Annotated in this window: 57 protein-coding genes (2 of these 57 cut by a window edge); 48 read left to right on the plus strand and 9 right to left on the minus strand. The window is 64.6% G+C overall.

Going from position 1 to position 56,790, the window contains the following annotated elements; all coding sequences use genetic code 11:
• The 7 genes from IV498_RS01700 to IV498_RS01730 all read left to right on the plus strand — a co-directional run.
• On the plus strand, positions 1-185 hold the 3' portion of the coding sequence (locus IV498_RS01700; RefSeq protein WP_269044825.1) for a glutamine amidotransferase. It extends 550 nt beyond the left edge of the window; only the last 185 of its 735 coding nucleotides appear in the window; its start codon lies off the left edge, out of view; it ends in the stop codon at positions 183-185.
• Between the two features lie 44 nt (positions 186-229).
• Positions 230-1,048: an alpha/beta hydrolase gene (locus tag IV498_RS01705; RefSeq protein ID WP_269044826.1), complete on the plus strand. Its 819-nt coding sequence runs from the start codon at positions 230-232 to the stop codon at positions 1,046-1,048.
• A 101-nt stretch (positions 1,049-1,149) separates the two neighbouring features.
• Positions 1,150-2,172 (plus strand): carbohydrate kinase family protein, encoded by a 1,023-nt coding sequence (locus IV498_RS01710; RefSeq protein ID WP_269044827.1) that lies wholly within the window; start codon positions 1,150-1,152, stop codon positions 2,170-2,172.
• Between the two features lie 35 nt (positions 2,173-2,207).
• Positions 2,208-2,732, plus strand: a complete 525-nt coding sequence (locus tag IV498_RS01715) for a YbhB/YbcL family Raf kinase inhibitor-like protein (protein WP_269044828.1) — start codon at positions 2,208-2,210, stop codon at positions 2,730-2,732.
• Positions 2,733-2,893: 161 nt separating this feature from the next.
• On the plus strand, positions 2,894-3,697 hold the full coding sequence (locus tag IV498_RS01720) for an HAD family hydrolase (RefSeq protein ID WP_269044829.1): 804 nt from the start codon (positions 2,894-2,896) through the stop codon (positions 3,695-3,697).
• Positions 3,698-3,703: 6 nt separating this feature from the next.
• Positions 3,704-4,465 carry a glycerophosphodiester phosphodiesterase family protein gene (locus IV498_RS01725; protein ID WP_269044830.1) on the plus strand — a complete coding sequence of 254 codons (762 nt, stop codon included), beginning with the start codon at positions 3,704-3,706 and terminating at the stop codon, positions 4,463-4,465.
• Positions 4,466-4,703: 238 nt separating this feature from the next.
• Entirely contained in the window at positions 4,704-5,819 is a 1,116-nt protein-coding gene (locus IV498_RS01730; RefSeq protein ID WP_269044831.1) for a glycerate kinase, read from the plus strand.
• A gap of 52 nt (positions 5,820-5,871) precedes the next feature.
• Here the strand turns inward: IV498_RS01730 and IV498_RS01735 are convergent, their stop codons facing one another.
• Positions 5,872-7,206 (minus strand): uracil-xanthine permease family protein, encoded by a 1,335-nt coding sequence (locus IV498_RS01735; protein ID WP_269044832.1) that lies wholly within the window; start codon positions 7,204-7,206, stop codon positions 5,872-5,874.
• A gap of 166 nt (positions 7,207-7,372) precedes the next feature.
• Positions 7,373-8,074, minus strand: a complete 702-nt coding sequence (locus IV498_RS01740; protein ID WP_269044833.1) for a GntR family transcriptional regulator — start codon at positions 8,072-8,074, stop codon at positions 7,373-7,375.
• A gap of 118 nt (positions 8,075-8,192) precedes the next feature.
• On the opposite strand from IV498_RS01740, the gene IV498_RS01745 reads away from it, so the two are divergent.
• From IV498_RS01745 to IV498_RS01760, 4 genes are all read left to right on the plus strand, one after another.
• A complete protein-coding gene (locus IV498_RS01745) occupies positions 8,193-8,909 on the plus strand; it encodes a DUF969 domain-containing protein (protein WP_269044834.1) in 717 nt (238 codons plus the stop codon).
• Positions 8,906-9,883 (plus strand): DUF979 domain-containing protein, encoded by a 978-nt coding sequence (locus IV498_RS01750; RefSeq protein WP_269044835.1) that lies wholly within the window; start codon positions 8,906-8,908, stop codon positions 9,881-9,883. Before IV498_RS01745 ends, IV498_RS01750 begins: the two co-directional genes overlap by 4 nt.
• 6 nt (positions 9,884-9,889) lie before the next feature.
• Positions 9,890-10,912 carry a DUF2891 family protein gene (locus IV498_RS01755; RefSeq protein WP_269044836.1) on the plus strand — a complete coding sequence of 341 codons (1,023 nt, stop codon included), beginning with the start codon at positions 9,890-9,892 and terminating at the stop codon, positions 10,910-10,912.
• A gap of 147 nt (positions 10,913-11,059) precedes the next feature.
• The gene (locus IV498_RS01760) at positions 11,060-11,977 is read left to right on the plus strand and encodes a cation diffusion facilitator family transporter (protein ID WP_269044837.1); all 918 of its coding nucleotides are present in this window, start codon (positions 11,060-11,062) and stop codon (positions 11,975-11,977) included.
• Between the two features lie 72 nt (positions 11,978-12,049).
• Here IV498_RS01760 and pgm read toward each other — a convergent pair whose 3' ends face one another.
• A complete protein-coding gene (gene pgm / locus IV498_RS01765) occupies positions 12,050-13,720 on the minus strand; it encodes a phosphoglucomutase (alpha-D-glucose-1,6-bisphosphate-dependent) (protein WP_269044838.1) in 1,671 nt (556 codons plus the stop codon).
• A 168-nt stretch (positions 13,721-13,888) separates the two neighbouring features.
• Here pgm and IV498_RS01770 point away from each other — a divergent pair, with 168 nt between their 5' ends.
• A complete protein-coding gene (locus IV498_RS01770; protein ID WP_269044839.1) occupies positions 13,889-14,422 on the plus strand; it encodes a DUF4190 domain-containing protein in 534 nt (177 codons plus the stop codon).
• A 248-nt stretch (positions 14,423-14,670) separates the two neighbouring features.
• On the opposite strand, the gene IV498_RS01775 is transcribed toward IV498_RS01770, so the two are convergent.
• Entirely contained in the window at positions 14,671-16,140 is a 1,470-nt protein-coding gene (locus IV498_RS01775; protein WP_269044840.1) for a peptide MFS transporter, read from the minus strand.
• 64 nt (positions 16,141-16,204) lie between these two features.
• Entirely contained in the window at positions 16,205-16,948 is a 744-nt protein-coding gene (locus IV498_RS01780; protein ID WP_269044841.1) for a Type 1 glutamine amidotransferase-like domain-containing protein, read from the minus strand.
• 84 nt (positions 16,949-17,032) lie between these two features.
• Here IV498_RS01780 and IV498_RS01785 point away from each other — a divergent pair, with 84 nt between their 5' ends.
• From IV498_RS01785 to IV498_RS01795, 3 genes are all read left to right on the plus strand, one after another.
• The gene (locus IV498_RS01785) at positions 17,033-17,392 is read left to right on the plus strand and encodes a rhodanese-like domain-containing protein (RefSeq protein WP_269044842.1); all 360 of its coding nucleotides are present in this window, start codon (positions 17,033-17,035) and stop codon (positions 17,390-17,392) included.
• A 93-nt stretch (positions 17,393-17,485) separates the two neighbouring features.
• A complete protein-coding gene (gene pheA / locus IV498_RS01790; RefSeq protein WP_269044843.1) occupies positions 17,486-18,445 on the plus strand; it encodes a prephenate dehydratase in 960 nt (319 codons plus the stop codon).
• A gap of 163 nt (positions 18,446-18,608) precedes the next feature.
• Positions 18,609-18,839 (plus strand): hypothetical protein, encoded by a 231-nt coding sequence (locus IV498_RS01795; RefSeq protein WP_269044844.1) that lies wholly within the window; start codon positions 18,609-18,611, stop codon positions 18,837-18,839.
• On the opposite strand, the gene IV498_RS01800 is transcribed toward IV498_RS01795, so the two are convergent.
• Complete coding sequence (locus IV498_RS01800; RefSeq protein WP_269044845.1) at positions 18,819-19,919, minus strand: diacylglycerol/lipid kinase family protein; 1,101 nt, start codon at positions 19,917-19,919, stop codon at positions 18,819-18,821. The two genes, IV498_RS01795 and IV498_RS01800, sit on opposite strands and share 21 nt — an antisense overlap.
• A 99-nt stretch (positions 19,920-20,018) precedes the next feature.
• Between IV498_RS01800 and serS the strand changes: the two genes are divergently transcribed.
• The gene (gene serS / locus IV498_RS01805; protein ID WP_269044846.1) at positions 20,019-21,305 is read left to right on the plus strand and encodes a serine--tRNA ligase; all 1,287 of its coding nucleotides are present in this window, start codon (positions 20,019-20,021) and stop codon (positions 21,303-21,305) included.
• Positions 21,306-21,471: 166 nt separating this feature from the next.
• A complete protein-coding gene (locus IV498_RS01810) occupies positions 21,472-22,317 on the plus strand; it encodes an HAD family hydrolase (RefSeq protein WP_269044847.1) in 846 nt (281 codons plus the stop codon).
• Between the two features lie 96 nt (positions 22,318-22,413).
• Here the strand turns inward: IV498_RS01810 and IV498_RS01815 are convergent, their stop codons facing one another.
• Positions 22,414-22,902 carry an inorganic diphosphatase gene (locus IV498_RS01815; protein ID WP_269044848.1) on the minus strand — a complete coding sequence of 163 codons (489 nt, stop codon included), beginning with the start codon at positions 22,900-22,902 and terminating at the stop codon, positions 22,414-22,416.
• A gap of 147 nt (positions 22,903-23,049) precedes the next feature.
• On the opposite strand from IV498_RS01815, the gene dacB reads away from it, so the two are divergent.
• The 22 genes from dacB to IV498_RS01925 all read left to right on the plus strand — a co-directional run bounded on the left by dacB (position 23,050) and on the right by IV498_RS01925 (position 45,805).
• Positions 23,050-24,474 (plus strand): D-alanyl-D-alanine carboxypeptidase/D-alanyl-D-alanine endopeptidase, encoded by a 1,425-nt coding sequence (gene dacB, locus IV498_RS01820; RefSeq protein ID WP_269044849.1) that lies wholly within the window; start codon positions 23,050-23,052, stop codon positions 24,472-24,474.
• Positions 24,475-24,520: 46 nt separating this feature from the next.
• The gene (locus IV498_RS01825; protein ID WP_269044850.1) at positions 24,521-25,714 is read left to right on the plus strand and encodes a zinc-dependent metalloprotease; all 1,194 of its coding nucleotides are present in this window, start codon (positions 24,521-24,523) and stop codon (positions 25,712-25,714) included.
• Positions 25,715-25,773: 59 nt separating this feature from the next.
• Positions 25,774-26,832 carry a tRNA lysidine(34) synthetase TilS gene (gene tilS, locus IV498_RS01830; protein WP_269044851.1) on the plus strand — a complete coding sequence of 353 codons (1,059 nt, stop codon included), beginning with the start codon at positions 25,774-25,776 and terminating at the stop codon, positions 26,830-26,832.
• A 68-nt stretch (positions 26,833-26,900) separates the two neighbouring features.
• On the plus strand, positions 26,901-27,452 hold the full coding sequence (hpt, locus tag IV498_RS01835; protein WP_269044852.1) for a hypoxanthine phosphoribosyltransferase: 552 nt from the start codon (positions 26,901-26,903) through the stop codon (positions 27,450-27,452).
• 193 nt (positions 27,453-27,645) lie between these two features.
• Entirely contained in the window at positions 27,646-29,727 is a 2,082-nt protein-coding gene (gene ftsH, locus IV498_RS01840; RefSeq protein ID WP_269044853.1) for an ATP-dependent zinc metalloprotease FtsH, read from the plus strand.
• A gap of 10 nt (positions 29,728-29,737) precedes the next feature.
• On the plus strand, positions 29,738-30,382 hold the full coding sequence (gene folE / locus IV498_RS01845) for a GTP cyclohydrolase I FolE (protein WP_442951256.1): 645 nt from the start codon (positions 29,738-29,740) through the stop codon (positions 30,380-30,382).
• Positions 30,383-30,394: 12 nt separating this feature from the next.
• Positions 30,395-31,303, plus strand: coding sequence for a dihydropteroate synthase (gene folP, locus IV498_RS01850; RefSeq protein WP_269044854.1), 909 nt, complete (start codon positions 30,395-30,397; stop codon positions 31,301-31,303).
• The gene (gene folB, locus IV498_RS01855; protein WP_269044855.1) at positions 31,300-31,716 is read left to right on the plus strand and encodes a dihydroneopterin aldolase; all 417 of its coding nucleotides are present in this window, start codon (positions 31,300-31,302) and stop codon (positions 31,714-31,716) included. The genes folP and folB overlap by 4 nt, the downstream gene beginning before the upstream one ends.
• Complete coding sequence (gene folK, locus IV498_RS01860) at positions 31,713-32,264, plus strand: 2-amino-4-hydroxy-6-hydroxymethyldihydropteridine diphosphokinase (protein ID WP_269044856.1); 552 nt, start codon at positions 31,713-31,715, stop codon at positions 32,262-32,264. The genes folB and folK overlap by 4 nt, the downstream gene beginning before the upstream one ends.
• Before the next feature lie 117 nt (positions 32,265-32,381).
• Complete coding sequence (locus tag IV498_RS01865) at positions 32,382-32,885, plus strand: DUF3180 domain-containing protein (protein WP_442951260.1); 504 nt, start codon at positions 32,382-32,384, stop codon at positions 32,883-32,885.
• Complete coding sequence (locus tag IV498_RS01870; RefSeq protein WP_269044858.1) at positions 32,878-33,387, plus strand: PH domain-containing protein; 510 nt, start codon at positions 32,878-32,880, stop codon at positions 33,385-33,387. The genes IV498_RS01865 and IV498_RS01870 overlap by 8 nt, the downstream gene beginning before the upstream one ends.
• A complete protein-coding gene (locus IV498_RS01875) occupies positions 33,384-34,925 on the plus strand; it encodes a PH domain-containing protein (RefSeq protein WP_269044859.1) in 1,542 nt (513 codons plus the stop codon). The genes IV498_RS01870 and IV498_RS01875 overlap by 4 nt, the downstream gene beginning before the upstream one ends.
• Complete coding sequence (locus IV498_RS01880) at positions 34,915-35,904, plus strand: Rossmann-like and DUF2520 domain-containing protein (protein WP_269044860.1); 990 nt, start codon at positions 34,915-34,917, stop codon at positions 35,902-35,904. Before IV498_RS01875 ends, IV498_RS01880 begins: the two co-directional genes overlap by 11 nt.
• 2 nt (positions 35,905-35,906) lie before the next feature.
• Complete coding sequence (gene panC, locus IV498_RS01885; RefSeq protein ID WP_269044861.1) at positions 35,907-36,803, plus strand: pantoate--beta-alanine ligase; 897 nt, start codon at positions 35,907-35,909, stop codon at positions 36,801-36,803.
• 231 nt (positions 36,804-37,034) lie between these two features.
• On the plus strand, positions 37,035-38,537 hold the full coding sequence (lysS, locus tag IV498_RS01890; RefSeq protein WP_269044894.1) for a lysine--tRNA ligase: 1,503 nt from the start codon (positions 37,035-37,037) through the stop codon (positions 38,535-38,537).
• A 12-nt stretch (positions 38,538-38,549) separates the two neighbouring features.
• A complete protein-coding gene (locus IV498_RS01895; RefSeq protein WP_269044862.1) occupies positions 38,550-38,693 on the plus strand; it encodes a hypothetical protein in 144 nt (47 codons plus the stop codon).
• 116 nt (positions 38,694-38,809) lie between these two features.
• Positions 38,810-39,142, plus strand: a complete 333-nt coding sequence (locus tag IV498_RS01900; RefSeq protein ID WP_269044863.1) for a histone-like nucleoid-structuring protein Lsr2 — start codon at positions 38,810-38,812, stop codon at positions 39,140-39,142.
• Between the two features lie 96 nt (positions 39,143-39,238).
• Complete coding sequence (locus IV498_RS01905) at positions 39,239-41,725, plus strand: ATP-dependent Clp protease ATP-binding subunit (protein WP_269044864.1); 2,487 nt, start codon at positions 39,239-39,241, stop codon at positions 41,723-41,725.
• Positions 41,726-41,900: 175 nt separating this feature from the next.
• Entirely contained in the window at positions 41,901-42,407 is a 507-nt protein-coding gene (locus tag IV498_RS01910) for an amino-acid N-acetyltransferase (protein WP_269044865.1), read from the plus strand.
• Positions 42,408-42,541: 134 nt separating this feature from the next.
• Positions 42,542-44,314 carry a glycoside hydrolase family 15 protein gene (locus tag IV498_RS01915; RefSeq protein WP_269044866.1) on the plus strand — a complete coding sequence of 591 codons (1,773 nt, stop codon included), beginning with the start codon at positions 42,542-42,544 and terminating at the stop codon, positions 44,312-44,314.
• An 85-nt stretch (positions 44,315-44,399) separates the two neighbouring features.
• The gene (locus IV498_RS01920) at positions 44,400-45,425 is read left to right on the plus strand and encodes an SDR family oxidoreductase (protein WP_269044867.1); all 1,026 of its coding nucleotides are present in this window, start codon (positions 44,400-44,402) and stop codon (positions 45,423-45,425) included.
• Positions 45,422-45,805 (plus strand): hypothetical protein, encoded by a 384-nt coding sequence (locus tag IV498_RS01925; protein WP_269044868.1) that lies wholly within the window; start codon positions 45,422-45,424, stop codon positions 45,803-45,805. Before IV498_RS01920 ends, IV498_RS01925 begins: the two co-directional genes overlap by 4 nt.
• 19 nt (positions 45,806-45,824) lie before the next feature.
• On the opposite strand, the gene IV498_RS01930 is transcribed toward IV498_RS01925, so the two are convergent.
• On the minus strand, positions 45,825-46,376 hold the full coding sequence (locus tag IV498_RS01930) for a MarR family winged helix-turn-helix transcriptional regulator (protein ID WP_269044869.1): 552 nt from the start codon (positions 46,374-46,376) through the stop codon (positions 45,825-45,827).
• Positions 46,377-46,484: 108 nt separating this feature from the next.
• On the opposite strand from IV498_RS01930, the gene IV498_RS01935 reads away from it, so the two are divergent.
• From IV498_RS01935 to IV498_RS01970, 8 genes are all read left to right on the plus strand, one after another.
• A complete protein-coding gene (locus tag IV498_RS01935) occupies positions 46,485-46,943 on the plus strand; it encodes a hypothetical protein (RefSeq protein ID WP_269044870.1) in 459 nt (152 codons plus the stop codon).
• A complete protein-coding gene (locus IV498_RS01940; protein WP_269044871.1) occupies positions 46,940-47,596 on the plus strand; it encodes a gluconate 2-dehydrogenase subunit 3 family protein in 657 nt (218 codons plus the stop codon). Before IV498_RS01935 ends, IV498_RS01940 begins: the two co-directional genes overlap by 4 nt.
• Positions 47,596-49,233: a GMC family oxidoreductase gene (locus tag IV498_RS01945; RefSeq protein ID WP_269044872.1), complete on the plus strand. Its 1,638-nt coding sequence runs from the start codon at positions 47,596-47,598 to the stop codon at positions 49,231-49,233. Before IV498_RS01940 ends, IV498_RS01945 begins: the two co-directional genes overlap by 1 nt.
• Before the next feature lie 52 nt (positions 49,234-49,285).
• Positions 49,286-51,079, plus strand: a complete 1,794-nt coding sequence (locus tag IV498_RS01950) for a thiamine pyrophosphate-requiring protein (RefSeq protein WP_269044873.1) — start codon at positions 49,286-49,288, stop codon at positions 51,077-51,079.
• Positions 51,079-52,197 carry an enolase C-terminal domain-like protein gene (locus IV498_RS01955; RefSeq protein WP_269044874.1) on the plus strand — a complete coding sequence of 373 codons (1,119 nt, stop codon included), beginning with the start codon at positions 51,079-51,081 and terminating at the stop codon, positions 52,195-52,197. The genes IV498_RS01950 and IV498_RS01955 overlap by 1 nt, the downstream gene beginning before the upstream one ends.
• 75 nt (positions 52,198-52,272) lie before the next feature.
• The gene (locus tag IV498_RS01960; protein WP_269044875.1) at positions 52,273-53,328 is read left to right on the plus strand and encodes a dienelactone hydrolase family protein; all 1,056 of its coding nucleotides are present in this window, start codon (positions 52,273-52,275) and stop codon (positions 53,326-53,328) included.
• 34 nt (positions 53,329-53,362) lie between these two features.
• Positions 53,363-54,490, plus strand: coding sequence for an FUSC family protein (locus IV498_RS01965; protein WP_269044876.1), 1,128 nt, complete (start codon positions 53,363-53,365; stop codon positions 54,488-54,490).
• A gap of 156 nt (positions 54,491-54,646) precedes the next feature.
• Positions 54,647-54,817, plus strand: coding sequence for a CsbD family protein (locus IV498_RS01970; RefSeq protein WP_269044877.1), 171 nt, complete (start codon positions 54,647-54,649; stop codon positions 54,815-54,817).
• 639 nt (positions 54,818-55,456) lie between these two features.
• Here IV498_RS01970 and IV498_RS01975 read toward each other — a convergent pair.
• Entirely contained in the window at positions 55,457-56,314 is an 858-nt protein-coding gene (locus IV498_RS01975) for an A/G-specific adenine glycosylase (RefSeq protein WP_442951257.1), read from the minus strand.
• Between the two features lie 283 nt (positions 56,315-56,597).
• On the opposite strand from IV498_RS01975, the gene IV498_RS01980 reads away from it, so the two are divergent.
• Positions 56,598-56,790, plus strand: the 5' end (the start) of a protein-coding gene (locus IV498_RS01980) for a hypothetical protein (RefSeq protein ID WP_269044878.1). Its footprint extends 554 nt past the window's final position; only the first 193 of its 747 coding nucleotides appear in the window; the start codon lies at positions 56,598-56,600; the stop codon falls past the right edge of the window.

The raw sequence follows: 56,790 nt of genomic DNA on the forward strand, positions 1-56,790 counted from the left end.
ACGCCACCCAATTTCATCCGGAGCTGGACGTCGCGGGACTTTTGACCCGCATTGACGCCTACCGGAACGCAGGCTACTTTCCGCCGGACCAGGTGGAACAAGTGCGTGCCACCGCCCGATCCGCGGCGGTGGACCAGCCCGGGGCGATCCTGCGGAATTTTGTGCAGAGGTATCGTCGTCCCTGAATGGATGCGCCGAATCACTCCTACCGGCCAGGAGGCTGAATCAGATGCACCGCTATACCTACGGCCCGGATGCAAGCCAGTACGCCGACCTGTATCTGCCGGACAGGCAGCGCTGCCAAGGCGTCGCTGTGGTCATTCACGGCGGCTATTGGCGCTCCGGGTATGCGGCGGACCTTGGTGCGCCGCTGGCACAGGATTTGGCTGCGCACGGGATTGTCGCCTGGAATCTGGAATACCGTCGTGCCGGTAATGGCGGAGGCTGGCCGGAGACCTTTGAGGATGTGGCGGCAGGCATCGACAAACTGGGCGATGCCGCAGCCGAACATGGCCTGGACCTGTCCAAGGTCGTGGCATTGGGGCACTCCGCTGGAGGTCAACTGGCGGTCTGGGCGGGAGGTCGAAGCCAGCTGCCTCCCGAAGCCCCGGGAGCCGCGGACCGGAACGCGGGCAGCGTGCCGCTGACCGCCGTCGTCAGCCAATCCGGCGTGCTGGATCTGCGGCAGGCGATGGCGCTGAACCTGAGCAACGGAGCGGTGCTGAATTTTTTGGGCGGCTCCCCGGCCAAGGACCCACAGCGTTACCGGATGGCCGATCCGCTGCAGGCGGTTCCCCTGCGCGTGCCGGTCTCTGCCGTCTACGCGGCGCAGGACATCACCGTCCCGCCCAGCCAGTCCAAGGCCTATGTCGAAGCGGACAAGGCGGCGAGGTCCGCCGCCAGGGGCGAAGACGGTGGGCGCGGGTCCCGAGACGGATGGTCGACGGCGGAACTCGTCCGGGTGCCGGGGGACCACTTCGATCTGATCGACGTTCGGAGCGCCGCCTACGCCGTATGCCGCGAACTCGTTCAAAAGTGTCTGTCATAGCCTGCTCCGGCCCTTGCCTGTTCAGCGGTTCTGGGCAAGGATTCTCACGTGAGCCTTTCCCGCAGTGCAGCGATCCGGCAGCCGGACCGTAGGGTGGGACAATGCTGACAGTCATCGGTGAGGCTCTGATTGACGAAGTGGTGCGCGGGTCCGGAGCCGTTGAAACCCACGTTGGCGGCAGCCCGATGAACGTGGCCGTGGGACTTGCCCGGCTGGGGCATGCCGTGCAGTTCCTGGGCCGCATAGGTCAGGATCCGTATGGCACGCTGATTTCGGCGCACCTGCACGGCAATTCCGTGCTGGTGCCCCTGGCCCGGGTCTTTGGGACCACCAGCGTCGCCCGGGCGTCATTGGGAGCCGACCACGCGGCCAGCTACGACTTCGATCTTGACTGGGAACTGCCCGGCTTCGATCCCGAGCCGAACGGAACGCACCGCGGCCTGCTGCAGGCCACCACATTGCTTCACACCGGATCGATCGCCAGCATGCTCCAGCCTGGTTGCAGCCAGGTGTTTAAAGCGGTGCTGGTCGCCCGTCCCCATGCCACGATTGCCTATGATCCCAACTGCCGCCCGACCATCGTGGCCGATGTGGACTACGCCCGCAACCAGGCCGAGCAGTTCGTCCGGCTGGCGGATGTGGTGAAGGCCTCCGATGAGGACCTGCGCTGGCTCTACCCGGCCTTGGATCCGCTGCAGGCGGCCCGCAACTGGCTGCGCATTGGCGGCGCCGCCGATGGGCCCGCCGTCGTCGTCGTCACCATGGGCGCGGACGGACCGTGGGCTGTCAATGCGGCGGGGGAAACGCACACCAAGGTACCGCCGGCGGAGGTCGTGGACACGGTGGGGGCCGGCGATTCCTTTATGGCCGCATTGCTTTCCACGCTGGTGGACCGGGAACTTGATGGTGCGCAGCGCCGCGAAGCGCTCAGGTCGCTGAGCGCCGGGGACCTCACTGAGATACTTCGATACGCCGCGGCGGCCGCGGCCGTTACGGTCTCCCGGGCCGGCGCCGACCCGCCCCGGCGTGCGGATCTCCAGCTTCAGCACCAGTCCCAGCATTCCCGGCAGCAGCACCAATTGCAGCAGTCCCTACCCCAGCAAAACCAGTCCCGGGACAACTAAGTTCCAGCGTTGAGAGAACAGGAAGAAGACCACAGATGCCCTTACATGACCCGTACGACGACCTCCCCGCAGTTCCGGACTTCAGCGTCAGCAGCGAATCGTTCAAGGATGGTGGGGAGCTCCCGGCAGCGCAGCGCAACGCTGGTGCCGAGGGCCAGGACGTTTCCCCGCAGCTTTCCTGGAGCGGCTTCCCGCCGGAGACTAAGAGTTTCGCAGTGACAATGTACGATCCGGATGCGCCCACAGCGAGCGGATTCTGGCATTGGGCGGCATTTAATATCCCAGTCTCGGTGACCTCGCTGGCCGCCGGCGCGGGTGGTCATGATGCATCCGGGATGCCCGATGGCACCCAGCAGCTTAAGAACGACGGCGGCTTTCCCGGCTTCATGGGTGCCGCGCCGCCGCCTGGGCATCACGAGCACCGCTACATGGTGACGGTGCACGCCGTAGGCGTGGAAAGCCTTGATATTCCAGCCGATGCCACCCCTGCGGTCCTGGGATTCAATCTTTTCACCCATACCCTGGCCCGGGCCCGGATTACCGGCACATTCGGTCGCTGACACCAGCCGATGGCCCGGTTTTGGCGCTCGATCCTGCGTGCTCGTGGCGCCGGCCACGCGGTGGGCTGTCGGGGTGCAACGGACTGATTTGGCCTTCGGCTGCGCCGCTCGGAATCTTCCTCCCGCATCGGTCCGTCGCCCCGGGACGCTAGCCTAGACCAATGCGGTTAATCGCCAGTGACGTGGACGGAACTATTCTGGGACGGAATGGGAAGATCAGTGCGCGCACCGTGGCCGCGTTTGATGCCGCGCAGGCTGCCGGCATAGAAATAGTGTTTGTTACCGGTCGTCCGCCGCGGTGGCTGGACCCGCTGCGCCACCAGATAGGCCACGAGGGCGCCGTGATCTGTTCCAACGGAGCCGTGCTGTATGACTTGGCCCGGGAGCAGGTCATTTCCTCTCACCTGGTTCCGCGGCGGACCATGCTTGAGGCGCGCGCCATCATTCGGAAGCTGGTTCCGGCTGCCTGTTTCGCCGCGGAAACGCTGGGCGGCTTCCATCTGGAAGCCGGTTTCCTGCAGCCGGGGTCGGTGGAGCTGCTCGGGGACACATTCCCTGGACCGTTGGAGGATTCGATCGAGGAGGACTGCGGCGTGGTGAAGTTCCTGGCCACGACCCGAGAGGGCAGCGCTGATGAATTTATGGCCCTGATCCGGCCTGCCGTGGGGCAGTTGATGTCCGTGACTCACTCCGCACCTACCACTGCATTGCTCGAGATGGGTCCGCACGGCATTAATAAGGCGGTTACCCTAGCGCAGTTCGCTGCATCCCTGGGGATCGACGCCAAGGACGTGGTGGCCTTCGGGGACATGCCCAACGATATTGAGATGCTGTGTTGGGCCGGCGCCGGATACGCCATGGCCAGCGGCCACGGGGAGGCGCTGGCTGCGGCAAACTTGCGGGCACCGCAATTGGACGACGACGGCGTTGCCCAGATTCTGGAGGCCCGGCTCGCCGGGTTGTAGCTCCCCTTGACCTATCTGGATTCGCCGGTACCGGTCGCGATCGCGCACCGCGGCTATTCACGCGACGGCTTGGAGAACTCGATCGCTGCCTTCCGTGCCGCCGTCGACCTTGGCTTTACCTACGTGGAGACCGACCTCCACACGAGCGCGGACGGCGTGCTGCTGGTATTCCACGACGCGCGGCTTGACCGTGTGACCGATGGCCATGGGGAGATTGCCGCGCTGACAGCGGCCCAGCTGGCGCAGGTTCGGATCGATGGACGGGAAAGCATTCCGCGTTTGACCGAGCTGGTCACGGCGCTGCCGGGCGTGCGGATCAACCTGGACGTCAAGGATGTTGCCTCGGTGGAGCCGTTGGTGGCTGCGATAGAGGAATATGGCCTTCACAGCCGCATCTGCGTCGCATCGTTCTCCGACAAACGCCGTCGGGCGGTACTGCGAAGGCTTTCACGACCCACTGCCAGCTCCGCCGGAAGGACCTCGACCGCCGCCTTCGCGCTGCTGGGTCCGTGGCTGCCCAAAACGCTGCTGGGTCGGATTCTGCGCGATGTCGATTGTCTGCAGCTGCCCTTGCGCTACAAGTCCTTCCACCTGGTTACGCGCCGATCCGTGGCCCGGGCGCACGCGTTAGGCCTGAAGGTCCACGTCTGGACCATCAACGAGCCTGCACAAATGCATGCCCTGTTCGACCTGGGTGTGGACGGTGTAATGACCGACCGGGCGGACCTTCTGGCCGATGGCATGCGTGATCGCGGGTATTGGACCTAAGCCGGGGCGTGCCAGAATTCCCGATGGCTCGATGGCACGCGGAAATATGCACCGTATTTGTGGCGACTCCGCGGCCGGCGATGGCGTTGCCGATATGGATCCTGCTGGAGTGGGTCCAGGGCGGGAGGACTTACCCTGTGCCTTGCTCTCTGGAGGGTCTGGCCGGGAAAGGCCTTCACACAGCGGCAGGGATGGTCGCTAATGCCTAATCCCACTGCCCGGCTGGCAGGATGGAGGAATGCGGATTCTGATTGCGCCGGACAAGTTCAAAGGCACCCTTACTGCTGTCGAGGCTGCAGCTGCCATGGCGGAAGGCGCGCTGCGGGTTTACCCCGAGGCCACCGTCACCACAATCCCGGTTGCGGACGGCGGCGAGGGAACAGTTGAAGCGGCAGTGGCTGCGGGGTTTGAGGAGAAGCTGAACGCCGTTGTCGGACCGATCCTGAAGCCCGTCGCTGCAGTGTGGGCTTTCAACCCGACTGGATTCGTTGCCGTCATCGAATCGGCTCAGGCTAGCGGCTATCTGCTTACTGAACCGACGCCGGAGAACGCACTGCGGGCCCATTCATACGGCTGTGGGCAGTTGATAGCCGCAGCTTTGGATGCCGGCGCCACCGAGCTGATCGTCGGACTGGGTGGCTCTGCCATGTCGGATGCGGGAACGGGCGCGCTGCGGGCGCTGGGGCTGCGGCTCTTGGATGTGAACGGAAATCTGGTTCCCCTCGGCGGTGGCTCCCTGGTCGACGTCGTCGCAGTCGACGCGTCGGCGTTGGATCCACGGTTGGCCACGGCCCGAATCCGGCTCGCTGTCGACGTGGATAATCCGCTGTACGGCCTCGACGGTGCGGCTTACGTTTTTGCTCCGCAGAAGGGCGCGGACGCGGAAGGTGTGGAGTTACTCGATGCCGGCCTGCGTAACCTTGCATCGGTGGTCTGCTCTGCCACAGGAAATGACATCAACGCCCCCGGTGCCGGTGCGGCGGGTGGTTTTCCCTCGATGTTCCTGGCTTATTCGCCAGCGACCATTGAGGGCGGTTTTGACCTGGTGGCTGAACTGACCGGGCTGAGGGCTGCTCTGGGTCAAGCGGACCTGGTCATCACAGGCGAAGGATCGCTGGACGCCCAATCAATGGCCGGGAAAGCCCCCATTGGGGTGGCGGATGCTGCCCGTAGCCTGGGAATTCCCGTCGTTGCGGTTGCCGGTCGGATTGCCGTGTCACAGGGGGAACTGGCCAGCCACGGCATCGTTTCGGCGGTCAGTGCCACGGATGTGGCTCGCTCATCGGAGTTGGCACAGCTCCACGCTGCCCGGTACGTCACGCTGGCCACCGCCGAGGCGCTGAACGGAATCTGAACCCGGGTTGGGACCGCATTGATCGGGTTGGGACCGGTCGGCGCTGCCCGGCTCACAGTTCAGCGCCGAAGGAATCAGGGCCCTTGGCGTCGGGTGCCGGACCGTCGGGAGCCTGCGCATCGGTTGCTGTGCCGCGCCATTTGGCCAGGGCATTCATGCCGTGATAGATCACGAGCGCCGAAGCAGTACCCAGTGCAATGCCGGCAAATTGAAGGGTGCCCACGGTCCAGGTGTAATCCGCAATGCCGATGATCAGGGCGACCGCTGCAGTGGTCATGTTCACCGGATTGGAGAAGTTAACGCGGTTCTGCACCCAGATCCGGACACCGAGGACGCCGATCATGCCATAGAGCATGGTGGCGGCGCCGCCGAGCACCCCGGCCGGAACTGTGGCAATGAGCGCTCCGAATTTGGGCGAGAAGCTCAAGATCAAAGCTGCTGCTGCAGCGACCCAATAGGCGGCAGTGGAGTAAACCTTGGTTGCGGCCATGACACCGATGTTTTCGGCATAGGTGGTGGTACCGGAGCCTCCGCCGAACCCGGCCAGAGTTGTCGCCAGCCCATCGGCCAAGAGTGCCCGGCCTGCCACTGGATCCAGATTCCGCCCAGTCATCAGTGCCACGGACTTGACGTGACCTATATTTTCCGCGACCAGCACCAGCACCACCGGAACGAACAGTCCAACCACGGCCAAGTGGAAGACCGGAAACTGGAACTGCGGCAACCCGATCCACGAGGCTGCGGCCAGGGCGCTGAAATCGACTTCGCCACGGAGCAGGGCCACCAGATATCCCACCACCACTCCGACCAAGATGGACAGCCGGCCCAGTATGCTGCGGAAGAGCACGCTGACCAGCAGAATGACCAGCAGGGTAACGAGTGCAGTGACAGGGGCTGCGTCGAAATTGGCTTTGGCTGCCGGTGCCAGATTCAGTCCGATCAGCGCCACGATGGTACCGGTGACGGCTGGCGGCATCAGCCGGTTTATCCAACCTGCTCCGAACCGCTGGACCACCAAGCCGACGCCGGCCAGGACCACGCCCGCCATCACCACCCCGCCAAGCGCGCCGCCAACATCGAACTGCTTCTGGGCGGCCGCGATCGGGGCGATAAAGGCGAAGCTGGAACCAAGATAGCTCGGCACCTTGCCAGCCGTGAGAATCAGGAAAAGTATGGTGCCGACTCCGGAGAAAAAGAGCGTGGTGGCAGGCGGCATGTGGGTGAGGATCGGAACCAGGAACGTAGCCCCGAACATTGCCACTACGTGCTGGAGGCCAATCCCTATGGTCCGGGGCCAGCTTAATCGCTCCCCGGGTGCGACGACCTCCCCGGGTTTGATCGTTTTACCGTCTCCGTGGATCGCCCATTTGGTGCCCAACGTGCCCATTTCAATGTCTCCCTCAGCCGGTAATCACAGCTAAGACTACCGGCGACCTGCCAACACTCTGGACGGTTCCGGGCGCCGACAGGCGGCTCATCGGTCCGCCCCGTTCCGGCAGGCTTGGGGTCCATAGCGCCAGGCCGGCCGGGATTCAGCCCGGCCGGGTTCGACATCAGTAGGGTTCGACCGCCGCGGCCAGTTGGTCCCGGCTGTCCAACAGATAGTTGCGCATCAGGGCAGCCGCTTGCGCGCTGTCGCCGGTGCGGATGGTTTCGGCGATCAGCCGGTTCCGCGCGATGTAAGGTTCCAGGAAGGCGCGGCTGTCCGCCATCGCGTGGAAGGCGAGCCGAACCTCGGCCAGCAGCTCACGGGTAACCTCGGAGACGCGGCGGCTTTCGACACTGGAGACCAGGGCTTGGTGGAAGGCAAGGTTGCATCCGGCCACTTGGCTCCAGTCCGAAAGCAGGGCGGCTTCCTCCGCCCGCTGGACCGCGGTCAGGGCCGTGATGATTCCCGGATGCTCCGGTGGGCAGTCCCGGGCAGCCGCCACCTCAATGAAGATCCTCGCCGTGTAGACGTCCATAACGTCCTGCCGGTTAAGGCGGCGCACGAATACGCCCCGGTGCAGGGTGTGCGTAATCAGCCGCTCATGGGCCAGGAGCCGAAAGGCCTCCCGCAGACTGTTGCGCGAGATCTGCAGCGACTCCGCCAGCGCCCCTTCCGCCAGCTGAGTCCCGGGGGGCATGTCGCCGTCGAATATCCCCTGCCGCAGGACCTCGGCCACCATCTCACCGGTACCCGTGCGGCGGATTTCGGGCCGTTTGCGGCGGAACAACTGAGCAAAGTCCACTTCCGCGTCCACTTCGGTGCCCACAGTGCCTCCTCGATTAGTTCCGTAACGATATCCCAGATTCCTAGGATTGAAGGATTGTTCAACAAGATGTAGTCTCGATCACAGTTTGCTGTGCTTTTCCCTGTCTGAAAGGAGAAATATGCTGGTGCTCATAGGTGTGGCCCTGGTGATAATCGGTTTTGCGCTGAGGATGAATCCGCTGCTGGTTGTTACCATCGCGGGCATAGTCACCGCGCTGATAGGCGGCCTGACCCCGCTGGAAATTTTGAACTCGTTCGGTTCCGGCTTCGCGAGCAGCCGGTCGGTGACGACTTTCGTCATCGTGCTTCCCATCATTGGGCTGATCGAACGGCTCGGACTGCAGCAGCAGGCCAAACGGCTGATCTCCAAACTGGCGGGGCTGACGGCCGGTCGCATCCTGGCCGGATACCTGGTGGCACGGCAGGCGACGGCGGCACTGGGGCTGCTCAACGTCGGCGGTACCCCGCAAATGGTCCGACCCCTGATCTATCCAATGGCCGAAGGTGCTGCAGAGGCAAAATACGGTGAGCTGGACGAGAAGATAAAGGACCGGATCAAAGGCCACGCCGCAGCCGCGGACAACGTTGGCGCATTCTTCGCCGAAGACATCTTCGTGGCCGTCGGTTCGATCCTGCTGATCACCTCCTTCGTGGATTCGGCGTATCACCTCCAACTTCAGCCCTTGGAACTGGCGCTGTGGGCCATTCCCAGTGCCATCGCAGCTTTCCTGATCCACGGCTTCCGGCTGCTGCGCCTCGACGGCCAGCTGAACAGGATGGTGGCGGCATCGAGACCGGCCGGAGCCGCCGCGCAGGCCGGAGGCGTCCAGCCATGATCACTTCCGAAGCGCTCTTCTGGCTCATCGGCCTGCTGTTCCTGGCCTTTGCCACCCTCATCGCCGCCGATGCCAAACACCCCAAGCGGTGGACCAGCGCGGCTTTCTGGGGACTGATAGGTTTTTCCTTCATCTACGGCACATGGGTGCAGGCGAAGCAGGTGCCGGCCTGGACGTTGGGCGCAATGGTACTGGCGATGGTTGTCCTGGGCTCCAGCCGAAAACTGCTGACCGCCGGCGTCGTACCCACCACATCGGTGCCGCAGCGCGAAGCGTCAGCGAAGCAGTTTGGCAACAAGCTCTTTATCCCGGCCCTGTGCATTCCCGTCGTGGCCGTGCTCGTGACCCTGCTGGCGCCGGTGGTCAAGATCGGCGGAACTCCGCTCATCGATCCCACCAGCGGCACGCTGATCGGGCTGGGACTGGGCGCCGTCGTCGCCCTGCTGGTAGGCCTGGGGCTGCTCAAGCCTAAGCCGTCCGCCGCCCCGCTTTTCGAGGGCCGCCGGATCCTGGAGACCATCGGCTGGGCCGCGATCCTGCCGCAGATGCTCTCCATCCTGGGCATCCTCTTTACCCAGGCCGGTGTGGGCACGGCGGTGGGAAAGGTGATGGGCGCCATCGTCCCGGACGGGGTGCTCATCTTCGCCGTGATCGCCTATTGCGTGGGCATGGCCCTTTTCACGGTGCTGATGGGCAATGCCTTCGCGGCGTTCCCCATCATGACTGCGGCGATAGGCTGGCCGCTGCTGATCCTGGTGTTCCACGGCAACCCTGCCACCGTTTTTGCCGTGGGCATGCTCGCCGGCTTCTGCGGTACTCTGACCACTCCGATGGCGGCGAACTTCAACCTGGTACCGCCGGCGCTGCTGGAAATGAAGAACCGCTACGGCGTGATCAGGGCCCAGCTCCCCACCGCCGGATGCATGCTGGTGGCCAACATTGCAATCATGTTCTTCTTCGGATTCCCAAAGTAGGCGGCTATGGACTTCACGGCTTCAAAAAATCAACTGGCTCCGGTGTATGCCGGTATCGTGCGGGAAAATCTGTCGCAGAAGTACCCGTACCACGTGCAGCACCTTGTCTCCGGTCCGGCGGACAACGCTCTGCCGCAGGAGCTCTATCCAGCGTTCCACACGTCCTACGACTGGCATTCGTGCGTGCACATGCATTGGCTCGGCGTCCGGCTGCTGGACCATGGCCTGCCGCCGGAGTCCGAAACACCGCTGCGGCGGCTGCTTGGAGCCAACCTGACCGAGGCAAACCTTACGGTCGAAGCGGAATACGTCCGCGGGCACGCCACCTTCGAGCGGCCATACGGCTGGGCGTGGGCGGCGCGGCTTGCGGCTGCGTGCCAGACGTTCGACGACGACGACGGCAGGCGTTGGCGCGCGGCCCTGGAACCCCGGGTTGAGGCGGTCTATGCCCAGGCCCTTCCGTGGGCTGCCAAGATTGCGCACCCGGTGCGCCACGGTGTCCATTCCAATACGGCCTTTGGCCTGATGCTGCTGATCGATGCCGCCGGAGCGCTGGGACGGAACAAGGAAGCGGAGGACCTGGGCCGTGCTGCGGTCCGGCTGTTCGGTGCGGACCGGAACTGGGCGCAGGAGTGGGAGCTCAGTGGCCAGGACTTTCTTTCCGCCGGGCTATCGGAGGCGGATCTGCTGGCCAGGGTGCTGCCCGCTCCAGCACTGCAGACCTGGCTGGCGGCCTTCCTTCCCGGCCTCGGTGCCGGAGCACCTATCCTCCGACCCGCTGTGGTCACCGATCCCACCGATGCCCAGATGGTGCATCTGGATGGACTCAACCTCTCCCGCGCCGGGGCGCTGCGGCGAATTTCCGCGGCGCTGCGGAAATCCGGCGCCGACGAGGAAGCCGGGCGACTGGACAGTGCCGCAACGGAACTGCTGGAGTTGGGGCTGCGCGCCGTTCTGACGGAGGAATTCGTTTCATCGCACTGGCTGGCGTCCTTCGCCTGGGACGCCCTGGACTCCTCCGGGTCGTAGGGCTGCCCGGACTGGGTGCACTCCGCTCCGCACGGCTCGACGCCGCACGCGAGGCCCGGGAATCAGGCAGTTCGTCCGCGGCGCTGGTCCTGACCCCTGGGCGGATCGGCCCCGGTCCAAGGCTGCCGTGCCACGTAGGATTGAGCCATGGCCGGACATGATCACGCGCACCACACCGGCAGCCCCCATCCCGGACGGCTCAGTGTCGCGCTGTGCATCACCGGAGTCGTCTTTGTGCTGCAGTTGGTGGGCGCATGGCTGACAGGGTCATTGGCGCTGCTGTTCGACTCGGCCCACGTCCTTACAGATGCGGCCGGGCTGGGAATGGCCCTGCTCGCCGCGCGCCTCGCCGTCCGTCCGGCCTCGGACCGCAGAACATGGGGCTTTGCCCGCGCCGAAGTCCTCGCAGCTACCGCCCAGGCCGCGGTGCTGCTCGCCGTCGGGCTGGTGGTGCTGGTGGAGGGGGTTCAGCGTCTGATCAATCCCAGCCCGATCGCCTCAACCGAAATGGCCGTGTTCGGGGCGGTGGGACTGCTGGGCAACATACTGTCCCTGGCCGTGTTGTTCGGCGCCCGGCACGCTAACTTCAACCTGCGGGCGGCGTTTCTTGAGGTGCTGAGCGACGCACTGGGCTCGGTCGCAGTGATTGCCGCCGCCGTCGTCATCGGCCTGACCGGCTGGTTGCAGGCGGACGCCGTCGTCGCCCTGCTGATCGGAACGCTGATCCTGCCCCGCACCTTCCGGCTGCTGCTGGACACCATCCGCGTGCTGCTGGAATCAACGCCGCGCGGACTTGAGCTTTCCACCGTCCGGGAGCACATTCTTCGCGTACCGCACGTGCTGTCGGTCCACGATCTGCACGTCAGCCAGATCGCCAGCGGACTGCCCGTGCTCACGGCGCACGTAGTGGTGGACGACGGCTGCTTCACTGATGGTCATGTGCCGCGGCTGCTCGATCAGCTGCAGCAGTGCGTGGCGGGGCACTTCCAGATCAGCATCGAGCACTCCACGTTTCAGCTGGAGCCGGCCAGCCACGCGGGCCACGAACACGGCGTGCACACCTAACCAGTGCATCGGCCCGTCCGCCGGCGGGCAAGCAATCGGCCAATGGCTGGGCTGCGGACACGGACCAGGTGCCTAGCCGTTGACTGAGTCCCCTGAGATCACCTGATCCACCAGCGCCTTGGCCTCCGCCTGGACCTGTGCCAGATGCTCCGGTCCTTTGAAGGACTCCGCATAAATCTTGTACACATCCTCGGTACCGGAAGGGCGGGCGGCGAACCAGGCGCTCTCCGTGGTCACCTTGAGCCCGCCAATAGCGGCGCCATTGCCGGGTGCCTCGGTCAGCTTGGCGGTAATGTCCTCGCCGGCCAGCGTTGTTGCCTGGACATCGGCAGCGGCAAGCCGTCCGAGTGCGGCCTTTTGTTCCCGGCTGGCCGGTGCGTCAATCCGGGCATACGACGGCGAGCCGAACTTCGCGGTCAGCTCGCCATAGTGCTGCGAAGGGGTCTTGCCTGTGACGGCCGTTATCTCAGAGGCCAACAGGGCCAGCAGAATACCGTCCTTATCCGTGGTCCAGACCGATCCGTCCTTCTTCACGAAGGATGCTCCGGCGGATTCCTCGCCACCGAAGACGCCCTCGCCGGACAGCAGGCCCGGAACAAACCACTTAAATCCAACCGGCACCTCCACCAGCTTGCGTCCCAGATCGGCCGCCACGCGGTCAATGATCGAGGACGAGACCAAGGTCTTACCCACGCTGGCTGAGGAGGGCCACTGCTTCCGATGGGTGTAAAGGTAGTCGATGGCAACGGCCAGGTAAGAATTAGGGTTCATCAGTCCGGCATCAGGAGTGACAATGCCGTGTCTGTCGGCGTCGGCGTCGTTTCCGGTGGCGATGTCGTAGCGGGCACCGGATTCGAGCAGCTCGATCAGCGAGGCCATAGCAGCGGGGGAGGAGCAGTCCATTCGGATTTTCTCGTCCCAGTCCAAGGTCATGAAGGCCCACTGCGGATCGACGGTGGGATTGATCACGGTGAGGTCCAGGTTATGGCGCTCGCCGATCTCCCCCCAATAGTCCACGGATGCGCCGCCCATAGGATCGGCACCGATACGCACCCCGGCACTGCGCACGGCATCCAGGTCGAGCACGGAGGGAAGGTCATCGACGTAACTGCTCAGGAAATCGAACTTGCCGGTACTCCCGGCGCTCAGTGCTTCCGGCAGGGGCACCCGTTTGACGCCCTGCAGGCCGGTTTCCAGCAGTTCGTTGGCCCGGCCGGCAATCCATCCGGTGGCGTCGGTATCCGCGGGACCGCCGTGCGGCGGATTGTATTTGAAGCCGCCATCGGCCGGTGGATTGTGCGAGGGAGTGACCACGATGCCATCGGCTTTGCCGGATGCGGCAGCGGCGGCCGAACGGTTATAGCGCAGGATCGCATGCGAGAGCGCGGGCGTGGGCGTGTAGCCGTGGCGGGCGTCGATCAGCACGTGGACCCCGTTGCCAGCCAACACCTCCAGGGCGGTGTTCTGGGCCGGCTCGCTCAGCGCGTGGGTGTCTTTGGCCAGGAACAATGGTCCGGAAAAACCCTGCCCGGCGCGGTATTCCACGATGGCCTGCGTGATGGCGGCGATGTGTGCCTCGTTGAAGGAGGCCCGGAGGCTGGAACCGCGGTGGCCGGATGTGCCAAAGGCAACCCGCTGGCCGGGGTCGGCTGGATCCGGCCGGACGTCGTAATACGCGTCCAGCAGGGCCGTGACGTCAACAAGGTCGGAAGGAAGGGCAACTGTGCCCGCGCGGCTAGCCATGGGTCCAGCATGCCAGAGTGTCGGGTCGATTGGCAGCCGTAAGCCGTCCGGGCCGCTTGCACAGCAAACATCCACGCTCTGCTTCACCGGCTTGGAACTGCTCTGCTTCACCGGCTTCGAACTGCTCTACTATGAGGGACACGAGACAACCACAAAGGGGAGATTACCGTGACGCACGAGCCAGGCCAGCCCGATCCGTGGAAAGCTGGTCAGCCGCCGGCGGGCGACCAGCCATTGGACGGTTCCGATTCTGAGCGGGACACCAACCGGCCCGTGCCGCCATCGAATCCCTACGCCCACCCACAGCAGTTTCAGCCACCAGCGCCGCAGTACGGCCAGCAATCCGGACAGCAGTATGGACAAGACACGTACGGCCAGATCCAGCAGCCGGGCGGATACGGCGCACCGTATGCGCAGCCACCGTATTACACCGCACCGCAGCCCAAGGTGCTCAGCCTGACCAGCATGATCTTGGGCATTGCTTCCTTTGTTGGTTTCGGTTTCTTGATCCTGCCGCAGATTGCCGCCGTCATCACCGGTCATATGGGGCTGAAACGGGAACAGCCGCAGGGCAAAGGCTTCGCCATCGCCGGGTTAGTCCTGGGCTATCTGACGTTGCTGGGTTACGCGGCTTTATGGATCCTTATTATCGTCGCGGTCCTGAACGCGGCCTCCCACCCCGACTTCGACTATAACCAGTGATCCTGCGGCGAAGAGACCCAGGCTGCCGGATCGAAGCGGGAACAGCAATCCGATAACGCCGATGGCAGCGTTGCTCCGCGTAACAGGGAGCAGCGCTGCCATCGTTGTCGAAAGGGTGCATCGGATTTGGTGCCCCTGACCTGGGAACGCGACCCGGGAACGCGATCTGGGAACGTGACCCGGGCGGGTGATCCGGGAACATTATCCCGGAACGTCATTTGGCGCCCGTTATTTTGGGCGCGTCGCCGTTAGTGCACGCCCGCCATCAGGCGCTTGATGGGCTTGGCCGACAACAACAGCACTACGCCGAGGATGATGGCAATGATTCCGATCGAGGCGAAGTATGGCGCACCGTTCTTCTCGTCGTAGTACCCCGCAAAGACTCCGGACAATGCCGAACCGAGGGAGACGGACAGGAAGAACAGCGCCACCATCTGTGTCCGGAACGCACGGGGTGCCAGTTTGGTTGCCAGCGACAGGCCAACCGGGGACAGCATCAGTTCGGCAATCGTGAACAGGAACAGGATCCACACGAGGCCCAGCAGCGGTACGGACGCCATGCCGGACAAGGGCAGGAAGCTCAGGTAGGCCAGGCCCATGACGACCAGTGCGATGGCGAACTTGGTGGGGGTGCGCGGCTGACGGGATCCTAAACGGGTCCACAGGGCCGCGAAAATGCCGGCAAAGATGATGATGAACACCGGGTTGATGGACTGGGTCCAGCTCGGCGGCATCTCCCACCCGAAAATGACCCGGTTCAACCGCACATCCGAGTAGACGGCCAGCACGGTGAATTGCTGCTGGAAGAGTGACCAGAAGGCTGCGCTGGCAATGAACAGCGGGATGAATGAGAGCACCCGGCTGCGCTCCACCTTGTCCACCTTTGGACTGGAAAGAATGACGACAAAGTAGGCAATCGTGGCCAGCACCACGATGCCGACAATGACCCATTTGAGGTTGGAGACAGTCACCAGATGGGTGAGCACGGCGATCACAATGAGAACGACGGCGGCCACGGCGATGCCGATCATCATTCTGTATTTGCTGCGCGGCAGCGGGTTGGGGACGTGGTGCGCATCGGCGGGCAGGTTCTTGCGGGTCAAGGCGTACTGGGTCAGGCCGACCGCCATCCCCACGGCGGCGGCACCGAAGCCGTAGTGGAAGCCGAGGTTAACCTGCAGCCACCCGGTCAGCAGCGGACCGACCAAGGCACCGATGTTGATGCCCATGTAAAAAATGGAGAATCCTGCGTCCCGGCGATCATCATCGGGCTTGTACAGTGAACCAACCAGCGAAGTGGCATTGGCTTTCAGCCCACCGGACCCGATTCCCACCATGAGCAGGCCAACGGTCAGCCCCACGGCCCCGGGCAGCACGGCGAGGGAAATATGTCCGAGCATGATCAGCGCAGCACTGTAGAACAGGACGCGTTCCGCTCCGAGCAACCTGTCGGCTACCCAGGCGCCAAGAATGGTGGACAGATAAACTCCACCACCATAGGCACCGACGATGCCCAGCGCGACACCCTGGTCGATGCCCAGGCCGCCCTTCGTGACGGAAAAGTACATGTAGTAGGCAAGGATCCCCTGCATACCGTAAAAGGAGAAGCGCTCCCAAAGTTCAACGCTGAACAGGTTGAGGAGCATTTTTGGTTGACCAAAAAAGGACCTGTCGGTGGACGGTCCAGGGGACTGGGCGGAGGTATTTGTTGTACTCACTTACCCTATTTTTGCATCTTCCCGGCGATCAGTGGCACGGATGGACGTATTGCCAGCCCAAATCTCAGCTCAGCAGCCTCGGCTCCAACCGCCTTTCCGAGGCCATGGCATCCGGTCCTTCGCCGGCTGTCCGGGTCACGATGTACGCTCCCTTGCCCGCGGTTTCGGTGACCGCCTCCAGCAGCGTGGTGCCGGAGTAAACCAAGCCGACGCCGTCTTCGGTGCAGTGCGTTTCTCCCAGCGTTCCGGCGGAAACCAGCTGGTGGACCAGCGGGCGCCGGCGCTCCTCGGAGTCGTAGTGCACGCCGTTGTCGAACGGCAGTAGGCCCAGAGCATTGGTGACAGGCTGCAGTGTGGGTCCGAAGGAATCTGTGGTGCCGCCCCGGAACCAGCAGATGGACCCTGCGGAGACGCCTGCCAGCACCACCCCCGCCTGCCATACCCGACGGAATACCGCATCCAGTCCATGCAGCCGCCACAGTGCCAGCAGGTTGGCGACAGAGCCGCCGTTCACCCAGACCAGGTCCTGGCTCAACAGGTGGTCCTCCATGTCATCCAAATTCGGCATCGGGAAGAGGTTCAGGTGGGTGAGCTGGAATCCCGTCAACCGGGCGGCCTCATCCAGTTCGTTGTTGAACCAGCGCTGATCCCCGGACGCAGTGCCCAAGTGGGTGACGCGGGGACTGCGGCCGGAGACGCCGGAGAGATCAACGCCGTGGTGAACCAGGGAATTGAACTCGATCCGGGTCCGGTAGCCGGGCTTGTACCCGCCGGAGGTAGCCAGGATGGTGGGCTGGTCCGCGGTCATTTATTACCTCTTCCAGTCTGCGGTGCGGGCCCTCGGCGATAGGCTGGGGGAAGAAAACCGTTTCAGCGGCAGGAGGACCCGACTATGACAGACATTACCAACGTCGAAGTGACGGCCGTGCAAGCGGACGGTCATTGGGGCGCAGCTGCACCCGCCGGCGCAGTGCGCGTGCTGGACGTCCGTGAAGACTATGAGTGGCAGGCCGGACATATCCCAGGGGCCCTGCACATCCCGGTGGACCTGATACCGGAACGGCTTGATGATCTGGACCCGGACCAGGATCTGCAGGTCATTTGCCGCAGCGGCGGCCGATCCGCCCGGGTGACGGCATGGCTGAATAACAACGGATACTCTGCGGTCAACGTCAGCGGAGGGATGGGCGCCTGGCAGGACGCCGGGCTGCCTATGGTGTCCGAAGATGGGCAACCTCCGACCGTCAAATAGCGGCCAACCGGCGCAGGCCGCCAGTACACCCCGTATACCCCGTGCACGCGGGCCACCAGGGCTTCAATCCCTTTCCGTGACAGGTACACAACCATGACAAGCGCACATCCTCAAGCAGGCCCGACCTACACCTTTTTGGGACCGGAGGGTACGTTCAGCGAGGCAGCCCTGTTGGAAGTGCCTGGGGCAGCCCAGGCACACCGGATTCCGTCCGGCAGCGCCGCCGACGCGTTGGATAAGGTGCGCGCCGGCGAAGCCGATGCTGCCATGCTCCCGATCGAAAACTCCATCGAGGGAGGGGTTTCCGCCACTCTTGACGCGATCGCCAACGGGCAGAACCTGAGGATCCTGCGGGAAGTTATCGTGCCTGTGACGTTTGTGCTGCTGGCCGCTGAAGGAATTGGACTGCGGGATGTGAGGCGCGTTGGCACTCACCCGCACGCCTGGGCACAGACACGCGGCTGGGTCCGCGCGAACATGCCCGCAGTGGAATACGTGCCCGCAAATTCGACCGCTGCCGCGGCGTACGAACTGCTGGCATCCGCCGGGTCCTCCTACCAGGCCGCCATTTGTGCCCCGATCGTGGCGCGGCACACCGGGCTGAAGGTGCTTGCAGCCGGCATCGAGGACAACGCCGGGGCGGTGACCCGGTTCGTCCTGGTGGGTCGGCCCGGTCCGCTGCCGGCAGCGACCGGGGCGGACAAGACCACCGTCGCCATCCCGCTGCCGGAGGACCATCCCGGCGCCCTGATGCAGATCCTGGACCAGTTCGCCTCCCGGGGGGTGAACCTGAGCCGGATCGAATCCCGGCCCACCGGGCAGTTTCTGGGGCACTACTTCTTCAGCATCGATGCGGACGGGCACATCTCCGATGCGCGGATGGCGGATGCGCTCAGTGGTCTGCACCGGATCAGCCCCAACCTGCGGTTCCTGGGCTCCTATCCGCGTGCGGACGCGCAGGCGCCGGTGGTCGAACCGCACACGAGCGATGACGCGTTCCAGCAGGCGCAGCTGTGGGTGCAGGAACTCCTGGCGGACCGTTCCGGGTCCTGAACGATCCGGCGCTCACCTTGGGTGCCGCCGCCAGGGCGGCCTGGACGCCGCATGGCCGATCGCTTCTGGTGAACGGCCGAAGTGGAATTCTTCGCGCTGCGCCGCAGTAAGTATGCTGTCCTTACCCCTTGATGGGGAAAGAACAGCGACGAAAGGGGCTCCAATGAGCAACACCGAAGAAAATCCGGACGGCTCAATCGTCAATCCAGACATCGGCTACCAGCGCGATGACTCCGTGGGCGACGCCGCGGATGACGCCAATGACATGCGCTTCAGCGAGGAGCAGCAGCTGATCAACGAGCAGGTTCGCCTGGACCGGGAGCGGCATGAGCGCGAAGGTTCTCAGACTCCCGCCTCGGCCAGCGACGACACTTCAGCGGCCGCGGGCGAATAAATCCGGACCAGCATCAGGCTCCAATTGCTGAGCCTTAACCCGCATCAGCAACGAGCCAGGCTCGACGGCGACGGTCACCTTTGTCGCCTTGCCGGACGGATCGCCGTCGAGCTGGGTTTCCTCGGGAACGGCCGTGCGGATGGTGACCGTGCGCGAACGGTAATAATCGATCACCGGAAGTTTGCCCTTGTGCTTGAACAGGATTTTCAGTGACACCGCAATCCACCCGATGGCACTGCGCGGGCTGACCACCACCACGTCCAGGACGCCGTCGTCGATCAGAGCGTTGGGGATGAAATCGATGCCGCCCGGCAACAGACCGCAGTTGGCGAAAAGGACGCTGCGGACCTTGCGCTGCTGCGGGGACTCCCCATCGAGGGCGATGTTGACCTTCTTACGGCGGCCCGGAAGATGCCTCACGCCGGCCTCGCTGTAGGCGAGCCAGCCCACGAATTTTTTCAGCCCCGCATTGGTGTCGGCCACCACCTCGGCGTCCATCCCCACCCCGGCGATCACCAGGAACGTATGCCGTGAGCTGGTTCCGCTGACCGAGTTTTCGATCAACATCGTCGCGGTGTCGATATGGCGCTGGTGGCCGAACAGGGCGGTCTGGACGTTGCCATGGATGTCATTGACGTCCAGATCGAGGTTGCGGGCCAGCAGATTGCCGGTGCCCAGCGGAATCACGCCCATCGGTTTCTGGGTGTGCGCCAGCACCTCAGCCACCACCCGCACGGTTCCGTCACCACCGCCGACGACGACGACGTCGGCGCCGAATTCGAGGGCTGCACGGGCTTGGGCGTAGCCCGGATCAACAGGGGTCGTTTCCAGGAACAGCGGATCCTCCCAGCCGGCCAGCGCTGCGGAGCGCTGCAGGAAGAGTTTGGCGGCCGCGGCCCCGGCCGCCACTGGATTCAGGATGACAGCGACGCGCTGCTGGCCCGTCTGGCCCTTGTGCGGTATTTCCCCTACCGCGCTTCGGGTGTGTTTCTGCTGCAGTTTGCGCACGCCCCACCAGCTTGCCGTCAGGAACAGCAGCGACGCGCAGACGATGATGAGGACCAGAACCCAAGTTGGCATGATTCTCTAACAATAGCGGCCAACCATAGGCCACCCGACCGCGTGCTGCCCCCGTTCGACTCGTTCCGGCAGGTCCGCGGGATTCGATACCCTTAGACCGTGATCGATGTCAAAGACCTCAGCGAAAACCCCGAAAAATACCGTGCCAGTCAGCGTGCGCGCGGTGCCGACGAATCGGTCGTCGAGGCGATCGCCGCGGCCGAGGCGGGCCGCCGGAACGCGATCAGCTTCCACGAGGGACTTCGTGCCGAGCAGAATGCCTTTGGCAAGCGGGTGGCCAAGGCGACGGGCGGGGAAAAGCAGGCCCTGCTGGCCGAGGTCAAGGACCTTGCTTCCCGGGTCAAAGCAGCCTCGGCGGAGGCGGACGCGGCCCAAGCCGGCCAGGACGTCCTGGTCCGCGGCATGGCCAACTTGGTCTCGCCCGGCGTTCCGGCTGGCGGCGAGGACGACTACGTCGTGCTCAAAACCGTGGGCACCCCCCGCGACTTCGCAGCTGAGGGCTTCGCGCCCAAAGACCACTTGGAAATCGGTGAGCTGATCGGTGCCATCGACATGGCGCGCGGTGCCAAGGTATCCGGTTCACGGTTCTACTTCCTGCGCGGCGTCGGCGCCCGACTCGAAATCGCCCTTCTGCAGCTGGCCATGGATCAGGCCATCTCGGCTGGATTTGTCCCGATGATTACCCCCACGCTGGTCCGGCCCGAGACCATGGCCGGCACCGGATTCGACGTCCAGCATGACGCCGAAATCTATCGGCTCGCTGAGGATGACCTGTACTTGGTGGGAACCTCGGAAGTGGCGCTGGCCGGCTACCATGGGGACGAAATCCTGGACCTCTCGAACGGACCGCTGCGCTACGCGGGCTGGTCCTCCTGCTACCGCCGGGAAGCAGGCTCGCACGGCAAGGACACCCGCGGCATCATCCGCGTTCACCAGTTCAACAAGGTGGAAATGTTCAGTTATGTTCCCGTGGAGGAAGCCGAAGCGGAGCACCAGCGCCTGCTCGCCTGGGAGGAGGAAATGCTCGCCAAGGTGGAGTTGCCCTACCGGGTCATCGACACGGCGGCCGGGGATCTCGGTATGTCGGCGGCACGCAAATTCGACTGTGAGGCCTGGATTCCCACTCAGGGCGACTATCGGGAGCTCACCTCCACCTCGAACTGCACCACCTTCCAGGCACGGCGGCTCAATATCCGCGAACGGCAGGCCTCCGAAGATGGCGGCAAGGGCGGAACGCGCGCAGTGGCCACCTTGAATGGCACCCTGGCTACCACGCGCTGGATCGTCGCCATCCTGGAACACCACCAAAACCCGGATGGGTCCGTCACCGTCCCGGCAGCGCTGCGGCGTTACCTCGGCGGTATGGAAGTCTTTCCCGTCCTCTGATTTGTCTTCATCCGCTGCTGGGCCGGCCCACCGACCCGGCTTGCGTGCACGACCGTGGCCCCACCCGTCCGTCAGCGGGCTGGTCTGGAGTGGAAATTCATCCCCGGTTCACCCCGCATCCGGCCTGGATCCTAGGCAGCGGCCGTCGCGTCTGTTTCACTGGAGTATGACTACCTTGACTGAATCCCCAGTCTCTGGCACCGATGACCAGAGGAACGGAACAACGAAATACCTGATCGCCCTGGACGTGGATGGAACCCTGGTGGATCACGACGGCCGAATGAGCGATGCGGTGCGGGGTGCGGCCCGCGATGTCGTGGCGGCCGGACATGAAGTGATCATCGCAACCGGACGCTCTTTGGGCGCGTTGCTGCCCGTCATAGAGCAAATCGGACTGGAGCGCGGCTATGGCGTCTGCTCCAACGGCGGTGTCACGCTGCGCCTGGACCCGGACTTGGAAGAGGGTTACCAGGTGGTGCAGCGGGAAACCTTCAATCCACGCCCGGCCCTGACGGCGCTGCGCGACCGGTTGCCCGGCGCCCGCTACGCCCTGGAGGATGCGCAGGGAAATTTCCTCTCGACCGAACGGTTCCAGGACGCGAGTTTTGGCATCGAGGCCCGCGGTGTGGACTTCCATCACCTGCTCGATGCCGAAGCCGTTCGCGTGGTGGTGCACAGCACGGACGCCAGCATGGACGATTTTGCCGCGGCGATTGCAGCCTGCGGCCTGCAGGGGGTGACCTACTCGGTGGGCTGGACCGCCTGGCTGGATATCGCGGCAGCTGGCGTCACGAAGGCCTCCGCGCTGGAGAAGCTGCGCACGCTGCTGGGGATGGATCGTTCGCTCACTGTCGCGGTCGGCGACGGCCGCAACGACATAGAAATGTTGGGCTGGGCGGCCCGTGGGGTCGCCATGGGCCAAGCCGCCGGCGAGGTCCAGGCGGCAGCCGACGAGGTCACTGCGTCGGTGTTCGACGACGGCGCCGCGCACATCCTGCGCAGCCTGCTCTAAGCCCGGCCGCCGTTAACGCTCCGACGCTGCGCGGGCAGCGTCGGAGCGTCAAGAGCGCTGCGTGTGAGTGCAGCAGCCCGTCAATGCTGCTGCCTGTCAGTGGCTTTCGGCGCTGAAGCGGTCGATGGAGGCACTCAGCTCGGCTTCGGCAGCGGCCCTGTCCGCCCAGCCCTCCGCCTTAACCCATTTGCCGGGTTCCAGGTCCTTGTAGCGGCTGAAGAAGTGTTCGATCTCCCTAATCAGGAACTCGTCCACATCCGAGATCTCCTGGATGTGATCAAAGCGTTTGTCGTCCACGACGCACAGCACCTTGGCGTCGCCGCCGCCGTCGTCCGTCATATTGAAGACACCAATGGGGCGGGCCTGAACAACGACGCCCGGGTGCAGGTCGAATTCCTGCAGCAGCACCAGCGCGTCCAGCGGGTCGCCGTCCTCACCGAGAGTGTTGTCGAAGTACCCGTAGTGAGTGGGGTATTGCATGGAGGTGAAAAGTACCCGGTCCAGCCGGATACGTCCGGTTTCGTGGTCCACCTCGTATTTGACGCGAGACCCGCGCGGGATCTCGATGGTGACGTCGTGCTTCATCTGATGCTCCTCAACAGTACTGATTGTTTCCGTCTAATATGAGGATATAGGCGCAATTGCCGCGCCCAAACTTTTGCGCGGCGACTCCATACGGCAGTCGACGTTGCGCGCCTGCCGTTTCCGCACCGCCGAAGGACCGTATCCGCGATGAGCCGCACATCCAAGGTCCTGTCGGCCATGTTGCTGGCCGTTGTGCTGAGCGCGCTGGCCGTGCCGGTGAGCCTGAATTTGGCGCCGGCCTTCATGACAGCGCCGACGGAGCCCTCCGCGCCGGCGACCCTGCTGGCGCAGCCCCTGCAGCCGCCCAGCACCCTGAGCACACTGAGCGGCATCGGCACACTTTCCGTGGAAGCTCCGATGCCCGATCCGGCGGTGCTGTCGAAGCGGCTGGAGGCCACCTTGGTGGCCAAAGGTGGCGGGGACTTCACCGCCCTGGTCCAGGATGGGGCCAGCGGCCAGGTGCTTTACAGCCGGAATGCCTCCGCCCCCAGAATTCCTGCCTCCAACCTGAAGCTGCTTACGGTTGCCGCGGCGTTGAAGAATCTGGGCGCCGACGCGCGTTTTTCCACCCGCGTGCTGACCGGGGCGACGGCCAGCGCGCTGGTCCTGCAGGCCGGCGGCGATGTGCTGCTCGGTAAGGATGCCAGCGCCGACGGCAAGGTCATGGGACATGCCGGTGTGGCAACTCTGGCAGCCGGGACAGCGGCGGCGCTGAAGGCGGCGAAGGTGACCGGTCCGGTGAGCATAGCGGTCGATGACACGCTCTTTACCGGTCCGGCCGTGAACCCAAACTGGCTGCCCGCGGATGTCGCCGCCGGCGAGATAGCTCCGGTTTTCCCGATGGCCTTGTATGGTGCCCGCCTTAATCCCGCGGAGCTCAGCGGGCCTCGGCCCCAGGACGCCGCCATGAGCGTCGCGGCTGCGTTCGTTGGCAAGTTGAAGGCCGACGGCGTTGCTGTCACCGCTGCAGTGCGCCGCACCAAGGCCCCCGCCGGCGCCCGGACGCTGGCGGAAGTCAGTTCGGCAACGGTCGGTGAGCAGGTTCAGTACATGCTTCAGGCCTCCGATAACTACCTGGCAGAGGTGATGGGACGGATGAGCGCCGTCGCCCAAAATAAGGCGGGAAGCTCGATTGGAGCCAGTGCTGCGGTCAGCGAAACGATGTCCAGCCTGGGTTTGGTCACCGACGGGCTGGTGCTGGGGGACAGCTGCGGGCTGGCGGTCAACGACAGGGTCAGTGCGCGGCAATTGACCCAGAGCGTGAAGATCATGCTGACCGATCCCAGCCGGGATGTGCGCCAGGGCCTGCTGGGACTGCCGATTGCCGGCCTGAGCGGCACCCTTGGGGACCGCTATCTGGACAGCAGCACTCTGGGTGGGGCGGGGCTGGTCCGGGCCAAAACGGGCACCCTGAACGCGGTCCTCTCACTGAGCGGATATGTGGTGGACACGGACGGGCGATTACTGGTTTTCTCCTTTCTGGGCAACTCGCTCCAGGCCGGCAGCAGCCGATCGAAGCCGGCCATTGACAAGGCCGCCGCCATCCTGGCAAGCTGCGGCTGCAGCGGCTGACTCCGTTCCCGGCTCCCGGGCTGGATAGTGTGGTGTTATGGAGTCTATGGATGCACATACCTCGGATCAGGACGCACCGGGCGGCGGCCACGGCAGCCTGATCAATTTCGACATCGCCGCCTCGACCGCGGCGCGGCTGGCTCCGGCGGGTCCGGTGCTCAGCGGGCACGAAATTGGCGCGGCGGTGGCGAATCTTCGCACTATGGCGGACCGGTCCGTGCCCTACGTGCACGACATAACTGGCTTGGAGGCCGCCCGGGATTTGCGCGACTCCCAGGTCCTGATCGTGGATCGGGCGTCCTGGGCCAAGGCGAACACCCAAAGTTTTTCGGTCCTGATGCGGGCGCCGATGGAAAAGTTGGCCAAAAAACAGGCCGCCTCGCTTAAGCCGGGCAGTGTGGCGGTCGGTGGGGCTGTCACGGGTGCCCAACTTGGTTCCGTTCTGGCCTTCCTGTCCAGCAAGGTACTTGGCCAGTACGATCCGTTCGCGGCCCTGGACCTGGACCCAAATTCCGCCGGGAGTGGATTCCCCGGTGGCCGGCTGCTGCTGGTGGCACCGAACATTGTCACGGTGGAGCGCGAGCTGAACGTTGATCCCTCCGATTTCAGGCTGTGGGTCTGCCTGCACGAACAGACCCACAGGGTGCAATTTGCCGCGGCGCCCTGGCTCCGGCACCACATGCTCACCAAGATTGACCAGCTCAGTTCGCTGTTGATGGGCAATGCGGAGAACCTCACCGAGCGGCTGGCCTCCGCAGCCCGGTCACTGACCGGGAAAACGTCCCCCGGGAAAGCACTCACCGGGCCGGACGCTGGGCTGAGCGGCGGTGCGGGCCCCCACGATGGCGCCCCCAGTCGGGGCGGAATCCTGGATCTGCTGCAGGATCCCGCCGAAAAAGCGGCGCTGTCCCACCTGACAGCGATCATGAGCCTGCTCGAAGGCCACGCCAATGTCGTCATGGACGCCGTGGATGCGAGCATCGTGCCAACGGTGCGCACCATCCGGCAGCGGTTCAATGCCCGGGGCAAGGACCGCGGGGCCGTGGAAAAATTCATCCGCAACCTGCTGGGCCTGGATGCCAAAATGCGCCAGTACAGCGACGGCGCCCGGTTTGTCCGTGCCGTGGTGGCCAAGGTGGGGATGGAGGGGTTCAACAGGGTCTGGACCAGTGAGGATCATCTGCCGACCGAGCAGGAGATCCACCAGCCGGAACTCTGGGTCGACCGGATGGGGCTCTAACTCCGGTGCCGCATGGACCGCGGCCGCGGCTGAGCCCGGTAGTTGGTAAGGCCCGGAATATGCTTGCCGACGCGCTGGGGATTCCCGTCTCCTGGCCCAGTTCCGCAAGGCCACCGGACGGCTCCGAGTTGATCCTGGTGGCCTGCAGCGGTGGGCCGGACTCGATGGCCTTGGCCGCCGTTGCCGCTTTCTTTGCCCGCCGTGGGCAGCTGCGCGTCGGCGCGGTGGTGGTGGACCACCAGCTGCAGTCCGGCAGCGGCAAAGTGGCCCTCGACACCGCCGCCGCGCTGCGCGGAATGGGCCTTGACCCGGTGGAGATCAGCACCACCTCGGTGCTGCACGCCGGGGTTGGACCTGAGGCGGCGGCCCGGTACGCCCGGTATGCGGCGCTGGATGAGGTGGCTGCCCGGCTGGGGGCCGGCACAGTCCTGCTGGGACACACTCTCGATGACCAGGCGGAGTCCGTGCTGCTGGGGTTGGCCCGAGGATCGGGGACACGTTCGCTGGCGGGCATGCCGAAACGCAGGGGAATTTACCTGCGCCCTTTCCTTGGTCTGCGGCGGGCCGAAACCCTGGCCATCTGCGCTGCGGAAGGCCTTGATCCTTGGTATGACCCGACGAACTCGGACCCGGTGTTCGCCCGATCCCGGGTGCGAACCCGCGTCCTTCCTTTCCTGGAGGCCGAGCTGGGGCCCGGCATTGCGCCGTCGTTGTACCGCTCGGCACGGATCCTTGGCCAGGACGCGGACTACCTTGACCAGCTGGCAGCCGAGGCATATTCCCGCCTCGCCGAGCACCAGAGTGGGCATAACGGCCAGCCGGACGCCAACGAAACGGCGCCGGATTCCGAAATCCGGCTCCCGGAGAAGGCACTAACGGCGCTGCCGGACCCGATCCGGCAGCGCGTCGTGGCGCTCGCCGTCGTCGCCCTGGGTGGACAGCAACCCAGCTTTGAACGCCTGCTCGCCGCCGATTCGCTGCTGCAGCGGCGCGGCTCGGCAGGGCCGGTGGAGCTGGCCGGGAAAGTCCGCGTTTACCGCCAACCCCGAAGCCAGGCCGTTCCCCACGACCCCTCCAGCTATGGGAAGCTAGTCTTTAGACGCCGGGATGGGCTGTAGCAGGTCTCCAGGCAGCGCCGCCCGCGGCGGATAAAAAACGACAAGCCCTTCAACACCGGGAGCAATTGGTGGATTCACAAGACGTCCAGGCGGATCTCAAGCACGTCCTGTACACAAAAGAGCAGATCCAGGACCGGGTCCGCGAACTGGCCGAACAGATCGATGCCGACTACGCCGGCCGGGACGTCCTGCTGGTCGGGGTGCTCAAGGGCGCGGTGATGGTAATGGCGGATCTGGCCCGGTCGCTGCACAGCCACGTCACGATGGATTGGATGGCGGTTTCCTCCTACGGCTCCGGAACACAGTCCTCCGGCGTGGTGCGCATCTTGAAGGACCTCGAGACGGACCTGATGGGCAAGCACGTGCTCATTGTGGAGGACATTATTGACTCCGGGCTGACGTTGTCCTGGCTCAAGGCAAACCTGATTTCCCGCGGCCCGGCCTCGGTGGAGATCTGTACGCTGCTGCGCAAGCCCGATGCCGCCAAGGTGGACATTGACGTCAAATACGTCGGCTACGAGATTCCGAGCGAATTCGTGGTGGGCTATGGCCTGGACTTCGCCGAAAAGTACCGCAATCTTGACTTCATCGGCACCCTGGCACCGCACGTCTACGAGTAAGCGCGGCCGCGTGCCGCAGCGGACCCCGGCGCACCGCCGCGGGTTCCGTTCCGCTGTCAGGGAACTATTGTCCACCGTTGCGCGTGAAAGTTGGCGAACGGTGTATAGCTAGTACGGTGGACGGGCAGCTTCGTCCGGGTGTTTGAATTAACTGATGGTTTGATCAGGAGGGACGAGGCGCGGCCTCGAGCACATGAATTTCAAAAAAATCTTCAAGGGTCCGATCATTTGGGTCGTTGCTGTCGTGGTACTTCTCCTGATCGCCTTCAGCCTGCTCAACGGCGGCGGTGCCGCCAAGATCCAGACAAAGGACGGCTTGGACCTGCTCGACAAGGGACAGGTTGAGTCGGCCAAGATCTTCAACGGCGAAGGCCGTGTGGACCTGATGCTGAAGAGCGATTACACCACCCCGGACGGCAACAAGGTGGGCAAAGACGTCCAGTTCTTCTACGTCGACGCCCGTGCCGACGACGTGGTCAAGGCCATCGACGAAGCCAACCTGAAAACGTTCAACGACGAACCTGTGCAGAGCAGCTTCTGGTCAGGCATCATTGGCCTGATCTTCCCGGTGGTTTTCCTCGGCGCCATTTTCTGGTTCCTGCTCTCCCGAATGCAGGGTGGTGGGTCGAAGGTGATGCAGTTCGGCAAGTCCAAGGCCAAGCTGATCACCAAGGACCATCCTCAGGTCACCTTCATCGACGTTGCCGGTGCGGATGAGGCTGTGGAGGAGCTGCACGAAATCAAGGAGTTCCTGCAGGAACCCGCCAAGTTCCAGGCCGTGGGGGCGAAGATTCCCAAAGGTGTGCTGCTCTATGGCCCGCCCGGGACCGGCAAGACGCTGCTGGCAAGGGCCGTGGCCGGGGAATCCGGCGTACCGTTCTACTCCATCTCCGGTTCGGACTTCGTCGAAATGTTCGTGGGCGTGGGTGCCTCCCGTGTCCGCGACCTGTTCGAGCAGGCCAAGGCCAACGCGCCGGCCATCATCTTCGTTGACGAGATCGACGCCGTCGGCCGGCACCGCGGCGCCGGCATCGGCGGCGGTAATGATGAGCGGGAACAGACACTTAACCAGCTGCTGGTGGAGATGGACGGCTTCGACGTAAAGACGAACGTCATTCTGATCGCAGCCACCAACCGTCCGGACGTGCTGGACCCGGCGCTGCTGCGCCCGGGCCGCTTCGACCGGCAGATTCCGGTGGAGGCCCCGGACCGGGTTGGACGCGAGCAGATCCTGCGCGTGCACGCCAAGGGCAAGCCAATGGCGCCCGGAGTGGACCTCAACGCCGTGGCCAAGAAGACGCCCGGTTACACCGGTGCGGATCTGGCCAACGTGCTCAATGAGGCCGCACTGCTGACTGCCCGCTCCAACGCCCAACTGGTGGACGACCGTGCCTTGGATGAGGCTATTGACCGGGTGATGGCAGGTCCGCAGAAGCGCACCAGGGTGATGAAGGAGCTGGAGCGCAAGATTACCGCGTATCACGAGGGTGGCCATGCCTTGGTGGCTGCGGCCCTGCGCAACACGGCACCCGTCACCAAAATCACCATCCTGCCGCGCGGCCGTGCCCTCGGCTACACCATGGTGGTGCCCGAAGACGACAAATATTCGGTTACCCGCAATGAGCTCCTCGACACGATGGCCTACGCCATGGGCGGCCGGGTGGCCGAGGAAATCGTCTTCCACGACCCCTCCACCGGTGCGTCCAATGACATCGAGAAGGCTACCGCCACGGCGCGGAAAATGGTGACGCAGTACGGCATGAGCGAGCGGATCGGCGCGGTGAAACTTGGAAGCGGAGGCGGCGAGCCGTTCCTGGGCCGCGACGCCGGCCATGACCGGGATTACTCCGATCAGGTGGCGTACGTCATCGACGAGGAAGTGCGCAGGCTGATCGACCAGGCCCACGATGAGGCGTACGCGATCCTCAACCAAAACCGCGATGTGCTGGACCGGCTGGCGCTGGAACTGCTGGAGCGGGAAACCCTCAACCAGGCGGAGATTGCGCAGATCTTCACGGACATTCACAAGCGCGAAATCCGCGACGTCTGGCTGTCCAAGGAATCCCGGCCGGTTTCCAATGTTCCTCCGGTGGTCAGCGACAAGGAGCGCCGGGAGGCCATTGCCGCCCGCGAACCCGATCCGGCCACGGTGGCCCCGCAGGATCAGCTGGCCCACGCGAACCTGCCCGGCTCACCGGATGCCGAGCGTTCCGGCGGTGGATCCGCTCCGGGTTCTTCGGACGAGGAGCCGCCGCCGCCGAGCCAGAACGGCTAGAATTCCACAGGTGAGCAACTACGACGACGACGGCACGGCCTTGACTGCAGACGCATCCGGAACTGCCGGGACATCCGGAACTGCCGGGCCTGCCGTTGACTTGGCACGGATCGAAAAGGCCGTCCGCGAAATCCTGCTGGCAGTGGGTGAGGATCCGGACCGTTCGGGGCTGGTCGACACGCCCACGCGGGTGGCGAAGGCCTACGCCGAAGTCTTCGCTGGCCTGCACCAGGACCCGGCGGATGTGCTAGCCACAACCTTTGATATTGCGCACGAGGAAATGGTCCTGGTGAAGGACATACCGTTCTACTCAACCTGCGAGCATCATCTGGTGCCGTTTCACGGTTCGGCGCACGTGGGTTACATCCCGTCCCTGGACGGCCGCGTCACCGGATTGAGCAAAATTGCCCGGCTGGTGGACGTGTTCGCCAAGCGGCCGCAGGTCCAGGAGCGCCTCACCAGCCAGATCGTGGACGCGATGGTGAAGCACCTCAAGCCGCGCGGGGCCATTGTCGTGGTGGAATGTGAACATTTGTGCATGTCCATGCGGGGCGTGCGTAAACCCGGTGCCCGGACTGTCACCAGCGCGGTCCGCGGGCTCCTGCACGAGCCGGCCACCCGCGCCGAAGCCATGAGCCTGATTCTCGGAAGGTAAGACAAGCACTTAATGGATTCCCTCGCAGCAGCACCCGGAACCGGACCGGCCACCTCGCCTTTGCCCGTCCTGCGCATGCCCCGCTCCGCGGCCAGATTCGAGGATTTGCCCACCGACCGCACCGTCGTGATGGGCATTCTGAACTGCACGCCGGATTCCTTCAGCGACGGCGGCGAATACGATTCCATCGACACCGCCATTGCCCACGGTCTGCGGATGTTTTACGCAGGGGCGGACATTATCGATGTCGGCGGCGAATCCACCCGGCCAGGCGCCCTGGAAGTGGATGAGGAAGAGGAACAGCGGCGCATCCTGCCGGTGATCGGCGCGCTGGCCAAGGCCGGGGCCTTGCTGAGTGTCGATACCCGGCACGCCGGCACCGCGGCCAAGGCCCTGGACGCCGGGGCCGCTCTAATCAACGATGTGTCTGGTCTGAGCGTGGAGCCCGCGATGGTGGCTCTGGTGGCGCAGCGCAAAGTTCCCTACGTGCTGATGCACCGCCGCGGCAGCGCCCGAACGATGGATGCGCTCAGCACCTATCGGGATGTGGTGGAAGATGTGCTGGCAGAGTTGGTCGAGCTCCGCGACACCTTCTATGCCGCCGGCGTTGCTCCGGAACAGATCATTATGGATCCAGGCCTGGGGTTTTCCAAGGATTCGACCCAGAACTGGGAGCTGTTGGCCAATCTGGACCGCTTCGAACTGCTCGGTCACCGGGTGCTGATTGGCACCTCGCGCAAGCGTTTCCTGGGTACGCTGCTGACCACTGCCGGCAAGGCGGCTCCGCCCAAGGACCGCGACTCCGCCACCGTCGCCACCACTGCCCTTGCTGCCGCCCAGGGTGCATGGGGTGTGCGGGTGCATGACGTGGCCGCTAATCTGGATGCCGCCCGGGTAGCGGCGCGGCAGAGCAAGCGATGACGGCCGCCGGAGGCGCGGCTTCGGACCTGGACGCCGGAAACGCGGGAAGGCGCTTGGACCGGATTGCCATCACCGGGGTTGCCGCCATTGGGCGGCACGGTGTCTTTGAGCATGAAAAACGCGACGGCCAGTCGTTCCTTGTCGACGCGGTTCTTTTCACCGACATCCGCGCCGCCGCCGCGACCGATGACTTATCCCGGACCACTCACTACGGCGAAGTTGCCGAGGAAATTACGGCACTGATCACCGGCGATCCTTTTGACCTGATCGAAACGCTGACCGACCGGATCGCCGAACGGCTGTTGGAACGGTTCGCCCTTGGGGCCGTGGAAATCACGGTGCACAAACCGAAGGCGCCCATCCAGGTTCCCTTCGGCGATGTGACGATCACCATCTACCGGGAGCGGCAATGACGCGGCTTTTCACCCGGGCGGTGCTGGCCTTGGGCAGCAACCTTGGCGACCGGACCGAAACCCTCTCCGCCGCCGTCGCCGAACTGGTGGACCGGCCGGAGGTGCGGCTTCGTGACGTTTCCCCGGTGGTGCAGACCGAAGCGGTGGGCGGCCCGGCCGATCAGCCGGACTTCCTGAACATGGTGCTGGAAATTGAGACCCTGCTGGGACCGTACGAACTGCTGGAGCATTGCCACGCGGTGGAGGCCGCCCATCACCGCACTCGTGCGGTGCGGTGGGGCCCGCGCACGCTGGACGTGGACATCATTACCTACGGTGAGGTGCTCAGCAGCGATGACCGGCTTACCCTGCCGCATCCGCGGGCGGCCGAACGTGCTTTCGTGCTTTACCCGTGGTCATTGATGGACCCGCAGGCTACGCTGGGCGGCGTCTCCGTCGTGGAGTTGGCAGCCCGGGCCGCCGACATGCCAAGCGTGGGCCATTTCGAGGGCATTGAGCCCTGCGGCGGCAAAGCCGGGCGGGAGCACACAGTCCAGCCGGCGCCATAGCGGACTCTAAACTCCGGACGTGGAACTGTAGATTAAGGACCGTCGGCACCGGCGGCCTGGGACGGGAACCGCCTTGCGGCGGTGCGAGCAAGTTGGATGAGGCAAAGAATGAGGACTCTGCGGACCATCCGGCCCGTTTGGCTCGTGGTGATCGCCCTGGTGGCCGGCGCGGCCGGATGGGTGACCACCCAACTGACCAACCGCGCCAGCCTGCCGACGCCGGTGCTGCCGCTGAGCTCGCTGTTGACCATGGGAATCATCGTCGTTCTGACGCTGACCCTTGGCGTGCAGGTGCTGCGCTGGCGCAACGGGCACCGGAACAAACCCCTGAACGCAGTCCTGGCCGCCCGGACGGTGGTGCTGGCACAAGCGTGTGCGTACGCCGGAGCGCTGCTGAGCGGCTGGCATCTGGGTGTTCTGGTGGATCAGCTGCCGACGCTGGCGCTGCGGAGCAATCTCAACGTGATCTGGTTCGCGCTGGCCGTGGTGGGCGGCGGAATTATAATGATCGTTGTGGGACTGATTGTCGAGCGTTTCTGTCGCATTCCACCCGAGGACGGGCCACCGCCTGCCGGAAAAAGCCCGAAACGGAACAGCAGCGGCGGCGAAGAATATGCGTGAGCCCATTGACCCGCCCGGGCTGGACTTCCACCGGGTATCGGCGAAGCTGATCCCGCTGCGGTTCATCACTCTTGGGATCGGGGCGCTGGTCGTGATCCTGATCGGATCTCTTCCGCTGGTGCTGCGTACCCTTGGATCCTGGCAAAAGTTTCCCGGCGCGCTGGCGTGGGCTCTGGCCATAGCGGCGCTGCTGGCCATGGGCTGGCGGCTTGCGCTGATTCCGCGCCAGGTGCGGGCGATAGGTTATGCCGAGCGCGACGACGATCTGCTGATCCGCCGCGGTCTCTTCTTCCAGCGCGTTATGGTGGTGCCCTACGGACGGATGCAGTACGTGGACGTCTCGGTGGGGCCGCTGGAGCGGGCGTTTGGTTTGGCATCAGTGAAGATGCACACCGCCTCCGCCAGCACCAACGCCGCGTTGGAGGGACTGCCCACGGACGAGGCCGCCAGGCTTCGGGAGCAGCTCTCCGCCCGCGGCGAGGCAAAGCTGGCTGGATTGTGACCCTTTCCCCTCCCGCCCCCGCCGGCTTCCAAACCGACGCCGCCGAGCAATGGCACCGGGTGCATCCGGTCTCCCCGCTGGTCCGCGGCTGGGTTGCCGTAGTGGGGGTGATGGTCTTGTTCGGCCGAAATTCTTTTGAAGACATGCTCCGGTCGGCCTCCTCGGGACGGGATTACGGCCAGCAGGGCCCCCCGGTGTGGCTGATCCTAACCGTGGTGGCGGCCGCCGTCGTCGTTTTCGGTGTGGCGTTCTTCCTGTCCTGGTACTTCACGCGATACCAGGTGACGGATGACCAGGTGCGGATCAACAGCGGGTTCCTTTTCCGCCAGCAGCGACAAGCCCGCATTGACCGGGTGCAGGCCATCGATGTTGTCCAGCCCCTGCTGGCGAGGATTTTCGGCCTGGCCGAGCTGAAGTTTGAGGTGGCGGACGCCGGACGCTCGGCCATGAAACTGTCCTTCCTCAAAATGGACGAGGCCAAGCGGCTGCGCGCGGCTATTCTTGCCCGTGCCTCAGGCCTGGCGGTTGATCCGACGCTTACCGGAACCGTGGCGGAGGCCCCGGAGCGCGAAATCCTCGCGCTGAGCCCGGGCCGGATCGTCGGGGCGACTCTCCTGTCCGGAATCACCGTAGCCGCACTGGTGCTGATCATCGTGCTGGGCTGCACCGTCCTCTGGCTCCGGTCCTGGGCTGCGCTGGCCGGATTGATCCCGATGATCCTAGGTTTGGCCGCGGCCTACTGGAAGAGCTTCAGCGCCGATTTTAATTTTCGGATTGCGCTCTCTCCGGACGGCGTGCGCCTGCACTACGGCCTGCTCGAAACCCGGGCGCAGACCATCCCGCCGGGGCGTGTCCAGGCCGTGGGCATCACGACGAATCCGCTCTGGCGGCTGGTCGGCTGGTACCGGGTGAGGGTCAACGTGGCCGGCTATGGAACGGACCGTCGGGACCGGGGAGGCCGCACGGTGCTGTTGCCGGTCGGCACGGCGGCGGAGGTCCTCACCGTCCTGGGGCTGGTGCTCCCGGACCCCGGAGTCGGGAAACCAGGAGAGATCTTCAGCGCCGGTTTCGCGGGCAGCGGCGACGGATCCGGGTTCATCCATTCTCCCCGCCGCGCCCGGCTCATCGATCCTTTCGCCTGGCGCCGCAATGCCTACCGATCCACCGAAACGGCGCTGCTCTGCCGGCGCGGGGTGTTTTTCCGCAGCCTGGAGGTGGTTCCGCACGAGCGAACCCAGTCGCTGAGCCTGTTCCAGGGTCCGCTGATGCGCCGGCTGGGACTTGTGGACTTCGAACTGCATTCAACGGCCGGTCCCGTCACGCCCGTGGTGCACCATATGGACGTCCACGAAGCGCGTCGGCTGTTCACGGAACAGTCGGCACGAGCGGCCCGGGCGCGGCGGATTGGCCGGCCCGACCGCTGGATGTCACTAACCCACCCGGCATACGGCGGCACCGCGGCCGGCAGCAACCCGGTCGCAACTTCCTGCCCGAAAAACGGCACGGCCCAGGACACGGAGGTCCAGCATGAGCGTTGAACCAGGCATACCCGGTGAAGCCGGCAGGCCCGGCAGGCCCGGTAAACCCGGCCGGTTAGGCATTGGCATCATCGGCGCCGGCAAGGTGGGCGCCGTGCTGGGGGCGGCCCTGCGCGCCGCCGGACACGCCGTGGTCGGGGTGTCAGCCGTCTCTGAGGCGTCGCGGGATCGGGCCGAGAACCTGCTTCCGGGCGTGCCGGTGCTGGAGATACCCGACATCGTGGAGCGCTCCGAGCTTGTCCTGCTGGCGGTGCCCGATGACGTCCTGCCGGAATTGGTGCGCGGATTGGCGGCGACCGGGGGCTGGCAAGCCGGACAGTTGGTGGCCCATACCTCCGGACGCTACGGGACGGCCGTGCTCGCTCCGGTACGCGACTGCGGCGGCATCGCGCTGGCGCTGCACCCGGCCATGACCTTCACCGGCATGAGCATTGATCTTGCCCGGCTGCCGGACTGCACCTTTGGCGTCACTGCGGCCCCGGCCATGCTGCCCATCGCCCAGGCGCTGGTGGTGGAGATGGGTGCCGAACCGGTGGTGATAGCGGAGGCGGACCGGGTGTTGTATCACGCTGCGCTGGCACACTCCGCCAACCATCTGGTGACGCTGGTGGCCCAGTCCTGCCAACTGCTCGGTGACATTGGGGTGGAAGATCCAGCGCGGATGCTGGGACCATTGCTGAAGGCAGCTCTGGACAACGCCCTTGCCTCGGGCGAGGCGGCCCTGACCGGACCGGTGGCGCGCGGAGACACCGAAACGGTCGCCGCGCACGTCGTGGCCCTGCGCGAGCACCATTTGGACAGCCATTCCTCCGGTGGAGCGGGGGACATCGGCGCAGCCTACACCGCGATGGCCGCCGCCACCTCAACCCGGGCCGCTGCCCGCGGCGCGATCACCACCAGCCAGCAACGGGAGATCGGCGAAGTCCTGCGGCCCGATGCGCTGCCAAATCCAACTGCCCGCGATGAGGACAACGACTGACCGTGGCCATTCAACTCGTCAATAGCATTACGGAACTTAAAACAGCCAGTGCCTCCCTCCTGGCGGCCAAGGGTGCCGGTTCGCTGGGGCTGGTCCCCACGATGGGAGCCCTGCACGCGGGCCACGCCCAACTGGTGCGCAGCGCCGCCGCCGAGAACGACGTCGTCGTCGCGAGCATTTTCGTCAACCCAATGCAGTTCGGAGACGCCGAGGATCTGCAACGCTATCCGCGGAGCCTGCAGGCGGACCTGGCACTGCTGGAGACCGGGGGCGCGGATCTGGCCTTCGCGCCCGCGGTGGAGGAGATGTATCCGCTCGGAGAGCCGATGGTGCGTATCTCGGCTGGAAAATTGGGCGACAAGCTGGAGGGAGCCGCCCGGCCGGGCCACTTCGATGGCGCGCTGACGGTCGTGGCCAAGCTGCTGCACATGTGCCTGCCGGCCGGCGATTACGACAGGCCCACCGGTTACCGCGCCTACTTTGGCCAAAAGGATGCGCAGCAGCTGACCCTGGTGCGCCGGATGGCAGCCGATCTGAACTTTCCGGTGCAGATCGCCGCGGTCCCAACGGTCCGGGCCGCGGACGGGCTGGCTCTGTCGAGCCGGAACAGGTTCCTCTCCGCGGACGAACGGGAGGCTGCGGCGGTGCTGTCAAGGGCACTGCGGCTGCTTAAGGACCGCGCGGACCGGAACGAACCGCTCGACCCGGAGTCCGCCGTCGACCTGCTGAACAGCCAGCCCTTGGTGGATCTGGACTACCTTGAGGTGGTGGATCCGCTGACGCTGGAAAGCCGGGCCGAAAACTGCCGTGAGACTCCCTTCACCGGTGAGGCGCTGGCGCTGGTGGCGGCCCGGGTGGGCCCCGTCCGGCTGATCGATAATGCACCCCTCGGATACTGAGTCCCACTCCACCGACGGCACCCTCTGCCCACGGTTCCCTTTTGCCACGGCGCACTCTTTGCCCACGGCAAGCCAGCCTCCACCAGCCACCCGGCACTGCTGCCGAAGGCTGGGAAGCGGGCCCAGCTTGAGCGACTAAACTGGGCTACCGTGACCGAAGAAAAAATCCTCCCCGCCGCCCCCGCCCAACAGTCCGCCGTGGAAGTCCCCGCGTCGGAAGTCTCGGAGCAGATGCAGATCCGGCTGGAAAAGCGCGCCAAGCTGATCGCCCGGGGGGAGCAAGCCTATCCAGTGGGAGTGGCGCGCACACACACGCTTGCGCAGATCCGACAGTCGCATGACGGCTTGGCGGCCGACGAAGGCACCGGCGACTTCGTTGGCGTTACCGGACGCGTCGTTTTTGTCCGCAACACCGGAAAACTGTGTTTTGCCACCCTGCAGGAGGGGGACGGCACCCGGCTGCAGGCCATGCTGTCGCTTGCCAAGGTCGGTGACGAGGCGCTGGCGGACTGGAAAGCTTTGGTGGATTTGGGCGACCACGTCTTTGTGCACGGTGAAGTGATCAGCTCCAAGCGTGGCGAGCTGTCCGTGATGGCTGATTCCTGGCAGATGGCCTCCAAATCCCTGCGCCCGCTGCCGGTCCTGCACGCGGAGTTGTCCGAGGAAATGCGGGTTCGGCAGCGCTACGTTGACCTGATTGTCCGCGACCAGGCGCGCAGCCAAGTGCGGACCCGCTCCGCCATTGTGCGCGCCATCCGGGATGCCCTGCACGGCGAGGACTACATCGAGCTGGAGACGCCGATCCTGCAGTTGGTGCATGGCGGTGCTTCGGCGCGCCCGTTCCGCACGCACCTGAACGCCTTCGACCAGCCGATGACGCTGCGCATCGCCATCGAGCTCTACCTCAAGCGGGCCGTCGTCGGCGGTCTGGATAAAGTTTTTGAGGTGGGCCGGATTTTCCGCAACGAGGGCGTCGACTCCACGCACAGCCCGGAGTTCACCATGTTGGAAGCCTACGAAGCCTATGGTGACCAGTTCAGCATGGCCAAGATCATGCAGCGGATCATTTTGGCCTGTGCGGACGCCGTCGGCTCCCGGAGCTTGGAAACGCCGCGCGGTACCGTGAATCTTGACGGCGAATGGCCCTGGCTGCCGGTGTACCGGGGACTGTCCGACGGCGTTGGCCGGGAAGTCACGCCCGAGACGAGCGCTGAGGTGCTGCGCGCCATCGCCGCCGAGCACCAGGTGACGGTGGATCTGGGCTGGGACGCGGAGAAGCTGGTGGTGGAACTCTTCGGCGAAATCGTCGAACCGACGCTGATCCAGCCCACCTTTGTTTGCGACTATCCGCCGTCGGCCCAGCCGCTGGCCCGTCCGCACCGCCGGGACGGACGGCTGATCGAGGCGTGGGACTTGATTATCGACGGCAAGGAGACTGGCACCGCGTTTTCCGAGCTGGTTGACCCGGTGATCCAACGTGATCGATTGAGCGCCCAGTCGCTGCGGGCGGCCGCTGGCGATCCGGAGGCCATGGCCCTCGATGAGGACTTCCTGCGTGCGCTCGAATACGGCGCCCCGCCGATGGGTGGACTCGGCCTCGGTATTGACCGGCTGGTAATGCTCTTTACCGGGGTGGGAATCCGCGAGGCGATTCTGTTCCCGCTCATGAAGCCGGAAAATCAGCCGAAGCCCGAAAGCCAGTCCACCCGTGAAAATCAGTCCCAACCCGAATAGAAGCTGAAATACATGGAATACGTTGCAGTTATCGTCCCGTCCCTTGCGGTGGGAGCACTTTTTTACTTTGTGATGAAGGCGATATTCAACGCCGACAGGTCCGAGCGCGAGGCTTTGGCGCGCGCCGAAAGGGAAACCGGAGAAAAGCCGGAGTAATTGTCCGGCTGGTTTTGCACAGGCGATTGATTACCCTTTGACGTTTTAGCCACAGACCCCCATACTCTTGTTGGAAACAGTTCGCCGCTAAGCAATATCTAAAGAGGGATTCTCCGATGGCACAAACAGTAAAGATCATTCTGGAAGACGACCTCGACGGAGGTCCGGCCGAGGAAACGATACGATTCGCCCTCGATGGGGTCAATTATGAGATCGACCTCTCCGAAGGCAACTCCACCGCCCTGCGGAACGCCTTCGGTCCGTACGTCGCCAAGGCGCGGCGGGTTACCGGGCGGGCTGCGAAGAACCGGCCGGCGGCGGCAGCGGCGTCCCGTAGCCAGGAAGTCGGGCAGATCCGCAGCTGGGCCCGCGAGAACGGCTATCAGGTGCGCGAACGCGGGCGTATCCAGGCGGAGATCCAGGAAGCTTACTACCGGGCCAAAGCCTGAGAGCCGGCTACCGTATTTCCCCTGTGGCGAACATCGCCCCACGGTGATCGGGATCTGCGTAGCATCAAAGTACGCAGTAGCTAGGAGTGTGGCGAAATGTTTGAGAGATTTACTGACCGAGCCCGACGTGTTGTCGTGTTGGCCCAAGAAGAGGCCCGCATGCTCAACCACAATTACATCGGCACTGAGCACATCCTGCTCGGCCTCATCCATGAGGGCGAAGGTGTCGCGGCCAAGGCCTTGGAATCGCTGAGCATCTCCCTGGACGGCGTCCGGGAGCAGGTCCAGGAGATTATCGGGCAGGGACAACAGGCCCCCAGTGGGCACATCCCCTTCACTCCGCGCGCGAAGAAGGTCTTGGAGCTCTCGCTGCGCGAGGCGCTGCAGCTGGGACATAACTACATTGGCACCGAGCACATTCTGCTCGGCCTCATCCGCGAGGGCGAGGGCGTGGCGGCGCAGGTGCTGGTCAAGTTGGGGGCGGACCTGAACCGCGTCCGCCAGCAGGTCATCCAGCTGCTCTCCGGCTACCAGGGCAAAGAGCCCGTCGCCAGCGGCGGCCCGCAGGAAGGCACCCCGGCAGGGTCGGTGGTGCTGGATCAGTTTGGCCGCAACCTCACTCAGGCTGCCCGGGAAAACAAGCTGGATCCGGTGATCGGCCGGGAAAAAGAGATGGAACGCGTCATGCAGGTCCTCTCCCGGCGGACCAAGAACAACCCGGTGCTGATCGGCGAGCCCGGCGTCGGCAAGACCGCCGTCGTCGAAGGCCTGGCGCAGGCCATTGTCCGCGGCGACGTCCCCGAAACCATCAAGGACAAGCAGCTCTACACCCTGGACCTCGGCTCCCTGGTGGCTGGATCGCGCTACCGTGGTGACTTCGAGGAGCGCCTGAAGAAGGTGCTCAAGGAAATCCGCACCCGCGGGGACATCATTCTGTTCATCGATGAGATCCACACCCTCGTTGGTGCCGGGGCGGCCGAGGGCGCGATTGACGCTGCCTCCATCCTCAAGCCCATGCTGGCACGCGGCGAGCTGCAGACCATCGGCGCCACCACCTTGGATGAGTACCGCAAGCACATTGAGAAGGACGCCGCGCTGGAGCGCCGTTTCCAGCCCATCCAGGTCGCCGAGCCCAACGTGGCGCACGCGATCGAAATTCTCAAGGGGCTGCGGGACCGCTATGAGGCCCACCACCGCGTCTCCATCACCGACGGGGCGCTGGCTGCGGCGGCCAACCTGTCGGAGCGCTACATCAGCGACAGGTTCCTGCCGGACAAGGCCATCGACCTGATCGATGAGGCGGGCGCGCGGCTGCGCATCCGCCGGATGACGGCCCCCCCGGAACTTAAGGCAATGGACGGCATCATTGCCGAGGTGAAGCGGGAGAAGGAATCCGCCATCGACGCCCAGGACTTCGAGGGTGCCGCTTCGCTGCGCGACAAGGAGCAGAAGCTTATTGCCGAGCGCACGGAGAAGGAGCGCAAGTGGAAGTCCGGCGGTCTGGATGACGTCTCCGAGGTGGACGAGGAACTCATCGCCGAGGTGCTGGCCAATTCCACCGGCATCCCGGTCTTCAAGCTCACCGAGGAGGAGTCCTCGCGGCTGCTGAACATGGAAGATGAGCTGCACAAGCGGGTGGTGGGCCAGAACGAGGCCATCAAGTCCCTGTCGCAGGCCATCCGCCGGACCCGTGCCGGTTTGAAGGACCCGAAGCGGCCGGGCGGTTCGTTCATCTTCGCCGGCCCCACCGGCGTCGGCAAGACCGAACTGGCCAAGGCGCTGGCGGAATTCCTCTTCGGCGAAGAGGACGCCCTGATTACCTTGGACATGTCCGAGTACTCGGAGAAGCACACCGTGTCCCGGCTCTTCGGCGCCCCTCCCGGCTACGTTGGCTACGAGGAGGGTGGGCAGCTGACGGAGAAAGTCCGTCGTCGCCCGTTCTCCGTGGTGCTCTTCGACGAGGTGGAAAAGGCCCACTCGGACCTGTTTAACTCACTGCTGCAAATTCTCGAGGATGGCCGGCTGACGGACAGCCAGGGCCGCGTGGTGGACTTCAAGAATACGGTGATCATCATGACCACCAACCTCGGAACCCGCGACATCTCCAAGAGCGTCACCACCGGTTTCCAATCCGGCACTGACACCCAGACCAGCTACAACCGGATGCGTGCCCGGGTCACGGAGGAGCTCAAGCAGCACTTCCGTCCGGAGTTCCTCAACCGGGTCGACGACGTGGTGGTCTTCCCGCAGCTGACGCAGGACGAGATCATCGAAATCGTGGACATGTTCGTTGGCCGGCTGGAGAAGCGGCTGCTGGACAAGGACATGGGCATCGTCCTCACGCCCGCGGCCAAGGTGCTGCTGGCCACCCGTGGCTACGATCCCGCCATGGGGGCCAGGCCGCTGCGCCGCACCATCCAGCGCGAGATAGAGGACCAGCTCTCCGAGAAGATCCTGTTCGGAGAAATCAAGGGTGGCGACATTGTGGCCGTTGATGTCGAAGGTGAGGGTGACGACGCCGTCTTCACCTTCGCTGGAACCGCTAAGCCGCGTGTTCCGGAGGCGTTGCCCGCCGGAGCCTAGCAGGGCCAGCAGGTCGCAGACCGCGGCTTCGAAAAGCGGCCACGGATCATTCGACGATGGCGCCACACCCGTTCCGGGTGGGGTGCCGTCGTCGTTTCCGTCCGTGGAGTGCGGAGCAGCAGCGGCAGCGGCGCACCTTAGCCCGGGCGAAAGTAACGCACCATATAATGACGGAGTGACTTTCCCTTTTCTTATCCGACCGGCCCGAACCTCCGATGTGGCAGCCATCAAGAAGCTGGTGGCCCCTCTGGCGGAGGAGCGCATCCTGATGGCGAAGGAGACCGTGGCCTATTACGAGGGGCTGCAGGAGTTTCGGATTGCGGAGTCTGCCGGCGAGGTGGTGGGCTGCGGGGCACTGCACGTGATGTGGGAGGACCTGGCCGAAGTGCGAACCCTCGCCACGGATGCAAAATGGCGTGGAAAGGGCCTGGGTCACGCGCTGGTGGAACACCTGCTGGCGGAGGCACGAAACCTCGGCGTCAGCCGGGTCTTCTGCCTTACCTTCGAGGTGGAGTTTTTCCGCAGGCACGGCTTCGCCGTGATGGCCGACCAGTCTGCAGTTGATCCCGCCGTGTATTCGGAGCTGCTGCGGTCCCACGACGAAGGTGTCGCGGAGTTTCTTGATTTGGCCCGCGTCAAGCCGAACACACTCGGCAACACCCGGATGATCCGCACGCTGTAGGCAGCGGACCGGCACAGCAGCGGGGCAACCTGGGACAGGCAACTGCGGGTCGAATGCGGGGCTGATCCAGATTGCCAGGATTTTCCCAGCTGATTCATTGCGCTTGCGCAATCGTTTCACCTAAACTCGTCAGTATGCTTACCGGTGCCATAGAGACATTTCCACCGCACGTCCTGCGTGAATATGCGCTGCTGGCCGATGGTGCCCGCGGTGCGCTGGTCGGGCCGCGCGGGGACGTTGTGTGGATGTGTGCGCCGCAGTGGCACGACGACGCGGTTTTCTCCTCACTGCTGGGAGGTCCGGGCGTTTTCGCCGTAGCTCCCGCTGATGAGCACTCCGTTTGGGGCGGCCTGTACGAGGACGGCACTCTGATCTGGCGCAACCGGTGGATCACCGGCGACAGCGTGATTGAGTGTCGGGAGGCGCTGGCCTACCCGGGAGATGCCGCACGTGCCATTCTGCTGCGCCGCATCAAGGCGGTCAGGGGTTCGGCTTCGGTCCGCGTTGTGCTCGAGGCGCGGGCAAACTTCGGAAAGCACAAGATGACCACGTTGTCCTGCGACGCCGGTGTCTGGACAGCGCGCTCCGGAGCTCTGTGGTTGCGGCTTACAGGGGTCGGGAGCGCCAAACTGGAAAAGGGGGTGCTGCGGGCGCAGTTGGAGCTGGACGAGGGTGCGGAGCATGACCTGATCCTCGAGGTTTCCAGCGAGGCGCTGCCCGAAGACCTGGTTAATCCCGATGTGGCATGGGCGGCCACCGAGTCCAACTGGAAGCTCGCCGTGCCGCAGTTGGAGAACACCATTGCCCCCGACGACGCCCGCCAGTCCTATGCGGTCCTGCGCGGAATGACCGGTGCCAGCGGCGCTATGGTGGCAGCTTCCACAATGGGGCTGCCCGAGCGTGCCAATGAAAAACGCAATTACGATTACCGCTATGCCTGGATCCGGGATCAGTGCTTCGCCGGACAGGCTGTTGCGGCCTGCGGAGACCATGCGCTGATCGACGATTCGGTCCGCTTTGTGTCCGAGCGGCTGCTGGCGGACGGTCCGAATCTCACTCCCGCGTACACGGTCGACGGCGGCCGGGTGCCGGACGAGTGGCGCACGCCGCTGCCCGGCTACCCGGGCGGCTCCGGGCAAGCCGGAAATTGGGTCAACGACCAATTCCAGCTCGATGTCTTCGGCGAAGCACTGCTGCTTTTTGCCGCCGCGGCCAAGCACGACCGGTTGAATCTTGATCATTGGAAGGCCGTGGAAGCCTGCATCGGCGCGATCGGGAAGCGATGGCAGGAACCTGACGCCGGAATCTGGGAACTGCACAACGCCAAATGGGCGCATTCGAGGCTGATTTGCGCTGCGGGTCTGCGTGCCATCGCCGGGCACGCTCCCGCTGTGCAGGGAGCCCGATGGGTGTCGCTGGCGGACACTCTGGTTGCCGACACCACCAAGCACAGCCTGCATCCCAGCGGCCGCTGGCAGCGTGCTCCGGACGATGAGCGGGTCGACTCGGCTTTGTTGTTGCCCGTTATCCGCGGGGCATTGCCGTCGGGGGACCCGCGCTCGGTGGCCACGGTGCAGGCCATCCGGGACAGCCTGACGCATGATGGTTACCTGTATCGCTTCCGCCACGATGAGCGTCCGCTGGACGAATCGGAGGGGGCCTTCCTGCTCTGTGGCTTTAACCTGGCCCTGGTTTTACATCAAAGCGGGGAGGTGACCGAGGCGGCCCGCTGGTTCGAGCGAAACCGCGCGGCCTGCGGGTCGCCGGGACTCTACACGGAGGAGTACGACATCAACCAACGGCAGCTTCGCGGCAATTTCCCGCAGGCTTTCGTCCATGCGGCGATGCTGGAAACGGCACGCCGACTGGCCGATCCGCCGTCGCCACTGCACAGTCTGAACACCTGAACATCCCGGGCGCCTTCCTGAGACCTGCGCCCACTACAGAAAACGGACGGCACCGCACGGGGCCGGTACCGCAAGGAGGAGCACGATGATCAGCTTCAAGAACAAGGTAGTCGTTGTCACCGGTGCCAGTGGCGGGATAGGCCGGGCCAGCGCCATTGGATTTGGCCGCAGCGGGGCGTCGGTGGCACTGCTGGCCCGCGGCCACGAGGGCCTGGCCGGTGCGGCTGAGGAAATTCGGTCCGCAGGTGGACGCGCACTAACCATAGAGGTTGATACCTCGGACCATGCTGCCCTGGACGCCGCCGCCAGCGAAGTCGAAAAGGAACTCGGTCCCATCGATATCTGGGTTAACGTCGCCTTTACGTCGGTGTTCGCCCCGTTCACGGAGATCAAGCCCGAGGAATTCAAGCGGGTCACCGAAGTGAGCTATCTGGGCTACGTGTACGGCACCATGATCGCCCTGGACCGGATGAAGCCCCGCAACCGCGGCACCATTGTGCAGGTGGGCTCGGCCCTGGCCTACCGCGGGATCCCACTGCAGTCGGCCTACTGTGGGGCCAAGCACGCCATCCAGGGTTTCAATGAGTCGCTGCGCTGCGAGCTGCTGCACGAGCGCAGCCCGATCCGGAACACCATGGTGCAGATGCCGGCCGTAAACACACCGCAGTTCGGCTGGGTGCTGTCCCGACTCTCGCATAAGGCTCAGCCGGTGCCACCGATCTACCAGCCGGAGGTCGCAGCCCAAGGTGTGCTGTACGCCGCGGCACACCCCGAGCGCCGCGAATACTGGGTCGGCAGCAGCACCGCCGGTACTTTGATCGCCAACGCGGTGGCACCGGGATTGTTGGACAGGTATCTGGCCCGCACTGGCTTTTCATCCCAGCAGACGCCCGAGCTCAAGGATCCGGACCAGCCTGTCAATCTGTGGGAACCGGCGGACCAGGATCGGGACTTTGGCACTCATGGAACCTTTGATAACCGTTCCAAAGGCCACAGCGTCCAATTGTGGGCCTCACAGCATCATCCGCTGGTCGGTGCCGCGGCAGCCGTGGTGGCGGCCGGAACGCTTAGCCTGGGGGCATCGCTGCTGGGACGGATGGTCCGGCGGTGAGGGTGCTGGAGCCCTTCCGCGCCGGCTATGGTCTGTGTCAGCTGGGATATCCGCAGGAGGTACCGGGTATTGTGCTCGGCCGGCGGTTGGATTCCCGTGCCGCCGCGGTAGTGCGCGTCCTGGGCGCGCGGCACCTGCTGCAGGCGGCGGTGCTTGGACTGGCTCCCGCGTCCCCGATGCTGCACCGTTGCGGCTCGGTCGTGGACGTCTTGCACTCGGCCAGCATGGTGCTGCTCGCGGTGTTTGATCGACGACGACGGTCGGCGGCACTGGCCGATGCCGTCGTCGCCGGCGTGTTTGCAGCGGCCGAACTGCGGGCGGCGCGCCACTACGTGGCCGCGTTCCGCGTGCCCACCCACCGGAGGCAGGGGATCCGATGAGCGCGCCAAACCTACCGGGTCAATCCCCTGCCCGGAGGGCGAACCGCCCGTCATCCGAGCCGGGTTCGTTGGCAGCCCGAGCAAAGGCGCCCATCGCCGAAGCCAGCGACGAGCGGGTGGCGGCTGGAAGCCTTTCGATTACGGCAGCTATGGCCTCGCGCCGGTGGGACATGACCTGGTCCACCAGCCGCCTTCCCTGCTCGCTGAGCAGCAGTTTCAAAAAGCGCCTGTCCTGCGGATCTTCGCGCCGTTCAATCAGGCCGCCGGCGACTAATCGGTCGCACAGCCGGGTGGCGTTGGAGGGATGCACACCCAAATCCGCGGCGACGGCACCTAGATTTTGCGGACCGCGTGCGGCGATGAGCACCAGGACGCGCAGCTGCGGAGAGGTGACGACGTCCTCCACCTCCGCGACGGACTGCGCCACGACGGCGAGCAGCGCGCTGGCGGCATCCAGAACGGCGTTTACCTGGTCCGGATCCACCGGAGCATCGCTGACCAGTTCTGCACTACCCGCTTGTGGTCCATCGGTTGCGGGAGGATGTAATTCTTCTTTTTTTGCATCAGTCACACCATCGAGTATCCGTCTCCCAATTGCGCAAATGCAATGCTTGCGCAATCGCTATTAATTTTCCGGGTTCGTTTTCTGGACCTGGTTCGTCGAAAGGAAGAATGCTCCATGAAGAATGCAGCCGCGCCCGACATTGCCATCCATGGCATTGACCGGATGCTCCGCAATGTTGAAACGGGCCGCTTCGAACGATCCCTGGCGGGCTTGACGGCCATTGGGTCGCTGATCACAGCCGCGGAAATCTTTTTTGAACACGATAGTGCGAGCTTTGGCAATAAATGGATGTATGTCCCGGTGGCACTGGGGCCGCTGGGAGCGGCGGCGGGGGTGGCCGGCTTCTTCAGTAAGCGGATGGCCAAGACCGCGCTGCCCTTTGCTTCGGCCGTAATTGTTGCCAACGGTCTGCAGGGCACCTATCTGCACGCCCGTGGCATCGCGCAAAAGCCCGGCGGATTTTCCAACCTGCGCTACAACATGGAGATGGGCCCGCCGCTGCTGGCACCGCTGCTGGTGACGCTGGTGGGTGGCATGGGGTTGCTCGCGGCCGTTCTGAGGAGGGAAAAGTGACGGCGCTGCCGCTAGAACCGGAGGCCGGCGGAGGCCGTTTTCCCGGGTTCGTGGCCACGTCGCAGATCGGCCACTGGGACGATGCGACTTCCGCGGTTGTGATGGCACGGCTCGGATTACCGCCGGACCTGAGGTTCTTTTCGCCAACCGAGGAGGCGGCGGCTCGTGCCCTGTTCGACCAGCTGCTCTACCAGCGCGAGGACCCCCGGGTGCCAATTGTCAATATGGTGGACGCGCGGCTGGCCGAAAACCAGACCGACGGCTGGCACTACGACTCGATGGCCACGGACGGCGAAGCCTGGCGCTCCTCGCTGTCGGCGCTGGACGAGGATGCCTACTCCCGGCACGGCGTCAGCTTCGCCGTCGTTCCCTGGGATGATCAGGAAGCACTCCTTCAGGACGTTCACGACGCCACCCAGTGGCATGAGTTCTCGGGCGCGCACATCTGGAGCCTGTGGACGCGCTACGCCTGCACTGCCTTCTATTCCCATCCCGCGGCCTGGGACGAAATTGGCTTCGCCGGACCGGCGTTCCCCCGCGGCTACAAGAATATCGGCGTCAATAAGCGGGAGCCCTTTGAGGTTGCCGACGCCCGGCCGCAGCAGGATCCCTTGCGGTCACCGGGAACCTCCGGCAACGGCGGGGGGAAATAATGGCTTCCGTACGAGACCGCAATGCCTCCGCATGGCTGCTGCCGGCCGGCCCGGGAACAAACCACGGTCTGCGCGACGATATGCGCCGTTTCGACGACGACGACGAAGTGGACATCGTGATTATTGGCTGCGGCGCCGGGGGGTCGACCCTGCTGCAGCGGCTGGCCCGCGCCGGCTGGCGCGCCGTGGCCCTGGACGCCGGCCCGTTCTGGGACCCACTGAAGGACTGGGTCAGCGATGAGGCCGGCTCGCACCACCTGTACTGGACCGAACCTCGGGTGATCTCGGGAGCTGATCCGGTCCCGCTGGGTTCCAATAACTCCGGCCGCGGGGTAGGCGGCTCGATGGTGCACTACGCGGGTTACACACCGCGTTTCCACCCCAGCGACTTCCATACCCTCAGCGCCGACGGTGTTGGCGCGGACTGGCCGATGGAGTATCCGGACCTCGCGCCTTATTACGAAGACATCGAAGGGGAACTTCCGGTAGCGGGCGAAGACTGGCCCTGGGGGGATCCGCACTCCTACCCGCACCGCCCGCATCCGGTGTCAGGCAACGGTGAGCTTTTCCTGCGCGGTGCCCGGGCGGCCGGTATCACCGCAAAAGTGGGGCCGGCGGCCATCACGAATGGACGCTTTGGGAACCGGCCGCACTGCATCTACCGGGGCTTCTGCCTGCAGGGCTGCAAGGTCAATGCCAAAGCATCCCCCCTGATCACGCACATTCCGGATGCCCTGAACAATGGGGCTGAGGTCCGGCCCAACTCGATGGTGACAAGGATCGGCATCGACGAAAACACCGGCAAGGCAACCGGCGTACATTATTCCCGCAACGGACTGGAACGATTCCAGCGCGCCCGGATGGTCGCCGTCGCAGGTTACAGCATTGAAACGCCGCGGCTGCTGTTGAACTCGGTGTCACAGCGCTTTCCGGACGGGTTGTGCAACGACTTCGACCAGGTGGGCCGCTACCTCATGGTGCAGGGCGCGCCGCAGACCGGTGGGCGCTTCGATTCCGAGGTGCGGATGTGGAAGGCGCCGCCTCCGGAGGTCAGCTCCGAGGAATTTTACGAAACGGACCCGAGCAAACCCTACAAACGGGGCTTTTCGATCCAAACTGTGTCACCGCTGCCGATCACTTGGGCTGAGCACGTGACGGCGCAGGGACACTGGGGGAAGGACCTGCGGGCGTACATGAGCGACTACGTGCACTGGGCCTGCCTTGGCGCGCTGTGCGAATTCCTGCCGCAGGCCGGGAACCGGGTCACCCTCTCGGATGAAAAGGACCGGCGCGGCATGCCGGTTGCGCACTTCAGCTATTCGCAAAGCGACAACGACCGCCAACTGATGAAGGCCGCGCAATCCGCGATGGAGAACATTCTCCGCGGAGCAGGAGCGGATGAAGTCATCACCATTCAGCGGTACGCGCATCTGGTGGGCGGAGCGCGGATGGCTGCGGATGAACAGCACGGCGTCGTCGATTCCGACTGCCGGTCCTTTGCGGTGCCCAACCTGCTGATCACAGACGGCAGCGTGCTGCCGACCCAAGGCAGTGCCAATCCGGCGCTGACCATCATGGCTGTCACTGCCCGTGCCGCGGACAAACTGATCGTCCGTACCCCGACGGGGCCCCGCTGACACCGAAGCGTCTGGCCCGGAATACCCGAAAAAATTTGACGATGGAGGAAAAATGGCAAAGGAACTGGTAGCAGATTACCTGTTGAATCGGTTGCGCGAATGGGACGTGGATCATGTTTTCGCCTTTCCGGGCGACGGCATCAACGGCATTATCGCCGCCTTTGGCCGGGCGGACAATCAACCAAAGTTTGTTCAAGCCAGGCACGAGGAAATGGCGGCTTTCGAGGCCGTGGGCTACGCTAAGTTCACCGGCAAAACCGCTGTTTGCATGGCGACGTCGGGCCCCGGAGCCATCCACCTGCTTAATGGCTTATATGACGCCAAAATGGACCATGTGCCGGTCGTTGCCATCGTGGGACAGACCGCCCAGAGCGCGATGGGAGGTTCTTACCAGCAGGAGGTTGACCTGCTCACCCTCTTCAAGGACGTAGCCAGTGACTATGTGCAGATGGTCACTGTCCCGGAGCAGTTGCCCAACGTGCTGGACCGGGCCATCCGGATTGCTACCGCCAACCGCACTGTGACTGCGATCATCATCCCCTCGGACGTTCAGGAACTTGAATATTCCGCTCCGACGCATGCGTTCAAGATGGTGCCCTCGAGCGTGGGTATTCAATGGCCAACGGTCTCCCCGGATGACGCCGCAGTCCGGGATGCCGCAGCCCTGCTCAACAGCGGCAAGAAGGTGGCAATGCTGATTGGGCACGGTGCCAGGGGTGCCGCTGCCGAGGTGGAGGAGGTGGCCGGATTGCTCGGTGCCGGCGTGGCGAAGGCGCTCCTCGGCAAGGACTCGCTGTCGGACGAGCTGCCCTTCGTGACAGGGTCCATCGGGCTGCTCGGCAGCAGACCCAGCTACGAAATGATGATGGAATGCGACACTCTGCTCACCGTGGGGTCAAGCTTCCCTTATACCCAATTCATGCCGCAGGCCGGGCAGGCCCGCGCCGTCCAGATCGACCTGGACGCAAAGATGATTGGCATGCGCTACAACTATGAGCTGAACATTGTGGGTGACGCGGCCACCACTCTGCGCGCCCTGATCCCGCTGCTCCAGCGCAAGGAGGACCGCGGCTGGCAGGAGAAAATCCAGACCAATGTGGCCCGCTGGTGGGAAACCATGAAGGACGAGGCGCTCGTGGAGGCGAACCCCATCAACCCGCAGCGGCTGTTCCACGAGCTGTCACCCCAGCTGCCGGCAAATGCCATGGTGATGGCGGACTCGGGTTCCTCGGCTGACTGGTACGCCAGGCAGCTTAAGTTCCGTGGACAAATGCGGGGCTCGCTCTCCGGGAACCTGGCGACGATGGGACCCGGAGTGCCGTACGCGATCGGAGCCAAGTTCGGCTGCCCGGAACGTCCCTCCATCGCCTTCGTGGGGGATGGAGCCATGCAGATGAACGGCATGGCGGAACTGATCACCATCAAACGCTACTGGCAGGAATGGGCGGACCCGCGCCTGATTGTGGCAGTGCTCCATAATAACGACCTCAACCAGGTCACCTGGGAGCTGCGGGCGATGGCGGGAAGTCCAAAGTTCGTCGAGTCCCAGTCCCTGCCGGACGTTGACTACGCCGCCTTTGCGCGCAGTCTGGGCCTGAACGGAGTGGTCGTCACTTCCCCTGATGAGGTGGCGGGCGCTTGGTCCACCGCGCTGGCCGCGGACCGTCCCACCGTGCTGGATTTCCATGTCGACCCGGACGTCCCGCCGATCCCGCCGCACGCCACCTTCGCCCAGGCTAAGGCCTCCGCCAAGGCCATGCTCAGCGGCGACCCGGATGCCTGGGGCATCATCAAGGAGGGCGTCAAGACCAAGATGCAGGAATTCCTGCCGCACAAGGAGGGCTAGTGTCCGGCGCCGGCGGAGCGGAACCGCTCCTGGAAGATATCGATGTAGAAGTCTACGAGGTGCCTACCGACGCCCCGGAGGCGGACGGAACCTTCGCTTGGGATTCGACAACCATGGTGCTGGTGCGCATCCGTTCCGCCGGCAAGGAAGGTCTCGGTTGGACGTACGGTCCACCGGGCTGTGCGGACCTGATCCGCTCCCTGCTGGCACCGGTGCTCAGCGGTCGGGCGGCATTTGATGTTGCCGGATCCGCCGTGGCGATGCTGCAGGCGGTCCGCAATGCCAACCGTCCTGGCGCTGTAGGATACGCCATTTCCGCTGTGGACTGCGCGCTGTGGGATTTGAAGGCCCGGCTGCTGGGGTTGGCGCTGCACCGGCTGATCGGGACGGTACACCCGCAGGTGCAAGTCTACGGAAGTGGTGGATTTACCAGCTATTCTGAGCAGCAGCTGCAGGCTCAGCTCTCCGGATGGGCGCATGAGGACCGAATTCCGCGGGTGAAGATCAAGATTGGGCAGGACCGGGGAACCAACGTGGCCCGGGACGTGGAGCGGATGCGGCAGGCGCGGGACATTATTGGACCGCAGACCGAGCTGTTCGTCGATGCCAATGGTGCCTATACCGCCAAGCAAGCCATTCGGGTCATGGAGCGCGTGGACGATGTGGGCGTGAGATGGTTTGAGGAGCCGGTCTCCTCCGATCATTTGGAGGGGATGCGCCAGGTCCGCGAGGGTGTATCGGCGGACGTCGCCGCCGGGGAATATGGAACCGACCTGTTCTACTTCCGGCAGATGTGCCAGGCGAACGCCGTCGACTGTCTGCAGCTGGACGTCTCCCGCTGCGGTGGAATCAGTCAGTGGCTGCGGATCGCCGCCTTAGCCGCAGCCTTCGGACTGGAGGTGTCCGGACACTGCGCCCCGCATCTGAGCGTCCACGTGGCCGCAGGGACGGAGAATTTTCGGCACCTGGAATGGTTCCACGATCACGTGCGGATTGAGCGGATGTTTTTTGACGGCACCCTGGATCCTTCCGGTGGAGCACTGGTGCCGGATCCCGACGCCCCGGGCAATGGGCTGACGCTGCGCAGCGCCGATATTGAAAAGTACCGGAAGGGTTAGGAGCCCAGTCAGTCCCGGAGCCGGCGCAATCCGGCGTCCACTCCAACAACTCCGCTTCGTGCGAAAGAAGGCATCATGGACACCCATCAGGAACGAGAGCACAACGTTGCCCGTCAGCTGGCCATTTTGGACGTTGTCAGCCGGGCGGACGGGGCGTCCAGCAACGAAATCGCCGCCTTGCTTCGGCAGGCGATGGAACGCCGGGGAGTCTCCACGCCACCCGGAGCCTGGCTGGATGGGGTGGTGCGGGACGCGTCCATGGGCATTTCGTATGTGATAAACCCTGAGGTGATGACGGAAGCGCGCCGGCGCGAACTGCACTCCCAACCGGGTACAGCTGTCGAAGCTGCGGCTGGTTTCCGTGGCCCGCAGGGCCGGTTGCATCCGCCAGTCCAGGAAGTGGCCATCGCCGAGCCGGTGCCCGGGCGGAGCCAGGGGCTCCGGGCCTTCTTGGCCGTCCCGGAAGGGGCTGGTCCATGGCCGGCGGTGGTCATGATTCATGAGGCTTTTGCGATCGACGACGTGATGCTGCGGCAGGTTCAGCGGATGGCCAGCGCCGGGTACCTGGTGCTGATGCCGGATCTGTTCTCCGCAGGTGGTCCGCGCAGGTGTTTGATGGCAACGTTCCGGACGCTGCGCGCCGGTGAGGGCCGGGCCTTCGCGGACATTGAGGCTGCCCGCCGGACACTGCTGGCCCGGGGGGACTGCACGGGGGATGTCGGTGTGCTTGGCTTCTGCATGGGCGGCGGATTTGCGCTCGCCAGTGCTGCCAAGGGCTTTGGAGCCGCCTCAGTGAATTATGGAATGATCCCCAAGGATGTGGCGGACGTCGTGGAAGGGGCCTGCCCAGTGGTCGGCAGCTACGGCGCTAAGGACCGCCTGCTGGCCAGGCATGTACCCCGGTTGGAAGAGGCGCTGGACGCCCGGTCGGTGACCCACGACGTGAAAGTGTATCCCTCGGCGGGCCACGCCTTCCTTAACGACGCTCCGTCCGGACCCGCACTGCTCCAACCGCTGCTGAAGCTGGTGTCGGGAGCCGGGCCGGATCCGGAAGCGGCCGCGGACGCGTGGGCGCGGATCGAATTGTTCTTTCAGCAGCACCTTGTTCCGGAGCCACCGCGGAAGGGCTGACTTCTACCACCAACTCGATGGTTGCCATACTGGAATGATGTCACCACGCCCCGCAGAGACCGTAGCTGGCTCGTCCGTCCTGACCCGGACGGCAGCTGCCGCCCGAGCCGTATTGGCGCCCACCAGGTTGCAGCTGGCCGGCAAGGCCGCCCTGGCGGCGGGAATCGCCTGGTTTGTGGCACCCCTGATTCCCGGCCCCGCCGCACAGTATCCCTACTATGCCCCGTTCGGGGCATTGATCAGCATGTACCCGACGGTGTCCAGCTCGCTGCGGCAAGGGCTGCAGTCGTTGGTTGGCCTGGCCGCAGGAATTGGCCTGGCGTTCGCGTTGGTAAGCATCGGCAAACCCAATCCCGTCACTGTTGCCATCGTCGTCGGGGTGGGAATGATCCTCTCCGGCATCCCGCGCATCGGTGGCGGCAAGGATTGGATACCGACGGCGGCGCTCTTCGTGCTGGTGTTAGGCGGCGCCGACGCCGAGTCCTTTTCGATCGGCTACCTGGTCCAGTCGGGGGTGGGGGTTGGCATTGGTCTTGCCGTCAATCTGCTCATCTTCCCGCCGCTGCGCTTCAACGCCGCTGCGACCAGCCTGGAATTTTGCCGTCTCGCCCTGGCCGCGCAACTGGAAGACATGGGCGTGGCCATCACCGAGAAGTGGCCGCCGGAGCATGCCAACTGGTCGACTCGCAACGACCGGTTGTCGGAGGCGTCACGCAGGGTCCGGGAGGCCGTGAGCGATGCGGATCAAAGCCGTAAGGCAAATCCGAGACGCCGCCTCCACCGCCGCAATATCGGTGCCGATTATGTCCACGTGCGGGCCCTGGAGCGCATCACTTTCCACGTCAAGGACATCACCGAGGTCCTGGCCGATGCCATCTGGGAAACTCCAGAGGAGACGCCGGTTCCGGCTGACCTATGCACACCACTGGGGAACGCACTGAACACAGTTGGGGCGCTGGTGCGCCAGTGGAACGATGAGGACGCCGAGGCTATCTTCGTGCAGGCGAAAGACAGCGTCGACTTCATATCGGTCGAATACGACCGGCTGCGCTCGCCGGAGAAGGAAGTCGCGGCAGCGGCTTCGATCACCATGAGCCTGAAAAGGATTCTGCGCGGTATTCGCGGGACCCTCCCGGACGTGGCGCCGCCAGAGAAGGCCTGAACCCAGGCCGTCAGCGGCCGGCGCTGAACGGATGCGGTCCGAGCTTACATTCCGGCCCGTGACCTGCTTATACTAAGCATGCTTTGCGTTTAATTGAACGCGATTGGCCCGGCAGCATAGGCCGGGGTCACCGTAGAAAGAGAAAGCGAGCCGATTATGGGATTGGGCGACAAGATCCAGAACGAAGCGCAGGACCTGGGCGGCAAGGCCAAGGAGAAGGCCGGCGATGCAACGGACAACGAGAGCATGCAGGCCATGAAGGACCAGGCTGGCGCCGATGCCAAAAAGGCGGGCGAAAACGTCAAGGATGCGTTTAAGAACGACTGATCCTGCTGACGCCAAGGCGTCAAAAGTTCGAGGAAAATGACGACGGCGGGTACCCGGGGCGGGTGCCCGCCGTCGTTCGGTCCGCAATTCATAACTGTGGAATAACTTTCAGGCCGCTGGAGCTAAGTTCCAGCCGGACCTGCGGTTCCAGGCTGCTGCACGTAGGTCCGCGAAATGTCACAGGTCCCGGTGAAAGCTTCGTGGTCTCGGTGCTCTTCTCACCGCCGTTGGCCGCTGTCCTCGTAACCCGGATTTCCATCGGGGAGTCACTGAATTTTTGCAACGGGAGGCGGCCTACCAGGGTGCCATCAGGAATCTCGGTCGCGGCGCAGCTCTCTGGAACCGTTTCTGAGCAGGTTCCCGACTCCGAAATGCTGCCCGCATGCAGGTCCAAGTCCCTATCGGTGCAGCGGCCGTCTTGGCAGACAGACAGGTGCACCGACTCCGTCTGTGCCGCCAGCTCGGCGGAAACGGTGAGCATCACGCCCTGAAATGTTCCAGCTGGATGGCACAGATTAGCGTCGCAACCACTAACAGCAAGCAGCACCGCCAGAGGGGCCAGCAGCCAGCGCAATCGGAGCACAACCGCAATTCGGCGCATACACCCAGCCTGAATCTCGCGGGCTCCTGCGTCAAGACTCAGTCCGGTAACAGCAGGCCCCCTTCCCTGCTTTGAGCCAAACCGTCCTGCAGTAATCCCTCAATGGCGCGCTCCAGCTGGGATTCGGGAGCCATCAGGCTGTGCAGCCGCCGCAGCTGGGACCGCAACGATTCGGAAAAGGTTGTGCCATCGAGCCCGTCGTCACCGAGTTCCGGGACCGGTGCGAAGAAGAGCTCGCGTTGGATCGGCATCCGGGTGGCGCGCAGCACTCCCATCACTGCCCCACGTACCTGCCGGTCCGTTCCCGCCCACGGCTGGCCCTTGGCCACATACGACGGCGCCGGCTGGCCGGCGGCCAGCCAGGCGCACTCGCTGCGGATCGGGCAATTTCCGCATTTGGGAGCCCGTGCCGTGCACACGAGTGCGCCCAGCTCCATCACTGCGGCGTTCCATTTTGCCGATTGCGCGCCTTCCTCGGGAAGGAGAGCTGCCGCAAGCCGCATTTCTGCCGCGCTCAGGGTCGGCGCTGGCAGCGCCGACCCTGAGATGACCCGGGCCTGCACGCGCCGTATGTTTGTGTCCACCACGGTTGCGCGCCGGCCGTAGGCAAAGGCGGCCACCGCGGCTGCGGTGTAGGTGCCCACTCCTGGCAGCGTGAGCAAACCATCGAAGCTGTCCGGCACCACGCCGTCATGATCAGCTGTAATCGCCGCGGCGGCGGCGTACAGACGCAGGGCCCTGCGGGGGTATCCGAGCCTGCCCCAGGCGCGCACCGCTTCCCCAGCCGGCTCGGCTGCCAGCGCCGCGGGCGTCGGCCAACGGTCCATCCATTCCTGCCATATCGGCAGCACCCGGGTCACAGGGGTCTGCTGAAGCATGACTTCGCTGACCAGCACGCCCCACGCCGAACAATCGCGGCGGCGCCAAGGCAAATCACGGGCGGCCCGGGCGAACCAATCGGTGAGCCGTTGATGGAGCGCGCGGCGATCGGGCAGTATTGGGCAGCCCGGTGGGAGCGGGGCAGAGGCAGGAGAAGTTTCGATGCTTTAGTTTATGACCGCTGGCCGCGGTGCGCCGGGAGCCGAACATGATGCACCGCGTGAGGACGGACTCAGCTGCGGCGGACCGGGGGCGGCGTGGTGGCGAGCGGAGAGAGAATCGATTACGTACTGTGGAGTGATGGCTAGGCAGGGCGTCCCCGGGGACGGCAGGGACCGTGAGCGGCCGGCCCAAGGCCGGCCGGCAAGTCCACGCGCCACGGCGCGGAGGCGTTCGCCGTCGGCGCGGGTGTTGCGCCGGCGTCGAGCCGTGGTGTCTGTTGTCGCCTTGCTGGTGCTGCTGGCGCTGGTTGCTGGCGTGGCATACTTCGTCG

The sequence above is a fragment of the Paenarthrobacter sp. Z7-10 genome (genome assembly GCF_026932795.1).
In the GTDB taxonomy this organism is placed as follows: domain Bacteria; phylum Actinomycetota; class Actinomycetes; order Actinomycetales; family Micrococcaceae; genus Arthrobacter_M.

What these genes read in the sequence shown, in the direction of transcription:
- IV498_RS01785 (WP_269044842.1), top strand. Translation starts at nt 17,033, where the DNA reads ATGACAGACATTACCAACGTCGAAGTGACGGCCGTGCAAGCGGACGGT.
- IV498_RS01750 (WP_269044835.1), top strand. Translation starts at nt 8,906, where the DNA reads ATGATCACTTCCGAAGCGCTCTTCTGGCTCATCGGCCTGCTGTTCCTG.
- IV498_RS01825 (WP_269044850.1), top strand. Translation starts at nt 24,521, where the DNA reads ATGGATGCACATACCTCGGATCAGGACGCACCGGGCGGCGGCCACGGC.
- IV498_RS01935 (WP_269044870.1), top strand. Translation starts at nt 46,485, where the DNA reads ATGAAGAATGCAGCCGCGCCCGACATTGCCATCCATGGCATTGACCGG.
- IV498_RS01720 (WP_269044829.1), top strand. Translation starts at nt 2,894, where the DNA reads ATGCGGTTAATCGCCAGTGACGTGGACGGAACTATTCTGGGACGGAAT.
- IV498_RS01945 (WP_269044872.1), top strand. Translation starts at nt 47,596, where the DNA reads ATGGCTTCCGTACGAGACCGCAATGCCTCCGCATGGCTGCTGCCGGCC.
- folK (WP_269044856.1), top strand. Translation starts at nt 31,713, where the DNA reads ATGACGCGGCTTTTCACCCGGGCGGTGCTGGCCTTGGGCAGCAACCTT.
- IV498_RS01920 (WP_269044867.1), top strand. Translation starts at nt 44,400, where the DNA reads ATGATCAGCTTCAAGAACAAGGTAGTCGTTGTCACCGGTGCCAGTGGC.
- lysS (WP_269044894.1), top strand. Translation starts at nt 37,035, where the DNA reads ATGCAGATCCGGCTGGAAAAGCGCGCCAAGCTGATCGCCCGGGGGGAG.
- pheA (WP_269044843.1), top strand. Translation starts at nt 17,486, where the DNA reads ATGACAAGCGCACATCCTCAAGCAGGCCCGACCTACACCTTTTTGGGA.
- IV498_RS01900 (WP_269044863.1), top strand. Translation starts at nt 38,810, where the DNA reads ATGGCACAAACAGTAAAGATCATTCTGGAAGACGACCTCGACGGAGGT.
- ftsH (WP_269044853.1), top strand. Translation starts at nt 27,646, where the DNA reads ATGAATTTCAAAAAAATCTTCAAGGGTCCGATCATTTGGGTCGTTGCT.
- IV498_RS01960 (WP_269044875.1), top strand. Translation starts at nt 52,273, where the DNA reads ATGGACACCCATCAGGAACGAGAGCACAACGTTGCCCGTCAGCTGGCC.
- IV498_RS01870 (WP_269044858.1), top strand. Translation starts at nt 32,878, where the DNA reads ATGCGTGAGCCCATTGACCCGCCCGGGCTGGACTTCCACCGGGTATCG.
- IV498_RS01950 (WP_269044873.1), top strand. Translation starts at nt 49,286, where the DNA reads ATGGCAAAGGAACTGGTAGCAGATTACCTGTTGAATCGGTTGCGCGAA.
- IV498_RS01815 (WP_269044848.1), bottom strand. Translation starts at nt 22,902, where the DNA reads ATGAAGCACGACGTCACCATCGAGATCCCGCGCGGGTCTCGCGTCAAA.
- IV498_RS01965 (WP_269044876.1), top strand. Translation starts at nt 53,363, where the DNA reads ATGATGTCACCACGCCCCGCAGAGACCGTAGCTGGCTCGTCCGTCCTG.
- IV498_RS01715 (WP_269044828.1), top strand. Translation starts at nt 2,208, where the DNA reads ATGCCCTTACATGACCCGTACGACGACCTCCCCGCAGTTCCGGACTTC.
- IV498_RS01745 (WP_269044834.1), top strand. Translation starts at nt 8,193, where the DNA reads ATGCTGGTGCTCATAGGTGTGGCCCTGGTGATAATCGGTTTTGCGCTG.
- IV498_RS01795 (WP_269044844.1), top strand. Translation starts at nt 18,609, where the DNA reads ATGAGCAACACCGAAGAAAATCCGGACGGCTCAATCGTCAATCCAGAC.
- IV498_RS01735 (WP_269044832.1), bottom strand. Translation starts at nt 7,206, where the DNA reads ATGGGCACGTTGGGCACCAAATGGGCGATCCACGGAGACGGTAAAACG.
- IV498_RS01895 (WP_269044862.1), top strand. Translation starts at nt 38,550, where the DNA reads ATGGAATACGTTGCAGTTATCGTCCCGTCCCTTGCGGTGGGAGCACTT.
- pgm (WP_269044838.1), bottom strand. Translation starts at nt 13,720, where the DNA reads ATGGCTAGCCGCGCGGGCACAGTTGCCCTTCCTTCCGACCTTGTTGAC.
- IV498_RS01915 (WP_269044866.1), top strand. Translation starts at nt 42,542, where the DNA reads ATGCTTACCGGTGCCATAGAGACATTTCCACCGCACGTCCTGCGTGAA.
- IV498_RS01905 (WP_269044864.1), top strand. Translation starts at nt 39,239, where the DNA reads ATGTTTGAGAGATTTACTGACCGAGCCCGACGTGTTGTCGTGTTGGCC.
- tilS (WP_269044851.1), top strand. Translation starts at nt 25,774, where the DNA reads ATGCTTGCCGACGCGCTGGGGATTCCCGTCTCCTGGCCCAGTTCCGCA.
- IV498_RS01970 (WP_269044877.1), top strand. Translation starts at nt 54,647, where the DNA reads ATGGGATTGGGCGACAAGATCCAGAACGAAGCGCAGGACCTGGGCGGC.
- IV498_RS01705 (WP_269044826.1), top strand. Translation starts at nt 230, where the DNA reads ATGCACCGCTATACCTACGGCCCGGATGCAAGCCAGTACGCCGACCTG.
- IV498_RS01810 (WP_269044847.1), top strand. Translation starts at nt 21,472, where the DNA reads ATGACTACCTTGACTGAATCCCCAGTCTCTGGCACCGATGACCAGAGG.
- IV498_RS01880 (WP_269044860.1), top strand. Translation starts at nt 34,915, where the DNA reads ATGAGCGTTGAACCAGGCATACCCGGTGAAGCCGGCAGGCCCGGCAGG.
- IV498_RS01755 (WP_269044836.1), top strand. Translation starts at nt 9,890, where the DNA reads ATGGACTTCACGGCTTCAAAAAATCAACTGGCTCCGGTGTATGCCGGT.
- folP (WP_269044854.1), top strand. Translation starts at nt 30,395, where the DNA reads ATGGATTCCCTCGCAGCAGCACCCGGAACCGGACCGGCCACCTCGCCT.
- dacB (WP_269044849.1), top strand. Translation starts at nt 23,050, where the DNA reads ATGAGCCGCACATCCAAGGTCCTGTCGGCCATGTTGCTGGCCGTTGTG.
- IV498_RS01760 (WP_269044837.1), top strand. Translation starts at nt 11,060, where the DNA reads ATGGCCGGACATGATCACGCGCACCACACCGGCAGCCCCCATCCCGGA.
- IV498_RS01730 (WP_269044831.1), top strand. Translation starts at nt 4,704, where the DNA reads ATGCGGATTCTGATTGCGCCGGACAAGTTCAAAGGCACCCTTACTGCT.
- IV498_RS01800 (WP_269044845.1), bottom strand. Translation starts at nt 19,919, where the DNA reads ATGCCAACTTGGGTTCTGGTCCTCATCATCGTCTGCGCGTCGCTGCTG.
- IV498_RS01710 (WP_269044827.1), top strand. Translation starts at nt 1,150, where the DNA reads ATGCTGACAGTCATCGGTGAGGCTCTGATTGACGAAGTGGTGCGCGGG.
- IV498_RS01780 (WP_269044841.1), bottom strand. Translation starts at nt 16,948, where the DNA reads ATGACCGCGGACCAGCCCACCATCCTGGCTACCTCCGGCGGGTACAAG.
- folB (WP_269044855.1), top strand. Translation starts at nt 31,300, where the DNA reads ATGACGGCCGCCGGAGGCGCGGCTTCGGACCTGGACGCCGGAAACGCG.